At 75.6% G+C, this 44,258-nt stretch carries 48 protein-coding genes; 20 read left to right on the forward strand and 28 right to left on the reverse strand.

The window, feature by feature from the left end; translation table 11 throughout:
• Positions 1 to 195, reverse strand: a 195-nt coding sequence (locus PSR1_RS24410; RefSeq protein WP_237757822.1) for an SMI1/KNR4 family protein, incomplete at its 3' end; no start/stop codon positions are given.
• 165 nt (positions 196 to 360) lie between these two features.
• The gene (locus PSR1_RS05170) at positions 361 to 1,071 is read right to left on the reverse strand and encodes an SDR family oxidoreductase (protein ID WP_059436561.1); all 711 of its coding nucleotides are present in this window, start codon (positions 1,069 to 1,071) and stop codon (positions 361 to 363) included.
• A 175-nt stretch (positions 1,072 to 1,246) separates the two neighbouring features.
• Between PSR1_RS05170 and PSR1_RS05175 the strand changes: the two genes are divergently transcribed.
• Positions 1,247 to 2,443, forward strand: a complete 1,197-nt coding sequence (locus PSR1_RS05175; protein ID WP_237757823.1) for an ATP-binding protein — start codon at positions 1,247 to 1,249, stop codon at positions 2,441 to 2,443.
• A 121-nt stretch (positions 2,444 to 2,564) separates the two neighbouring features.
• Here the strand turns inward: PSR1_RS05175 and PSR1_RS05180 are convergent, their stop codons facing one another.
• The 12 genes from PSR1_RS05180 to PSR1_RS05235 form a co-directional block, all read right to left on the reverse strand.
• Entirely contained in the window at positions 2,565 to 2,885 is a 321-nt protein-coding gene (locus tag PSR1_RS05180) for an STAS domain-containing protein (protein WP_059436563.1), read from the reverse strand.
• 120 nt (positions 2,886 to 3,005) lie between these two features.
• On the reverse strand, positions 3,006 to 3,968 hold the full coding sequence (locus PSR1_RS05185) for a PD40 domain-containing protein (protein WP_059436564.1): 963 nt from the start codon (positions 3,966 to 3,968) through the stop codon (positions 3,006 to 3,008).
• Positions 3,969 to 3,993: 25 nt separating this feature from the next.
• The gene (locus PSR1_RS05190) at positions 3,994 to 4,821 is read right to left on the reverse strand and encodes an AraC family transcriptional regulator (RefSeq protein WP_059436565.1); all 828 of its coding nucleotides are present in this window, start codon (positions 4,819 to 4,821) and stop codon (positions 3,994 to 3,996) included.
• A gap of 9 nt (positions 4,822 to 4,830) precedes the next feature.
• Positions 4,831 to 5,253 carry a hypothetical protein gene (locus tag PSR1_RS05195; protein WP_059436566.1) on the reverse strand — a complete coding sequence of 141 codons (423 nt, stop codon included), beginning with the start codon at positions 5,251 to 5,253 and terminating at the stop codon, positions 4,831 to 4,833.
• Entirely contained in the window at positions 5,250 to 6,692 is a 1,443-nt protein-coding gene (gene atpD / locus PSR1_RS05200) for a F0F1 ATP synthase subunit beta (protein ID WP_059436602.1), read from the reverse strand. The genes PSR1_RS05195 and atpD overlap by 4 nt, the downstream gene beginning before the upstream one ends.
• A 53-nt stretch (positions 6,693 to 6,745) precedes the next feature.
• Positions 6,746 to 7,690 (reverse strand): F0F1 ATP synthase subunit gamma, encoded by a 945-nt coding sequence (locus PSR1_RS05205; RefSeq protein ID WP_059436567.1) that lies wholly within the window; start codon positions 7,688 to 7,690, stop codon positions 6,746 to 6,748.
• Positions 7,690 to 9,543: a F0F1 ATP synthase subunit alpha gene (gene atpA / locus PSR1_RS05210; RefSeq protein ID WP_202813223.1), complete on the reverse strand. Its 1,854-nt coding sequence runs from the start codon at positions 9,541 to 9,543 to the stop codon at positions 7,690 to 7,692. Before atpA ends, PSR1_RS05205 begins: the two co-directional genes overlap by 1 nt.
• Positions 9,540 to 10,091: an ATP synthase F0 subunit B gene (locus PSR1_RS05215; RefSeq protein WP_059436568.1), complete on the reverse strand. Its 552-nt coding sequence runs from the start codon at positions 10,089 to 10,091 to the stop codon at positions 9,540 to 9,542. The genes atpA and PSR1_RS05215 overlap by 4 nt, the downstream gene beginning before the upstream one ends.
• Positions 10,092 to 10,094: 3 nt before the next feature.
• Positions 10,095 to 10,592 carry a hypothetical protein gene (locus tag PSR1_RS05220; RefSeq protein WP_059436569.1) on the reverse strand — a complete coding sequence of 166 codons (498 nt, stop codon included), beginning with the start codon at positions 10,590 to 10,592 and terminating at the stop codon, positions 10,095 to 10,097.
• Between the two features lie 31 nt (positions 10,593 to 10,623).
• Positions 10,624 to 10,851 (reverse strand): ATP synthase F0 subunit C, encoded by a 228-nt coding sequence (atpE, locus tag PSR1_RS05225; RefSeq protein WP_059436570.1) that lies wholly within the window; start codon positions 10,849 to 10,851, stop codon positions 10,624 to 10,626.
• Between the two features lie 40 nt (positions 10,852 to 10,891).
• On the reverse strand, positions 10,892 to 11,560 hold the full coding sequence (locus PSR1_RS05230) for a F0F1 ATP synthase subunit A (RefSeq protein WP_059436571.1): 669 nt from the start codon (positions 11,558 to 11,560) through the stop codon (positions 10,892 to 10,894).
• On the reverse strand, positions 11,557 to 11,778 hold the full coding sequence (locus PSR1_RS05235; protein WP_059436572.1) for an AtpZ/AtpI family protein: 222 nt from the start codon (positions 11,776 to 11,778) through the stop codon (positions 11,557 to 11,559). The genes PSR1_RS05230 and PSR1_RS05235 overlap by 4 nt, the downstream gene beginning before the upstream one ends.
• A gap of 324 nt (positions 11,779 to 12,102) precedes the next feature.
• Here PSR1_RS05235 and PSR1_RS05240 point away from each other — a divergent pair, with 324 nt between their 5' ends.
• Together PSR1_RS05240 and PSR1_RS05245 are read left to right on the forward strand one after the other, a co-directional pair.
• Entirely contained in the window at positions 12,103 to 12,768 is a 666-nt protein-coding gene (locus PSR1_RS05240) for a SagB/ThcOx family dehydrogenase (protein WP_059436573.1), read from the forward strand.
• 62 nt (positions 12,769 to 12,830) lie between these two features.
• The gene (locus PSR1_RS05245; RefSeq protein WP_152643309.1) at positions 12,831 to 13,268 is read left to right on the forward strand and encodes a hypothetical protein; all 438 of its coding nucleotides are present in this window, start codon (positions 12,831 to 12,833) and stop codon (positions 13,266 to 13,268) included.
• 37 nt (positions 13,269 to 13,305) lie between these two features.
• On the opposite strand, the gene hflC is transcribed toward PSR1_RS05245, so the two are convergent.
• The 8 genes from hflC to carB form a co-directional block, all read right to left on the reverse strand.
• Positions 13,306 to 14,247 carry a protease modulator HflC gene (gene hflC / locus PSR1_RS05250; RefSeq protein ID WP_059436575.1) on the reverse strand — a complete coding sequence of 314 codons (942 nt, stop codon included), beginning with the start codon at positions 14,245 to 14,247 and terminating at the stop codon, positions 13,306 to 13,308.
• The gene (hflK, locus tag PSR1_RS05255; RefSeq protein ID WP_059436576.1) at positions 14,244 to 15,302 is read right to left on the reverse strand and encodes an FtsH protease activity modulator HflK; all 1,059 of its coding nucleotides are present in this window, start codon (positions 15,300 to 15,302) and stop codon (positions 14,244 to 14,246) included. Before hflK ends, hflC begins: the two co-directional genes overlap by 4 nt.
• A 119-nt stretch (positions 15,303 to 15,421) precedes the next feature.
• Entirely contained in the window at positions 15,422 to 16,861 is a 1,440-nt protein-coding gene (locus tag PSR1_RS05260) for a glycosyltransferase family 2 protein (RefSeq protein ID WP_059436577.1), read from the reverse strand.
• Complete coding sequence (locus PSR1_RS24415) at positions 16,858 to 17,427, reverse strand: HEAT repeat domain-containing protein (protein WP_237757824.1); 570 nt, start codon at positions 17,425 to 17,427, stop codon at positions 16,858 to 16,860. Before PSR1_RS24415 ends, PSR1_RS05260 begins: the two co-directional genes overlap by 4 nt.
• 458 nt (positions 17,428 to 17,885) lie before the next feature.
• Entirely contained in the window at positions 17,886 to 18,638 is a 753-nt protein-coding gene (locus PSR1_RS05270) for a YaiO family outer membrane beta-barrel protein (RefSeq protein WP_059436578.1), read from the reverse strand.
• Complete coding sequence (locus PSR1_RS05275) at positions 18,635 to 19,024, reverse strand: response regulator (protein ID WP_237757825.1); 390 nt, start codon at positions 19,022 to 19,024, stop codon at positions 18,635 to 18,637. The genes PSR1_RS05270 and PSR1_RS05275 overlap by 4 nt, the downstream gene beginning before the upstream one ends.
• A gap of 141 nt (positions 19,025 to 19,165) precedes the next feature.
• Positions 19,166 to 20,002, reverse strand: coding sequence for a sulfurtransferase (locus PSR1_RS05280; protein ID WP_059436579.1), 837 nt, complete (start codon positions 20,000 to 20,002; stop codon positions 19,166 to 19,168).
• Between the two features lie 73 nt (positions 20,003 to 20,075).
• Entirely contained in the window at positions 20,076 to 23,279 is a 3,204-nt protein-coding gene (gene carB, locus PSR1_RS05285) for a carbamoyl-phosphate synthase large subunit (protein WP_059436580.1), read from the reverse strand.
• Between the two features lie 312 nt (positions 23,280 to 23,591).
• On the opposite strand from carB, the gene PSR1_RS05290 reads away from it, so the two are divergent.
• Positions 23,592 to 25,121 carry a methyl-accepting chemotaxis protein gene (locus PSR1_RS05290; protein WP_059436605.1) on the forward strand — a complete coding sequence of 510 codons (1,530 nt, stop codon included), beginning with the start codon at positions 23,592 to 23,594 and terminating at the stop codon, positions 25,119 to 25,121.
• 6 nt (positions 25,122 to 25,127) lie between these two features.
• Here PSR1_RS05290 and PSR1_RS05295 read toward each other — a convergent pair whose 3' ends face one another.
• Both PSR1_RS05295 and PSR1_RS05300 read right to left on the reverse strand, forming a co-directional pair.
• Complete coding sequence (locus PSR1_RS05295) at positions 25,128 to 25,331, reverse strand: hypothetical protein (protein ID WP_059436581.1); 204 nt, start codon at positions 25,329 to 25,331, stop codon at positions 25,128 to 25,130.
• Positions 25,328 to 26,050, reverse strand: coding sequence for a DUF2249 domain-containing protein (locus PSR1_RS05300; protein WP_059436582.1), 723 nt, complete (start codon positions 26,048 to 26,050; stop codon positions 25,328 to 25,330). The genes PSR1_RS05295 and PSR1_RS05300 overlap by 4 nt, the downstream gene beginning before the upstream one ends.
• A 225-nt stretch (positions 26,051 to 26,275) precedes the next feature.
• Between PSR1_RS05300 and PSR1_RS05305 the strand changes: the two genes are divergently transcribed.
• The 3 genes from PSR1_RS05305 (at position 26,276) to PSR1_RS05315 (ending at position 28,120) form a co-directional block, all read left to right on the forward strand.
• Entirely contained in the window at positions 26,276 to 26,551 is a 276-nt protein-coding gene (locus tag PSR1_RS05305; RefSeq protein ID WP_059436583.1) for a hypothetical protein, read from the forward strand.
• The gene (locus tag PSR1_RS05310) at positions 26,518 to 27,462 is read left to right on the forward strand and encodes a lipid kinase (protein WP_237757826.1); all 945 of its coding nucleotides are present in this window, start codon (positions 26,518 to 26,520) and stop codon (positions 27,460 to 27,462) included. The genes PSR1_RS05305 and PSR1_RS05310 overlap by 34 nt, the downstream gene beginning before the upstream one ends.
• Positions 27,463 to 27,601: 139 nt before the next feature.
• Positions 27,602 to 28,120, forward strand: a complete 519-nt coding sequence (locus tag PSR1_RS05315; protein WP_059436584.1) for a murein L,D-transpeptidase family protein — start codon at positions 27,602 to 27,604, stop codon at positions 28,118 to 28,120.
• Between the two features lie 4 nt (positions 28,121 to 28,124).
• Here PSR1_RS05315 and trxC read toward each other — a convergent pair whose 3' ends face one another.
• Positions 28,125 to 28,571 carry a thioredoxin TrxC gene (gene trxC / locus PSR1_RS05320; RefSeq protein WP_059436585.1) on the reverse strand — a complete coding sequence of 149 codons (447 nt, stop codon included), beginning with the start codon at positions 28,569 to 28,571 and terminating at the stop codon, positions 28,125 to 28,127.
• Positions 28,572 to 28,601: 30 nt separating this feature from the next.
• Positions 28,602 to 29,543 carry a LysR family transcriptional regulator gene (locus tag PSR1_RS05325; protein WP_059436586.1) on the reverse strand — a complete coding sequence of 314 codons (942 nt, stop codon included), beginning with the start codon at positions 29,541 to 29,543 and terminating at the stop codon, positions 28,602 to 28,604.
• Positions 29,544 to 29,688: 145 nt separating this feature from the next.
• Between PSR1_RS05325 and PSR1_RS05330 the strand changes: the two genes are divergently transcribed.
• From PSR1_RS05330 to PSR1_RS05350, 5 genes are all read left to right on the forward strand, one after another.
• Complete coding sequence (locus tag PSR1_RS05330) at positions 29,689 to 30,723, forward strand: aldo/keto reductase (RefSeq protein ID WP_059436587.1); 1,035 nt, start codon at positions 29,689 to 29,691, stop codon at positions 30,721 to 30,723.
• 103 nt (positions 30,724 to 30,826) lie between these two features.
• Complete coding sequence (locus tag PSR1_RS05335; RefSeq protein WP_059436588.1) at positions 30,827 to 31,012, forward strand: hypothetical protein; 186 nt, start codon at positions 30,827 to 30,829, stop codon at positions 31,010 to 31,012.
• Between the two features lie 22 nt (positions 31,013 to 31,034).
• Positions 31,035 to 32,138 (forward strand): glycosyltransferase family 4 protein, encoded by a 1,104-nt coding sequence (locus PSR1_RS05340; protein ID WP_059436589.1) that lies wholly within the window; start codon positions 31,035 to 31,037, stop codon positions 32,136 to 32,138.
• A 16-nt stretch (positions 32,139 to 32,154) separates the two neighbouring features.
• The gene (locus tag PSR1_RS05345; RefSeq protein WP_059436590.1) at positions 32,155 to 33,378 is read left to right on the forward strand and encodes an acyltransferase; all 1,224 of its coding nucleotides are present in this window, start codon (positions 32,155 to 32,157) and stop codon (positions 33,376 to 33,378) included.
• Positions 33,379 to 33,432: 54 nt separating this feature from the next.
• On the forward strand, positions 33,433 to 34,386 hold the full coding sequence (locus PSR1_RS05350) for an alpha/beta hydrolase (RefSeq protein ID WP_059436591.1): 954 nt from the start codon (positions 33,433 to 33,435) through the stop codon (positions 34,384 to 34,386).
• Here PSR1_RS05350 and PSR1_RS05355 read toward each other — a convergent pair.
• Positions 34,370 to 35,359 carry an alkaline phosphatase family protein gene (locus PSR1_RS05355; protein ID WP_059436592.1) on the reverse strand — a complete coding sequence of 330 codons (990 nt, stop codon included), beginning with the start codon at positions 35,357 to 35,359 and terminating at the stop codon, positions 34,370 to 34,372. The two genes, PSR1_RS05350 and PSR1_RS05355, sit on opposite strands and share 17 nt — an antisense overlap.
• Positions 35,360 to 35,591: 232 nt before the next feature.
• On the opposite strand from PSR1_RS05355, the gene PSR1_RS05360 reads away from it, so the two are divergent.
• Both PSR1_RS05360 and PSR1_RS05365 read left to right on the forward strand, forming a co-directional pair.
• Positions 35,592 to 36,035 carry a YciI family protein gene (locus PSR1_RS05360; RefSeq protein WP_059436593.1) on the forward strand — a complete coding sequence of 148 codons (444 nt, stop codon included), beginning with the start codon at positions 35,592 to 35,594 and terminating at the stop codon, positions 36,033 to 36,035.
• 28 nt (positions 36,036 to 36,063) lie between these two features.
• Entirely contained in the window at positions 36,064 to 37,353 is a 1,290-nt protein-coding gene (locus tag PSR1_RS05365; protein ID WP_059436594.1) for an RNA polymerase sigma factor, read from the forward strand.
• A gap of 849 nt (positions 37,354 to 38,202) precedes the next feature.
• On the opposite strand, the gene PSR1_RS05370 is transcribed toward PSR1_RS05365, so the two are convergent.
• The gene (locus PSR1_RS05370; protein ID WP_237757827.1) at positions 38,203 to 38,757 is read right to left on the reverse strand and encodes an SgcJ/EcaC family oxidoreductase; all 555 of its coding nucleotides are present in this window, start codon (positions 38,755 to 38,757) and stop codon (positions 38,203 to 38,205) included.
• Between the two features lie 187 nt (positions 38,758 to 38,944).
• On the opposite strand from PSR1_RS05370, the gene PSR1_RS05375 reads away from it, so the two are divergent.
• The 6 genes from PSR1_RS05375 (at position 38,945) to PSR1_RS05400 (ending at position 44,175) form a co-directional block, all read left to right on the forward strand.
• The gene (locus PSR1_RS05375; RefSeq protein WP_059436596.1) at positions 38,945 to 39,337 is read left to right on the forward strand and encodes a cupredoxin domain-containing protein; all 393 of its coding nucleotides are present in this window, start codon (positions 38,945 to 38,947) and stop codon (positions 39,335 to 39,337) included.
• A complete protein-coding gene (locus PSR1_RS05380) occupies positions 39,334 to 41,751 on the forward strand; it encodes a heavy metal translocating P-type ATPase (RefSeq protein ID WP_059436597.1) in 2,418 nt (805 codons plus the stop codon). The genes PSR1_RS05375 and PSR1_RS05380 overlap by 4 nt, the downstream gene beginning before the upstream one ends.
• A 9-nt stretch (positions 41,752 to 41,760) precedes the next feature.
• Positions 41,761 to 42,126: a metal-sensitive transcriptional regulator gene (locus tag PSR1_RS05385; protein ID WP_059436598.1), complete on the forward strand. Its 366-nt coding sequence runs from the start codon at positions 41,761 to 41,763 to the stop codon at positions 42,124 to 42,126.
• A gap of 126 nt (positions 42,127 to 42,252) precedes the next feature.
• The gene (locus tag PSR1_RS05390) at positions 42,253 to 42,528 is read left to right on the forward strand and encodes a MoaD/ThiS family protein (protein ID WP_059436599.1); all 276 of its coding nucleotides are present in this window, start codon (positions 42,253 to 42,255) and stop codon (positions 42,526 to 42,528) included.
• Positions 42,529 to 42,530: 2 nt separating this feature from the next.
• On the forward strand, positions 42,531 to 43,703 hold the full coding sequence (gene moeB, locus PSR1_RS05395) for a molybdopterin-synthase adenylyltransferase MoeB (RefSeq protein ID WP_059436600.1): 1,173 nt from the start codon (positions 42,531 to 42,533) through the stop codon (positions 43,701 to 43,703).
• A gap of 16 nt (positions 43,704 to 43,719) precedes the next feature.
• A complete protein-coding gene (locus PSR1_RS05400) occupies positions 43,720 to 44,175 on the forward strand; it encodes a Mov34/MPN/PAD-1 family protein (RefSeq protein ID WP_059436601.1) in 456 nt (151 codons plus the stop codon).
• Positions 44,176 to 44,258: the final 83 nt, after the last annotated feature.

Genomic DNA, 44,258 nt, shown 5'->3' on the forward strand with positions numbered 1-44,258 from the left:
CATGTGGCAGGCGGTCTTCCTCATCGTCCCTCGATCCGTCGGGTCCCAGACCGGGAACAGTTCCCAGTCGTCATCGGCAGTCCGGACGCTGCCCCCGTTGTTCTTGATGAGCCGATTCCGCAGCGCTACCGGGAGCGATCTTCCAAGCCGAGTCTCGGCCTCTCGAATCAGCGACTCTGCTGCGGGATACGCCATGTCGCGATCCTACACCGGCCCTTCGTCAAGGCGTGGCTCGTCGGCCGGTTGCGACACGTGCCACGCAGCGAGCCGATTCACGCCTGTCGAGACTTGCCTGGACTCGCCCGAGCGTCGGCCGCGTGCCCGAAGGCGCGCCGGCAGGAATCACGGCTCGGCGACGACTCACGCGCGCCCGTACACCGGGAGCACCGCGCCACTCACGTCCCGCGCCGCATCCGACAGCAGAAACTCGATGACGGCCGAGAGCGACCCGGGCTCGACCCAGCGCGAGGGGTCGGCGTCGGGCATGGCGCTGCGGTTCGCGGGCGTGTCGATCGTGCTCGGCAGGACGGCGTTCACGCGCACGCCGGCTTCCCGGACCTCGGCGGCGACGACGCGCGCGAGCGCGACCACCGCGCTCTTCGCGACCGTGTAGCCCGCCGCGCCGGTCCCCGACCACGGGCGCTCCACGTTTCGCGAGCCGACCACCACCACGCTGCCGGCGCGCCGCGCCACGAGGCGCGGCATCAGCGCGCGCAGGGCGCGCTGGGCCGACTCGAGGTTCTCGTCCAGCATGCTGCGCCAGGTGCCCTCGTCGGGATCCTCGTGGAAGGGCCGGCCGCCGCGCCAGCCGCCCGCGACCAGCGCCGCGCCGGAGACGGCGCCGAGGCGTGGCTCGACGGCGCCCAGGATCGCGTCCCACGCCGGCGTCGAGTCGGCCTCGAGGGAGAACCCGGCGAACGACGCGCCGAGCTCCTTCTCGAGCGCGCGCAGGCGCTCCTCGTGGCGGCGGAGCCCGACGCCGGCCACGCGGTAGCCGCGTGCTACGAGGTGCGTGGAGAGGGCACTTCCGAGCGCTCCGACCGCTCCGGAGACCACGATGACGGGGGCCATGCAGTCCCCTGTAACGGCCGGACGCTCGCACGGCAGCGCCGCCGTTTTCGAAGTGGGGCAGCCGAGACACGGGACGGCGCGGTGGACCGCGAGCCCCGCCCTGACGGGCCAGACGCGGTGGGGCCCGGGTGCCGCGGCTCCGCCCGGGAAGCCAGACCGCGCTACGATGTCGCGCATGGCCCTCACCGCCGGAGCGCACGCGCGGCCGACTCCCGCCCACGCCGACAAGGTCCTCGACCTCATCGACGTGGCCCGCGCGCTCGCGATCGCCCCGGACGTCGAGGGGGTCGGCCGCATCGTCAAGATCGCTGCCCGGAGGCTGCTCGGCGCCGACGGCGTGACCTTCGTCCTGCGCGAGGGCGACCTGGTCCGCTACGCGGACGAGGACGCCATCTCGCCCCTCTGGAAGGGCACTGCGTTCCCGGCGAGCGCCTGCGTCTCGGGCTGGGCGATGGATCACCGGGAGACCGTGGTGATCGAGGACGTGTACGCCGATCCCCGCGTTCCGTACGACGCGTACCGGCCCACCTTCGTGAAGAGCATGCTGATGGTGCCGGTCCTCGCGGCGCAGCCCGTCGCGGCCATCGGCGCCTACTGGGCGGTGCGCCACGCCGCGACCCCCCGGGAGTCCGCCCTGCTCGAGGCGATCGCCGGGTTCGCCGCGGCGGCCCTCGAGCGCGCGAAGCTCGAGCGTGAGCTCCGCTCCGCAGTCGCCCTGCGTGACGAGCTGCTCGGCCTCGCCGCGCACGAGCTCCGGACGCCGCTCACCGTCCTCAACCTGGCCGTGAGCGGCGTGACGCGCGCGCTGGAGACGGCCGACGTCGAGGGCGCGCGCCGCTCGACCGAGCGCCTCCAGCGGGGAGCCGAGCGGCTCGCCCGCCTGGTCGAGATGCTGCTCGACTCGACGCGCCTCGCGCAGCTGGAGATCCCGCTGGTCCGCGAGCGGGTCGAGCTGGGTGCCCTCGTCGCGCGGGTGGTCGCCCGGCTCGCGAGCGCCGAGCGCGTCCGGATCGAGGCGGAGCCCGGGCTCGTCGGTGGATGGGATCGGGCCCGCCTCGAGCAGATCGTGGCGAACCTGGTGGGGAACGCGCTCAAGTTCGGCGAGGACAAGCCGGTGCACGTCTCGGTGTCGTCCCACGGCGGCCTCGCGCGCCTGGTCGTCGCGGACCAGGGCGCCGGGATCGCGGAGGAGGATCGGACGCGGATCTTCCAGCGCTTCGAGCGCGGCGCGGCGGCCCGAGGCGTCGGCGGGCTCGGGCTCGGGCTCTGGATCGTCCGTCAGAACGTGGAGGCGCACGGCGGGGAGATCCACGTCGAGAGCCGCCGGGGAGCCGGCACGCGCTTCACGGTCGAGCTGCCGCTCTCGGCGTGAAGCGCGCCTCGTCGTAGAATCCCGCCGTGCCCGACCTCGCGCAGCCGAGCATCCCCCGCCGCATCGCGTTCGTGGCGGCATGGGTCGGGCTCGTCGCGAGCGCGGCCGTCCCCTGGCCAGCTCAGTCGTGGTCGTGGGCCGACGGCCGCCCGCCGGGCTCGCGGCGGAAGACCTCCGGGCCGACGCCGAAGTAGCGCAGCAGGCGCACCTGGTGCATCCCGAGCCCGGTCAGCCTGAGCTCGACGCCGGCGGCGACGACGAGGGCCCGGGCCAGGACCGCGATCCCGAAGTCGTTGAACCGGCGCGCGCGCGAGAAGTCGACCAGCACCCGGTCGCCCGAGCGCATGGTGCGCAGCGAGTGCTCGAGGAGCCTCGCCGCGGGCAGGTCGAACGTGCCCTCGAGCCGGACGATCGTGACTGGACGTTCGCGCTCCGATGGCATGGCTGCCTCCCCGCTGGGCGGCCTCAGGATAGCGCGGAATGCGACATGTCCCTACGTCTGTATCTCTCCTGTCGTCCTCGTCTCGAACGGCCCGGCACACGGGTTCTCGCCGCGCGGCGCTCACGGCGCGGCCGCCTTCGCCGCGCCGCACGGCGAGCGGAGCCCGAGCGCGGCGACGTCGATCGCGTACACGTCGCGGAGCCCGTTGCCGGGGCGCGAGAGGCGCCCGATGAGGGCCCCGAGGTCGAGCGCGGTGGCCGGCACCGTCCACGTGCTCCGGTTGCTCGTGAAGTACAGCGTGCGCCCGTCGGTCGACAGCCGCGGCCCGAACTCCCAGCCCTTCGAGTTCACGCCGGCGCCGAGCGGCTCGGGCTCGGTCCAGCCGCCGTCGCAGGCGTAGCTCGCGTAGAGGTCGTACTCGCCGGCGCCGCCCGGGCGCCCCTTCGCGGCGAAGACGAGCGTGCGGCCGTCGGGGAAGGCGTACGCCTCGATCTCCTGGTCGGGCCCGTTGACGGGCGCGCCGAGGTTCTCGGGCGGTCCGAACCGATCGCCGAGCCACCGGGCGCGCCACAGGTCCGACTTCCCGTGGCCCCCGGGCCGATCCGAGCCGAAGTAGATCGTGCCGTCGTCGGTCAGCACCGGGAACCACTCGTCGCCGGGGCTGGAGAGCTCGGCCACGTGACGCGGCGGGCCCCAGCCCGCGCCGGCGCGCTCCATCACCCAGATCTCCGTGTCCGGTCGCGCCTCGGTCCCGGACGCAGACAGGGGCCGGTTCGAGACGAAGAACAGCCGGCGGCCGTCGCGCGTGACGAACACGTCGGCGTCGCCGAAGCGGCCGCTGAACGGGGCCACCCGCGGAGCCGACCAGCGCCGGCCCTCGCGCCGGCTGACGAGGACGGTCCAGTGCGCGAAGTCGGGCGTGCTGCGCACGAAGTACATCGTGCGCCCGTCGGGCGTGAACGCGACGTGGGCGTCGTCGAGGCCGGTCGAGACGACGCCCTCGGCGAACAGCGCAGGGCCGGCGGGCGAGGCGAGGCAGGGGAGCAGCACGGCCGCGAGGGCCGGGACGAGGCGAGGCGTCATTCCTCCGACGCTAGGAGGGCCTCGCTCACCGCGCTTCCAGGAACGTGCGGTCCTGCTCGAGCCGCGCCCGGACGAGGCGACGCAGCGCGCTGGGCGGTGCCCCGAGCACGTCGCGGAAGGAGTCGGTGAGGTGGCTGTGGTGCGCGAAGCCGACGCGGACCGCGAGCGCGCCGAGGTCGTCCTCGCCGGCGGCGATCCGCGCCAGCGCCTCCAGCACCCGGGCGCGGCGCCGCCACGCGCGGACGCTGAGGCCGGTCGCGGCGCGGAACGTCCTCATCAGCCGGAACGGCGAGGCGCCGAGCGCCGCGGCGACCTCGGTCAGGGCGAGGTTCCGGCCGAGGTCGGCGTGGAGCCGCGCTCTGGCGCCGTCCACGAGCCGCCGGTCGCGGCGCGAGAGCCGCGGAGGGAAGGCGGCGTGGCGGGCCAGCTCGGCGAGAAGCCCGAGCACCGCCTCCTCCGCCGCGAGCGCGTCGAGGGTGCCACGCGTGAGGGCGCCGATCAGCCGGTGGTGCCGGAGCTGCGCCGCGGGCGCGACCGCCCAGGCCACCGCAGGCGCCCGGCCGAACAGCTCGGGCAAGGTCTCGCCCGGCAGCTCGACCACCGTGACCTCGTCGCCGTCCGGGCCGGGGTGGCTGACCCGGTAGCTCGCCGGCTCGAGGTGAAGCAGCGCCGTGGTCGCGTCGCCGAGGAACGCGCGCACGCCGAGGTGGTACGTGAAGGCGCCGCGCCGGAGCAGCGCGAGGTGCGCCGGCTCCGCGCCGCGCTCGGCGGACGGGCCGGAGCGCGGGGATCCGCAGCGCAGGTCCGTCACGCGGACGGCGGGCGAGTCGAGCAGCAGCCGGGCGGTGGCCACCGGCGAGATCTAAGGCGCGCCGCCGGGGACGTCACCCCGTTCGCGGTCGGGGGCCGCGCCCACCATCTCCGCAGCGAACTCGTGCGGGTGCCGGGACCACGCCCGGCACAGCTCGCGCGCGGCCGCGGCGGGGGAGGGCGTGTCGCCCGGGATCCGCTCGCAGCGCGGGGTCAGGAGCAGCACCCGATCTCCGCGCACCTCCGCGAAGCCACCCGCCAGCGCGAGGTACGTCGTCTCGCCACCCTTGCGGTAGCGCACGGGCGCGATGGGCATGCGGACCAGCACGGGGGCGTGCAGCGGCAGGATCGCGAGCTCGCTCCCGAGCTCGAACCGGCGCTCGCGGCGGCGGAGGACGACCGCGTCCACGTCGCGCTCGGCGAGGGCGATGCCGTCGGGCGTGACGACCTCCAGCGCGAGCGTGCGAGCGCTCATCGGACCTCCACGCCGCCGCCCTGCGGTGGCGCCTCGGCGGAGGGCCCCTTCAGCCTCCCGGCGGCCTCCAGCGCCTCGCCGATCGTCCCCACCATGAAGAACGCCTGCTCGGGCACCTCGTCGTGCCGCCCCTCCACGATCTCCCTGAACCCGCGGAGGGTCTCCGCGAGCGGCACGTAGCGCCCGGGGATCGCGGTGTAGGCCTCGGCCACGTGGAAGGGCTGCGACAGGAACCGCCGCAGGCGCCGGGCGCGCCGGACCACGATCTTGTCCTCGTCGGAGAGCTCCTCGACGCCCAGGATGGCGATGAGGTCCTGCAGCGCGCCGTACCGCTGCAGGTAGGAGCGGACCTTCCCGGCGACCTCGGCGTGCTCGGGGCCCACGACGGCGGGCAGCAGGACGTTCGAGGACGACTGGAGCGGATCGACCGCCGGGTAGAGCCCCTGCGCGGCGATGCGGCGGGAGAGGACGACGGTCGCGTCGAGGTGCGCGAAGACGGAGGCAGGGCCCGGGTCCGCGAGGTCGTCCGCGGGGACGTACACCGCCTGGATCGAGGTGATGGCGCCGTCGCGGGTCGAGGCGATGCGCTCCTGGAGCCGGCCCATCTCGGTGAACAGCGTGGGCTGGTAGCCGACCTCGGACGGGACCCGCGCGCGCAGGATCGACACCTCCAGGCCGGCCTGCACGTACCGGTAGACGTTGTCGAAGAACAGCAGGACGTCCTGCTTCCGCTCGTCGCGGAAGTGCTCGGCCATGGTGAGCGCCGAGAGCGCGACGCGGAACCGCGTGCCGGGCGGCTCGCTCATGCGCCCGAAGACCAGCACCGACCGCTCCAGGACCCCCGACCGCCGCATCTCCAGCCAGAGGTCGTTCGCCTCGCGCGTGCGCTCGCCCACGCCGGCGAACACGGAGACGCCGCGGTGCTCGACGCCGATGTTCCGGATGAGCTCCATCACCACGACCGTCTTGCCGACGCCGGCCCCGCCGAACAGGGCGATCTTCCCGCCGCGCGGGAACGGCGTGAGGAGGTCGATCGCCTTCACGCCGGTCTCGAGCACCTGCGGGGCGGCCACCAGCCGGGCGTACGGCGTGGGTGGCCGGTGGATGCTCTCGGTCCGAACGGTCCCGGGGAACGGCCGCTCGTCGATGGGCTGGCCGAGCGCGTCGAAGACCCGGCCCAGCGTCTCCGGGCCGACCGGGACGCGGATCGGCCCGCCGGTGTCGAAGACCTCGACGCCGCGGGCGAGCCCGTCGGTGGACCCGAGCGCGATGGTCCGGACGACCCCGCCGCCCAGGAGCTGCACCGCCTCGAGCGGCAGGCCGCGCGCGGCGTCTCCCGCCCGGAGCAGCCCGTCGATGGCCGGCGGCCTCCCGGCGAACGCCACGTCCACCACCGCGCCCAGCACCCGCAGGACCGTGCCGGGGGCGCGCGCCTCCACGAGCCCGCGGCGCAGCCGCGCCAGCGCCTCCTCCACGATCGCCGGCCGGTCGCTCATCGGCTCCCCTCGGCGCCCCCGCCCTGCGCGGCCCCCGGCGCGCCGCCGCCGCGCGCCGCGAACACCGCGCCGAGCAGGTCGATCGTGATCGCCTCGCGCCGCAGCCGGTTGTGCTGCACGCGGTGCTCGTGCAGCGCCGTGTCGGCGCGGGCGGTCGCCTCCTCCATCGTGACCATCCGCGCCCCCTGCTCGCTCGCGTACGACTCCAGCAGCGCGTCGCAGAGCTGGACCCTCAGGTGGATGGCGAGGAGCTCGTCGAGGAGCTCGCGCGCGGAGGGCTCGTAGTCCCAGCGCGCCGGCGCCGGCGCTCCCGCCACGGCGAGGCGCTCGGCGCGCGGGAGCTCGAGCGGCAGCAGGCGCCGGAGCCGCGGGGCCCGGTGGATCGGGGAGTGGAACTCGGTGTACGCGATCCACACCTCGTCCGCCGCGCGCGACCGGAACAGCTCCAGCAGGAGCACGGCGAGCCGCTCCACGTCGCCTGCGCTGGCGCCGCCGCGCTGCCACCCCTCCTCGTGCACGATCTCGGCGCCGCGCCGCGCCAGGTGGCGCTTCCCCTTCGCGCCCTTCACCACGAACCGCACCCGCTGGCCCGCGCGCTCCCGCGTGCGCCGGAAGTCGTCGGCGAGCCGGCAGATCTCGAGGTTGTAGCCGCCGCACATGCCGCGGTCCGCGGTGAGCAGGAGGAGCGCCGCGGCCTGCACCGGCGTGCGCTCGAGCAGCGCGTCCGCGAACGCGCCCTCCCCGCTGCGCGCGGCGGCCGCCAGCGTCGCCTCCTGGGCCCACAGGACCTCCCGCAGCCGAGCCGCGTACGCGCGCAGGCCGGCCGCGCGCCGGCGCGTGAGCGCGAGCTTCGCCGCCGCCACGGTGGCCAGGGTCCGGGTGACGGCCTGGATGTTCTCCACCGCGCGGATGCGGCTCCGCAGCTCGAGCAGCTTGCCCATCACCGCCCCCCTTCGGCCGCGCCGCCGGCCGGCGGCGTGAACGCGGCGTTGAAGGCACCGAGCGCGTCGCGCAGCCGCTCCTCGACGGCGAGGGCGAGGTCGCCGGTCTCGCGGATGCGCGCCAGCACCTCTGGGTGCCGAGCCTCCATGAACCGGTGCAGGGCCTCCTCGTAGGCGGGGATGCGCTCCAGGGGGACGTCGTCGGCGAAGCCGTTCACGGCGGCGTACAGGGTCACGACCTCCTTCTCGAGCGGCAGCGGCGCGTGGGCGGGCTGCTTCAGCAGCTCGAGCTCGCGCTCCCCGCGCCGCAGCTGCTGCAGCGTGGCCGCGTCCACCTCGGCCCCGAATTTCACGAAGCGCGCCATCTCGCCGTACTGGGCCAGATCCACGCGCAGCCGGCCGGAGACCTTCCGCATCGCGGGGCTCTGGGCCATGCCGCCGACCCGGGAGACCGAGAGGCCGGCGTCCACGGCGGGGCGGAAGCCCTCGTTGAACCGCGTGGCGTCGAGGAAGACCTGGCCGTCGCAGATCGAGACGACGTTCGTCGGGATGAACGCCGAGACGTCGCCGGCCAGGGTCTCGACGATGGGGACCGCGGTGAGGGAGCCGCCGCCGGCGTCGTCGCGCAGCCGCGCCGCGCGCTCCAGCAGGCGCGAGTGGACGTGGAACACGTCGCCGGGATACGCCTCGCGGCCGATGGGGCGCTGCAGGAGCGCAGAGATCTCTCGGTAGGTGACGGCGTGCTTGGACAGGTCGTCGAAGACCACCAGCGCGTGCCGGCCCTGCGCCATGTGCTCCTCGGCGATGGCGCACGCGGCGTACGGGGCCACGTAGCGGAAGGCGGGCGGCTCGCCGGCGCACGCGGCCAGCACCGTGGTGTACGCCATGGCGCCCCGCTCCTGCAGGAGCGCCACGGTCCGCGCCACCGCGGAGGCCCGCTGCCCGATGGCGGCGTAGACGCAGGCGACGTCCGCGCCCCGCTGGCTCAGGATGACGTCGAGCGCGGTGGTCGTCTTGCCGATGCCGCGATCGCCCAGCACGAGCTCGCGCTGGCCTCGCCCGAGCGGCACGAGCGCGTCGAGGATCTTGATGCCGGTGTGGAGCGACTCGCACACCGGGCGGCGCTCGACCACGCCAGGGGAGGGCCGCTCGATGGGGCGCTCCCGCCCGGTCCGGATCGGGCCCTTGCCGTCGATGGGCCGGCCGAGCGCGTCCACCACCCTCCCGACCAGCGCGTCGCCCACCGGGACGTGCAGCTGCCGCCCGGTGCGGACCACCCCGCTCCCCTCGGCGATGGGGCGCTCCGCGCCGAGCAGCAGGCACCCGACCGCGTCGTCGAGCAGGCTGAACGCGATCCCGTCCACGCCGCCCTCGAACCGGACCACCTCCTGCGCGCCCACCCGCTCCAGGCCGCGCACCGTCGCGACGCCGTCGCCGACCTGCACCACCGTGCCGCGATCGGCCGCGTCCTCCAGCCGGAGCCCGGCGACGGCCCCCTCGACCGCGTCCCCGACCCGGCGGCGGGCGTCCGCCAGCGTCGCCTCCGCCTCCGCGGGGCGCGCCGCGAGCGCGCGTTCCACGTCGTCGAGCAGCGCGCGGCCCACGTCGAGGTCGAGGCGCGTGCCGCGGCCGAGCAGGAGCGACGCGCCTGCCGCGAGCCGCGGGTCCACGCGGAGCTCGACGGCGACGGGCACGCCGGCGGCCGCCGAGAGCGTCTCGCGCACCCGCTCCAGCAGGGCGGGGGAGATGGGGAACCGGCACTCCAGGACCGCGCGTGGATAGGGCATCCCGTGGAGCGCCTGGCGCAGCCGGCTCGCCAGCGCGGCGGCCCCCTGGCGCCGTTCGCCGCTCACGTTCCCGCCCCCGGCTCCCGGAGCCCGCGCTCGAGCTCCTCCAGTCCGGCCACGATGGCCTTCTGCGTGAGCGCGCGCCGCTCGGCGTCGGTGAGGACCTCGTCGAGGTACCGGCGCGCCGTCGCGGTGGTGAGCCGGACCAGGCGCTCCGACGCCTCGGCCCGCGCGGCTTGCTGCTCGCGCTCGAGCGTCTCGCTCGCCTGGCGGATCAGCAGGGCCGCCTCCGCCTCGACCGCGGCGTCCGCCGCCTGGCGCGCCTTCCCGGCCTCCTCCCGCGCGCTCGCCACGAGCCGCGCCGCCTCCTGCTCCGCCCGGACCACCACGTCGCGCGCCTCCGCGTGCAGCGCGCCCACCTCCTGCTCCGCGCGGTCCGCCTCCGCCAGCGCCGACGCGATGCCCTCGCGGCGGGCCTCGAGCCGCCTGGACGCGAAGCGCCGCACCGCCCACGCGAGCGCCGCGATGAGGACGAGCGCCTGCCCGGCCTCGACCGCGAACGTGGCCGGATGCGCCGTCACCTCGTCGAGGGCTGCCTGGAGGAGCGCGCCCATCCGTCACCTGACCTCCTGCGCCGCGAGCGCGCCGTCCACGAGGAACCGCACCGCCCGCTCGTCCACCGGCCCGGCGACCCGCGCCAGCACCTGCCCGACGCAGGCGCGCAGGTCCTCCGCGAGCCGCGCCTGCTCCTCGCGGCGAAGCGCCGCCACCTCCTCCCGGCCCCGCGCGAGCGACGCGTCCGCGTCCGCGCCGGCGCGCGCGAGCCGCTCCTGCCGGGCGCGGGCGCGCTCCTCGCGGGCGGCGCCGGCGATCCGGTCCGCCTCCGCGCGGGCCTGGGCGAGGAGCTCCTCCGCCCGCCGGCGGGCCGCGGCGAGCGCCGCCTCCGCCTCCGCGCGCTTCGCGCGGGCCGCCTCGATGCGGGCGGCGCGGCGCTCCATGACGTCGATGAGCGGCAGCATGCAGGTCCGGCGCAGCACGGCGAGCGTCGCCGCGAAGATCAGGACGACCGCGGCGACGGTCCTGAGGTCGAGCTGGGCGAACGGATCGAGCACCATCGGGAGCCCCGGCGCCCGCGCGGTGCGCGGGCTAGATCTTGGCCGCCACCATGAGCGCGATCACGAGGCAGTAGATGACGAGCGCCTCGACGAGCGCCATGCTCACGAGCATCGTGGTGAACAGCTGCTGGGCGATCTCCGGCTGGCGGGTCATGCCCTCGAGGGCGGTGCTCGAGATCTTGCGCATCGCGAGCGAGGCGGCGACCGCGGGCGGGACGAGCGTCAGCGTGGGGACGAAGACGAGCAGGATCTCTTTCATGGGCGTGCTCGCGTCGGACCTCGGGTGAAGGGGTGCGGCATCACGCGCTCCGTTCCGTTCCGGCCCCCGCCGCGCGGTGGCCCTGCAGCGCGATCGCCAGCGCGTTGGCGGTGAGGAGCGTGAAGACGAGCGGCTGGATGGCGACCGGGAAGAGGCCGAGCGCGTGGACCAGGAGCGGGGCGCCCCAGGGGACCGCCTGCGTGACCAGCGCGCCGACGATGAGCTCGCCGCCGATGTTCCCGTAGAGCCGCAGCGAGAGCGAGAGCGCGTGGCTCACCTCGGTGACGAGCTGCAGCGGGTTCGGCCAGACGAGGTGCAGCAGCCCCGCCTTCGGACCCCGCAGCCGCACGTCGATCACGAGGACGCCGACCACCGAGACGAGCGCGAGCGCGAGGGTCGCGCCGTAGTAGGAGGTCGGCGGGATGCGGAGGAGCGGGACCGGCAGGAGCGCGAGCAGGTTGCTGAGGAGGATCAGGAGGAACAGCGTCGCGAGGAACGGCGCGATGAGCCGGACGCCGTCCGGGTGGAGCCGGCGGGCCTGGCCGACGAACCAGTCGAGGACGGCCTCGGCTGCGTTCTGGACGCCGCCCGGGAGCTCCCGCGGCGCGCGGGCGGTCGCGAGCTTGCCGAGCGCGAGCAGCACGGCCGCTACGATCAGGAAGTTCCCGACGACGATGGCCGGCAGGTGAGGCCCGAGCGCGGGGGTCATCCGGAGCCCCCCGGCGGCTTGCCGCCGAACATCTCGTCCCGGAGCTTCAGCATGTCGCGGATCGCGAGGGCGAAGCCGACGATGATCCCGGCGGCGAGCATGAGCGGGAAGGTGTGCCACCAGCGGTCCAGCCCGTAGCCGATGAGCGCGCCGGCGAGCGAGTAGCTCGGGATGAGCGACCAGATGGCGACGAGCTTGAGCGGCCGGAGCGGGCTCACGGCGCCTCCTGCGCTGCCGGTGCGCCCGCGGTGGCCTCCGCGCGTGGAAGGCGCGGCCGCCCCGCGCCAGGCCGTCGCGGCGAGGGTCCCCCCCTGGCACCGCCGCGGCCGCGTCACGGCTCGCTCCTCATCTTGGGCGCGCGGATCGGGGGTCGGGCGCTTCCTTCAGGGGCGCAGCCGATTGTCGCGCCGCGGGGCGCGGCGGCGGCGCGCACGCCGGCGTCCTTGCGCCGCGCGCGCTCGCGGCGGTCGCACGGCCCCGAAGGCCACGCCGGGCCGCCGGCGACGGTGGTGTGCTGGGGCGGTCTCTCCCCGGAGGTCGCCATGCTCCCAGGCCTCGCGCGCCGGCTCCTCGTGCTTGCGTTGCTCGCGCCCGGTCCCGGCGCGGCCGCGGCTCCCGCGGTCCCCCTGCCGCCGCCGCACAGGGAGGGGCGCCTCGGCGTGGAGGCGGCCCTGGCGTCGCGGCGCTCGGTGCGCGCATTCACCGCCGAGCCGCTCACGCTCGCCGAGGTCGGCCAGCTCCTGTGGGCGGCGCAGGGCGTGACCGGGCCCGAGGGGCAGCGCGCGGCGCCGTCGGCCCGGCGGCAGTATCCGCTGGAGATCGCGGTGGTGGCGCAGCACGTCGACGGGCTCCCGCCCGGCGCGTATCGCTACCTGCCCGCGCGCCACGCGCTCGAGCCGCTCGCGAGCGCGAAGCAGGGCGAGCGGCTCCTGACCCGCGCCACCGACCAGGAGCAGGTCCACGCCGCGCCGGCGGTGTTCGTGGTCGCGGCGGTGTACGAGCGGATGGACGCGGGCCCGCGGGCGCGCACCTGGAGCGACTGGGAGGCTGGCGCGGCGACCGAGAACCTCCTCCTTCAGGCCGTCGCGCTCAGGCTCGGCGCCGTGGTGGTCGGCGGCATGGAGCCGGCCGCGGTCCGGAAGGCGCTCCACCTGAGCGAGCGCGAGCAGGTCATCGTGCTCGTCCCGGTCGGTCATCCGGCGCCCTGAGCGCCTGGACCCGGCGCGCCCGTGTCCGGCCGCGGGGTACGTTCGATCGCGGGGGAGGGACGATGAAGCGGGACGCTCCTGGCGAGAGGGTACGGTCGGCGCCGCATCCGATCCAGGTGCGCCGGGCGTTCGGCGAGGACCCGGCGAACCGACCGGAGTTCTGCGAGGTCGTCTCCTTCGGCGAAGGCGGGCTCCTCGTCCGCCTGCTGGCGGACCGTACGACGCGCACCGTCACCGTCCCGGAGCCCGACGGGCTGCGGGAGGTGCTCGGGCGCGGCGACGTCTGCCGGTGGCGGGGCGGCGGTGCGCTCGCGGCGCTGAGCCTTCCGTACGGGCTGCTCGCCATCGCCGTCGGCCCGAGCGCGGCCCCGGACCGGGTCGAGCTGAACTACGGCATCGTGCGCGTCGAGGACGCCGTCGCGGTGGAGATGCCGGGCGACGCGCCCGGACAACCGAGCTGGTACCTCTTCGCGGTGGCGGACGCCGAGACCGCGGGGTGACGCCGAGGTCCCGCCGCTGCATCGCGAAGCGGCCCGCTCACTGCTTCTTCGAGCTGCGGAGGTACCGGTAGAACTCGGTGTCGGTGCCGAGGAACAGCGAGGTGGAGCCGTCCACGGTGCGCGGGTAGGCCTCGAGCGTCCGGAGGAACTGGAAGAACTCGGGGTCGCGGCCGAACGCGGCCGCGTAGATCCGGGTCGCCTCCGCGTCGGCCTTCCCGGAGACCTCCTGCGCCTTCCGGTACGCCTCGGAGCGGATCGCCTTCAGGTCGCGCTCGCGCTGGCCCCGGATCTCGGCCGCCCGGCCCATGCCCTCCGAGCGCGAGCGCTCGGCGATGCGGCGCCGCTCGGAGATCATCCGGTCGAACACCTTCACCTGCACCTCGTTGACGTAGTTGATGCGCCGGATCTGCACGTCCACCAGCTCGACGCCGAACTCCTTCACCACCTCGGCGGCGCGGTCGCGGATCTGCCGGGTGAGCCGGTCGCGGCCGACCTGCACGGGCTCGAGCGCCTCTGCCTCGCCGATCTCGGCGGAGTACTCGTCGTCCTCGAAGGTGCGGTCGGTGGTGCGCACGGCCTCGATGAGCGCGAAGGAGGCGATGGCGTTGCGCGTCTCGCCGTCGATGATGTCGTCGAGCCGCGACTGCGCGTTGCGCTCGTCCCGGAGCCGCTGGAAGAAGCGCAGCGGGTCCACGATGCGCCACCGGCCGAACGTGTCCACCCAGATGTACTTCTTGTCCTTGGTCGGGATCTGGTTCGGATCTCCCCGCCAGTCCAGCCAGCGCTTGTCGAACCGGTTCACGGTGTCGGCGAACGGGAGCTTGAAGTGCAGGCCGGGCTCGCTGATGGGCTCGCCGCGCGGCTCGCCGAAGCGCGTGATGACCGCCTGCTCGTTCTCGGTGAGGGTGTACGCGCTCGCGGCCGCGACGAGGACGCCGAGGATCACCGGCACGGCCACGACGACGGGCGAGCGGTTCATGGCTGCTCCTTCGCCTTCGCCGCGGCGCCTGCCGCGGGCGGGGCGCCGGCGCCGTCCATCCACAGCATGGGCGTCACGCCCTTGTGCGACTCGTCCACCACCACCTTCTGCCGCGAGCGCTGGAGGACCTCGGCGAGCGTCTCCAGGTACATCCGCCGGCGCGTGACGTCGGGCGCCTTCCGGTACTCCTCGTGGATGCGGACGAACCGGTCGGCCTCGCCCCGCGCGCGGTTCACGCGCTCGATGGCGTAGCCCTCGGCGGCGCGCAGCGTCTCCTCCGCCTCGCCCCGCGCGCGCGGGATCTCGCGGTTCAGCTCGGCGTAGGCCTCGTTGATGGCGCGCTCCTTCTCCTGGAACGCCTGGTTCACCTCGTTGAACGAGGGCTTCACCGGGTCCGGCGGGTTCACGTCCTGGAGCACCACCTGCTGGATGTCCACGCCGGTCTCGTAGCGATCGGCCAGCCCCTGCAGCAGGGCCTTCGCCTCGCTCGCGACCCGCTGGCGCCCGGTGGTGAGCACCTCGTTCACCGAGTGGTCGCCGACGACGGCCCGCATCGACGCCTCGGAGATGTCCCGCAGCATCGCCTCGACGTTCTTCACCTTGAACAGGTACTGGTAGGGATCCTTGATCTTGTACTGGACGATCCACTCCACCACGGCGACGTTGAGGTCGCCGGTCAGCATGAGCGACTCGCGCGCCAGGTCGGGCTTGTCCGGCTGGTAGGTGGTCCGTCCGTCGAGGTGCTCGGTGCGGAAGCCGAACTCGGCCTTGAGCTGCCGCTGCACCGGGACCTTGGTGATGCGGTCGATCCCGAAGGGGATGCGGAAGTGCGGCCCGGGCTCGACGGTCCCGATGAAGCGGCCGAGGCGCAGGATGACCCCGACCTCGTCCGGCTCCACCTGGACGTAGGACGTGGTCACGCCCACGAGCACGACGAGCGCCGCGACCACCAGCGGCAGCCGCCCGCCGAGCGCGCCCCACAGCCGGCGCGCGGCGTCGCCCGGCTTCGGCTTCGGGTTCGGCGGCTCACCCACGACCTGAGGGCTCGATTCCATCCATCTGGCTTGGCCCGATTCTCGTGAAAATGCAAGGCGCGGCCGCGCACGCTCCGTGAGGCGGGCAGCGCCGCCGGTTCACGGCGGGGCGAGCCTCCCCGGTCGCCGCGGCGGCCCGGCTACGCCGCCCGCCCCGCGTCCTCGTCGTCGCGCGCCGCCGCGTCGGCCGCGGCCGCGCTCGCCGGCGAGCCCCACGCGATGGGGCGGTTGAACAGCCAGCTCAGCATCCCGGAGATGCGCCAGAAGGCGGTGAGCTGGCGGAGGCCGAGGTTCTCGACGAGCACCGCGCCGATGAGCGCCGCGAGCTGCTTCGGCCGCTGGTACACGTGGAACGACTTCTCCTCGAGGAGCAGCGCGTTCGCGGAGAGCAGCGTCGCCACGCCGAGCGCGGCGGTGAAGAACGCGGCGAACGAGCTCCAGGAGATGACGCCGAGCGCCCAGGCGGCGCCGATCACCAGGTACCCGGCCACCTCGACCACGGGGCCGAACGCCTCGAAGAAGAGCAGGTTCGGCACGGTGAGCCACGCGGCGGCGCCGCCCCGGCGGTGGAACAGGAGCTGGCGGTTGGCGGCGATGGCCTCGAGGAGGCCGCGGTGCCAGCGGACGCGCTGCCTGCGGAGCGCGGCGAGCGTGTCGGGGACCTCGGTCCAGCAGATGGGATCGGGGACGAAGGAGATGCGGTACGGGCGGCCGGAGAGCCGGTAGAGCCGGTGCAGCCGGAGCACGAGCTCCATGTCCTCGCCGACCGTGTCGGTGCGGTAGCCGCCCGCCTCGATGACGGCGGTGCGGCGGAACATCCCGAACGCGCCGGAGACGTTGGGGAGCGCGTTCACCGGCGCCCAGCCGAGCCGGCCGAACAGGAACGCCCGCAGGTACTCGAGCACCTGCACGCGCGCGATCCAGCCGCGCGGCATCCCGATCTCCTCGACGAACCCGTCCACCACCCGGCAGCCGTTCAGGACGCGGATGGTGCCGCCGCAGGCGATGGTGGTCGGGTCCTCGAGGAAGGGCCGGACCACCCGGGCGACGCTGTCGCGCTGCAGCACCGAGTCGCCGTCCACCGCGCAGAACAGGGGGTAGCGCGCGGCGTTGATGCCGGCGTTCATCGCGTCGGCCTTGCCGCCGTTCGACTTGTCGAGCACGCGCACGTTGCGGTGGCGCAGCGAGCGGTACACGCGCCGGACCGGCGTGGACGGCACCGAGATGCGGTATGCCTCCGGGAACGGCACCAGCTCGAACTCGCGGGTGAGGACCTCCAGCGTCCGGTCGGTCGAGCCGTCGTTCACCACCACGATCTCGAGCTCGGGGTACTCGAGCTGGAGCAGGCACCGGATGGTCCCGGCGATGGTCTCCTCCTCGTTGAACGCCGGGACGATGATGCTCACCGGCGGCTCGAGCCGGGAGAAGAACCGCGGCAGCAGGAGCGAGGCGCGCGCGTCCGCGTCGCGCGCGATGACCCGCAGCGAGACGAGGTTGAGCGCGAGGTACGAGACCGTGAGCGCGATGAAGTAGGCGAGGAACGCCCACTGCACGACCTCGATGAGCCGGAGCAGCGTCACGGCCTCACCTCCGCGAGCGCCTGCCGCACGATGTCGCGCGCGAACCGGTCGCCGGACGCCTCGGCGAGCGCGAGCACGTCCTGCGACGAGCCGTAGGGGCGGGCGGCGAGGGCCTGCGCGGCGCGGTAGCGGACCCACCACTCCGGGTCGCGCAGCAGGCCGGCCAGCAGCTCGCGATCGGCCGGCTCGCCCACGCGCCCCAGCGCGGCGGCCGCCTGCACGCGGACCGACCACGAGGCGTGGCGCGCCGCGCGCCGGACGGCGTCGAGGAGGGCCGGGCTCCGCACCTGGCGCAGCGCCGCGGCGAGCACCTCCGGCTCGTCCGCGCGGTCGAGCAGCGCGGCCACCACGGGCTCGACCCTGCCCGCGTCCACGATGGACGCGAGCGGGAGCAGGCGCACCAGCGCGGTCGCGGGGAGCTCGCGGCAGAGCGCGGCGAAGCCCTCCGACACGCGGGGCGCGCTCGCCTCCGCGAGCACGGTCGCGAACAGCGGCACCGGCCAGTCGCCGCGCCGGGCCAGGCGCGGCAGCAGCTCGGCCGGCGCGCCCTCGGGGTCGATCCGCACCAGCGCGCGCGGCCGCGAGCGACAGGTAGGAGCGCGGGTCGTCGAGCCAGCGCAGCACCTCGCCGCGGTCCTCGGCGCGGCCGAGGTAGCCGAGCGTGCGGAGCGCCAGCACGCGCCCGAGCGCGTCCTCGCGGCGGAGCCGGGCGGCGGCGAGCGCGCGCGCGCCGAGCGCCTCGCCGACGCGGGCCAGCCGCTCGAGCGGCTCGCCCCGGATCCCGTCGAGGAGCTGGACCCAGAGCAGCAGGAACGCGTCCTCGTCCTCGGGCGGGAGGTCGGGCAGGCGCGGGCCGCCGCCGGCGACCGCCTCGAAGAGGACCGGCCGCCAGCGCGCGACGACGTCCTGCCGCCGCGCCTCGGCGCGCGCCAGCCGGCGCCGCATGCCGAGCACGCGCAGGACCAGCGCCGCGCTCACCAGGACGGTGAGCAGGCCGGTCGCCCACGCGGCGCGGACCACCGGCTCAAAAGCTCCGGCGAACGCCAAGGCGCCCTCCCACCCGCGAGTAGAGCTCCCCCTGCCGCTGCGCGGTCAGGTCCCAGGTGAGCGCCCACCGGGCCGAGAACGGGTGGACGCCGGTGAGCGCGGCGCCGAGCACGTCCGTCCGCAGCACCTCGCCCGCGCCCAGCGACTCCAGCTCGCGCCCGGCGGCGACGGCCACGCCCACCCGCCCGCGCTCGCCGTAGTAGAGGTCGAGCGCGAGCCGCCCGCTGCCGCTCCACGCACCGTGCAGCCCCGCCGCGGTCCCGGAGGCGGCCGCGCGCCAGCGGCCGAAGTACCGCTCCAGGCCGAGCGTGGTCAGCGCGACGGTGCTCGCCCCCAGCTCGCCGTCGTAGCGGAGCAGGCGCCCGCCCAGCGAGGCGATCCAGCCGGCGCCGAGGCCGCGCTCCGCGCGCGCCCCCGCCGACCAGCGCGGGAGGAACTCCCAGGTCGGGCTGGCGGAGCCCTCGACCCCGATCACGAACCCGGCCACCGGCGCCTGCGCCCAGACCGCCCCCTCCACGTCGTCCTCGCGGAAGCGCGAGGCCTCGCGCAGGCTGCCGCCGGCGGCGAGCGCGCGGTCGCGGTCGCCGGTCCAGGCGAGGTCGAGCGCGGTGGTGCGCCACGCCGGACGATCGCCCGAGAGCGCCTCGGCGCCATGGCTCAGCTCGACCGTCGAGGCGGCGGGGACGGCGAGCGGGAGGAGCAGGGCGAGCGCCGCGACCACGCGCCTCACGGCCGGTCCTTCGCGAGGCGCTTCAGCTCGGTGATCAGCGCGCCCGGGTCGAACGGCTTCTCGAGCCAGGCGTCCACCCGCGCCGCGCCGCCGCCCGCGGAGCGCGTCGCGCCGAGCAGCAGGATCGGCACCTCGCCCCAGCGCGGATCGGCGCGGAGCGCGGTGGCGACCGCGAGGCCGTTGCGGCAGGGGAGGAGCTGGTCGAGCACCATGGCGCTCGGCGGCTCGTTGCGCGCCGCGTGCTCCAGGGCGGCGCGGCCGTCGCCCACGATCTCGGGCGCGAACCCCTCGCGCTCGAGCAGGAACGCCAGCAGCCCGGCGATGTTCTCGTCGTCCTCGACCACCGTGATCCGGCGGGGAGGGCGGTGTCCCGCGCGCGTCTCCACGGCGAGGACTCTGCTCGCAGAGCGCCCCGCCCGGTATCGGGTGGTCGTGGGGTGCGGTGTGCGCGCGGAACCCACATCCGTCGCTGCGGCGTTCCGGGCGCGCGGGTCGAGGCACGTACGCGCAGTGCGCGTGGCGCGCGCTCACCCCTTCCCGATCGGCCGGCCGCTCCGGCACCACTCGCTGAAGGAGCCGACGTAGAGCGCGGCGCCGCCGAGCCCGGCGGCGTCGAGCGCGAGCAGCGTGTGACACGCGGTGACGCCCGACCCGCAGTGAACGACGAGGTGCTCGGGCGGCGTGCCGCCGAGCAGCGCGAGGTAGTTCCGGCGCAGCGCCTCGGGCGCGAGGAAGCGGCCGTCGGGCCCGAGGTTCTCGGCGCAGGGGAGGTTCAGGGTGCCGGGGATGCGGCCGGCGACGGGGTCGAGCGTCTCCACCTCGCCGCGCCAGCGCTCTCGCGAGCGGACGTCGAGCACCTTCCACGCCGGATCCCCGAGCCGCCCCGCCACCTCGTCGATCGAGAGCGTGGGGAGCGACCAGGCCTGGGCGGGATACGGCGGCACGGCGGCGACCGCGCCGGGCGCGGTGGTCACCGGGACGCCGGCGGCGCGCGCCGCCTGGAACCCGCCGTCCAGCACCGCGACCTGCGCGTGCCCGAACGCCCGCAGCATCCACCAGAGGCGCGCGGCGGCGTTCTGGCCGCCGGCCGCGTCGTAGACCACGATCCGGGTGTCCGGGCCGATGCCCCAGGCGCCGAGCTGGGCGGCCCAGGTGGCGGGCGCCGGCAGCGGGTGGCGCCCACCGCGCGCCGGGTCGAAGCCGGGCGCCGACGCCGAGCTGAGGTGGACGTTCAGGTCGGCGTGGAGCGCGCCCCGGAGGTGCCCGGCGCCGTAGGCGTCGGGGCCGGGGCGCGCGTCGAGCAGCCGCACGTCCTCGAGGGCGGTGAGCAGGGCCGGGGCGGCGACGAGCGGGCCGAAGCGCATCCCATCCCTCTAGCACGGCGTGCGTGCCTCACGACGGCCTCGCCGCCGCCCACCCCGCGCGGCAGCGCGCCGCTCAGCGCAGCGTCGCGTGGTACTCCTGCAGGCTCCTCACGCCCTCCGCGCCGGCGCGCCGCGCCGCGATGCCCTTCGCGGTCATCACCGCGGCCGCCGCGGTGGTGACGTACGGGACCCCGGCGCGGATGGCCGCCTTGCGGATGTACGAGTCGTCGTGGGTGCTCTGCTTGCCGGCGGGGGTGTTGACGAGCAGGCTCACCTCGCCGTTCAGGAGGGCGTCGGCGAGGTTCGGCCGCCCCTCGTGCAGCTTCAGCACCAGCTCGGCCTCGATGCCCTGGCCCGCCAGGTAGTCGCGGGTGCCGCGCGTCGCCTTCACGCGGAAGCCCATGCCGGCCAGCTCGCGGATCGCCCCCGCCACCCGCGGCTTGTCGGCCTCGGCCACGGTGACGAGGACCGTCCCGGCGAGCGGGAGCGGCGAGCGCGTCGCCTGCTGCGCCTTGTAGAACGCGAGCCCCGGGCTCCGCGCCAGCCCGAGCACCTCGCCGGTGGAGCGCATCTCGGGCCCGAGCACCGGGTCCACCTCCGGGAACATGTAGAAGGGGAACACCGCCTCCTTCACGCCGAAGTAGCCGGGCTTGCGACGCTCGAGCTTCAGGTCCTTCAGCCGCATCCCCAGCATCACCTGCGCGGCGATGCGCGCCATGGGGAGGTCGCACACCTTGCTGACGAGCGGCACGGTCCGGCTGGCGCGCGGGTTCGCCTCGAGCACGTACACGGTGCCGCCCGCGATGGCGTACTGCACGTTGATGAGCCCGACCACGCCCAGCTCCAGCGCCAGGCGGCGCGTGTAGTCCTCGATGGTGGCGAGGTGCTCGGGCGCGACGTTCACCGGCGGGATCACGCAGGCGGAGTCGCCGGAGTGCACGCCGGCGAGCTCGATGTGCTCCATCACCGCGGGCACGAACGCCTCGGTCCCGTCGCAGATGGCGTCCGCCTCGGTCTCGACCGCGTCCACCAGGAAGCGGTCCACGTAGAGCGGCCGCTCCGGCGAGACGTCCACCGCCTTGCGCACGTACTCGCGCAGCATCTCCTCGTCGTGCACGACCTCCATGCCGCGGCCGCCGAGCACGTAGGAGGGCCGGACGATGAGCGGGTAGCCCATGCGCCGCGCCAGCGCGAGCGCCTCGTCCAGGTCGCGCGCCAGGCCGGACTCCGGCTGCGGGATCCCGAGCTTCCGCACCACGGCGCTGAAGCGCTCCCGGTCCTCGGCGAGGTCGATGGTCTCGGGCGAGGTGCCGAGGATGCGGACCCCGGCCTGCTCGAGCTGGCGGGCGATGTTGAGCGGCGTCTGCCCACCGAACTGCACCATCACGCCGTCCGGGCGCTCCTTGCGGTAGATGGAGAGCACGTCCTCCACCGTCACCGGCTCGAAGTACAGCCGGTCGGCGGTGTCGTAGTCGGTCGAGACCGTCTCCGGGTTGCAGTTCACCATGATCGACTGGTAGCCGGCGTCGCGCAGCGCGAACGCGGTGTGCACGCAGCAGTAGTCGAACTCGATGCCCTGGCCGATGCGGTTCGGCCCGCCGCCGAGCACCATGATCTTCTTCGCGCCGGCCCGGGCCGGCACCGCGTCCGGCGCCCGGTAGGTCGAGAAGTAGTAGGCGGCGTCCTGCACCCCCGAGACCGGGACCGCCTCCCAGCCCTCCACCACGCCGAGCGCGGTGCGCCGCTCGCGGACCTCCGCCTCCGAGACCCGGAGCAGCCGCGCCAGGTACCGGTCGGCGAACCCGTCCTTCTTGGCGCGCACCAGCAGGTCGTCCGGAGGCAGCCGCCCGGCGTGCCGGAGCAGCTCCTCCTCCAGCGCGACCAGCTCCTTCATCTGCTCGAGGAACCAGCGCTTGATGTGCGTGCGCTGCACGAGCAGGTCGAGGTCGGCGCCCTTGCGGATCGCCTCGTAGAGCAGGAACTGCCGCTCGCTGGTGGGCTCGCGCAGCCGCTCCAGCAGCTCCGGGAGCGGCAGCTCGTGGAAGTCCTTCGCGAAGCCGAGCCCCGGCCGCCCGTTCTCGAGCGACCGGATGGCCTTCTGGAACGCCTCCTTGTAGCTCTTGCCGATCGACATCACCTCGCCGACCGCGCGCATCTGCGTGCCGAGCCGGTCCTGCACGCCCTTGAACTTCTCGAAGGCCCAGCGCGAGAACTTCACCACCACGTAGTCGCCGGACGGCGTGTACCGGTCGAGCGTCCCGTCGCGCCAGTACGGGATCTCGTCCAGCGTCAGGCCGGCGGCGAGCATCGACGAGACGAGCGCGATGGGGAACCCGGTCGCCTTCGACGCGAGCGCGGACGAGCGCGAGGTGCGCGGGTTGATCTCGATGACGATCACGCGGCCGGTGCGCGGGTCGTGGGCGAACTGGACGTTCGTCCCGCCGATCACCTCGATGGCGTCCACGATCCGGTAGGCCTGGTCCTGCAGCCTCGCCTGCAGCTCCGGCGAGATGGTGAGCATGGGCGCGGTGCAGTACGAGTCGCCGGTGTGGACGCCCATCGCGTCCACGTTCTCGATGAAGCAGACGGTGATCTTCCTGCCCTTCGCGTCGCGGACCACCTCGAGCTCGAGCTCCTCCCAGCCGAGCACCGACTCCTCCACCAGCACCTGCGAGACCGGGCTCGCGAGCAGGCCGCGCGCGGCGATCTCCTCGAGCTCCTCGACGTTGTAGGCGAAGCCGCCGCCGGTCCCGCCCATCGTGTACGCGGGCCGCACTACCAGCGGGAACCCGAGGCGCTGGCCGGCCGCCATGGCCTGCTCGAGCGTGGTCGCGATCTCGCTCCGCGCCGTCTCGATCCCGAGGCGCGTCATCGTCTCCTTGAAGGTCTCGCGATCCTCGCCGCGCCGGATGGCGTCCAGGTTCACGCCGATGACGCGCACGCCGTACTGGTCGAGGACGCCCTTCCGCGCGAGCTCGGAGGAGAGGTTCAGGCCGGTCTGGCCGCCCAGGTTCGGGAGCAGCGCGTCCGGCCGCTCCTTCTCGATGATCCGGGTGAGCGTCTCGACGTCGAGCGGCTCGACGTAGGTCGCGTCCGCCATGCCCGGGTCGGTCATGATCGTGGCCGGGTTCGAGTTGACGAGGACGATCCGGTAGCCGAGCTTGCGCAGCGCCTTGCAGGCCTGCGTGCCGGAGTAGTCGAACTCGCAGGCCTGGCCGATGACGATCGGACCGGAGCCGATGATCAGGACCTTCTTCACGTCGTCGCGGCGGGGCATGCAAGCTCCGGTCGGTGGGAGGGGGGCCGAATGATGCCACGGCGGGCGCCGGATCCGGCGGCCCTCGCACGGCGAGCGGGCGCGGGAGCGCTCACCGCTTCGTACGGGGACGCAGCGGACCCGGGGGTCCCCGGCGGACCGGTGCGGCCGCCGGTCGCGCCTGGGCGGGCGCCGCACCAGCCGCCCGGTCTCGCTCCGGATTCCCGGCGCGCGGACGTTCACGGTGCGTGACTGAAGGCGGACCGCGGGTTGCATGATCCCGCGGCGGCCGCCCCGACGCCGGGGCGGCCCCTGCCCATGGAGAAGGCCAACGTGACGAAGAACGTCGGGATCGGCGAGCGCCTCGGGGGCGTGTTCGCCGTGCTGATCGCCATCCTGGGGGTCGTCGCGTGGCTGGGCGTGCAGCGGCTCTCGAGCCAGAAGGACGCCATCGGCGCGGTGGCGGGCCCGCGCTGGGAGGAGACGGAGCAGGGGGTGAGGGGCCTGGAGCAGATCGGCCGCGAGACGGCGCTGGTCTCGGCGGTGTTCCTGGCGCCCGACGTCGAGGCCGCCCGGACCGCGGTGACCGCGGCGGACGCGGCCGACCGCGACGCGGACGCGCTGGTGGACGCGCTCTCGGAGCGGGTGCGCACGTTCCGGTGCGAGCCGGGCGTCGCGGCCATGGAGCAGGTCGCCGCGGCGCGGCGGGCCTTCGCGGCGGCGTTCGAGCGCGCGCACGCGCTGCTCGAGCAGGGGCACCTCGAGGAGGCGCGCGCGCTGGCCCGGGCCGAGGTCCTCCCGCGGCTCGACGACGTCCACCGCGCGTGGGCGGCGTTCTTCGCGCACGAGGGCGTCCACGTGCGGACCGCCGCGGCGGCCGTGGAGGCGGACCACGCCGCGGCGCGGACGACCACGCTCGCGATGGGCGCGGCCGCGGTGCTGCTCGCGGCGGCGCTGGGCGTGTGGATCACCCGGAGCATCACCGTGCCGCTCCGCGGCGTCATCGGCGCGGCGAGGCGGATCGCGGCCGGGGACCTGCGCGACCCGGTGCAGGTCACCTCGCGCGACGAGCTCGGCCTGCTCCAGCGCGCCATGCGCGACATGGGCGAGAAGCTGGCCGAGGTGATCGGCGAGGTCCGCGGCGGCGCGGAGGCGCTCACCGCCGCCTCGGCGCAGGTGGCCTCCACCTCGCAGTCGCTGTCGCAGGGCACCGGCGAGCAGGCGGCGAGCGCCGAGGAGGCCACCGCGTCCCTCGAGGAGATGGGCGCGTCGATCGCGCAGAACGCGGACAACGCGCGGCAGACCGGGCAGATGGCGACCCTGGGGGCGCGCAACGTCGACGTGGGCGGCAAGGCGGTGGCCGAGTCGGTGGCGGCCATGCGCACGATCGCGCAGCAGATCTCGATCGTCGAGGAGATCGCCTACCAGACCAACCTGCTCGCGCTCAACGCGGCCATCGAGGCGGCGCGCGCCGGCGAGCACGGGCGGGGCTTCGCGGTGGTGGCCGCCGAGGTGCGCAAGCTCGCGGAGCGCGCGCAGCGCGCCGCGAAGGAGATCGGCGAGGTGGCCGGCTCGAGCGTGCAGGTGGCGGAGCGCAGCGGCGCGCTGATCGCCGAGCTGGTGCCCGCCGTGCAGCGGACCGCCGACCTGGTGCAGGAGGTGGCGGCCGCGTCGCAGCAGCAGGCGGTCGGGGTGGCCCAGGTCTCGAAGGCCATGGCCACCGTGGACCAGGTCACGCAGCGGAACGCCTCGGCGGCGGAGGAGCTCTCCGGGACCGCCGAGGAGATGGCCTCGCAGGCCGAGGCGCTCCTGCAGCAGGTCGGCTTCTTCCAGGTGCGCGACGCCGGCCGGCGCGCGCGCTGAGCCCGGTCAGTCCCAGCAGACCTTCCGGATGGGCAGCCCGCGCCCCTCCGGCTCGCCGCCCGCGCCGCCGACCTCCGTGCGGCAGGGGCCCTCGCTCGGCGCCCACAGCGGCCGCTCCTCGCTGCCGTCCGGGTGGAGGGCGTGGCGCGGCGCCAGCTGCTCGGGGGCGGCCGCGTGGCCCTCCGCGGGGTTCCAGCGGCGGCCGGTCACGGCGTCGCCTCCGTGAACGACCGCAGGCGGTCGAGGAGCTGCCGGTGCGCGTCGCCCTGCACGGCGCGGTCGGACATCGGGTAGAGCATGTGCTCCTCCTTCATGTTGTGGACCGAGAGGACCTGCGTGAGCCCGCCCACCGCCGCGGCCAGGCCGCCGGCGTCCTCGCGGTGCAGCGACTCGGTGGCCTCGCGCATCCGCTCGCGGATCTGCACGTGCTCCATGCGCATCACCTGCGTCGGGCCGGAGGTCATGCCGGTGGCGCCCTCGAACGTCGGGAACAGGACCTGCTCCTCGGCGTCGATGTGGCGGTCGAGCCCGGACGCGAACTCGGCGAAGCGCCGCGCCGCGTCCCGGTACTCGCCCACCGCGGCGAGCCGCTCCACCTCGGGCAGGATCGCGTCGAGCCGGCGGTGGTCCGCCTCGAGGTAGCCGGTCACCGTGTCGGGCGCGCCGTCCGCGGGCGCGGCCGCCTGCCGCCCCGGCGCCTTGCGCGCGATCCGGACCTGCCAGGCGGTCGGGCCCTGCTCGAGGTACTCGTGCTGCGCCTCGCCGGGCCGGACGAACCGGAACTGCTGCAGGAGCGGCATGGGGTCGTGGTCGTTCACGATCACCATCGACTCGCCGGTGGCGAGCGCGTCGAAGCACTGGAAGACGAGGCCGTGCCGCACCTGCGGTGGGAGGGTTCGGAGGTCGATCACGCGGGGCTGCTGGGGCATCGGGTTCGCTCCTGTCGAACTGCGGGGACACAGGCCGGGGTTGCACGGGTCGTGCCCCTCGCGGGCGGGCGGTCTGGTTCGCGGATGCGCTGGCCGCCAGGCGTTTCGTGAGCGAGAGGGCTACCGGCGCCGCCCCTCGCGGGAGCGAAGGGTGTTCCAGGGCGTCTCGAACTGGAACGCGGACCGCTCCCTGCCCGGCGCGCCGGCCGGCCCCACATTGCGCGCATGGACGGCTCCGTGCTGGAGAGGGCGTTCACGAGGGCGGAGGAGGCGCTGCTCTCGCGCACGCTGGTCGGGCGCAGGCTCGCCGCGGACGTGCGCGACGCGGCCGGCCTGGTGGTGTTCGCCGCCGGCGCCGAGATCGACCGGCCGCTCCTCGACCGGGCGCGCGAGCGCGGGCTGCTCGAGGAGGTGGCGCGCGCCGCCGAGCCGGGCACGAGCGACACCGAGCTGGAGGAGCTGTTCCTGTGGCTCGCCGAGCGCCGGCGCCCCCGGGGCTGAGCGCCGGCGGCGACGCGGTGCTGCTCGTGAACGGCGCCGCGCGGAGGGGCGAGTCCGCGCTGGCCGCCGCGCGCGCTGCGCTGGAGCAGGCGGGGGTGCTCCTCGTCGAGGCGCGCGCCATCGAGCCGGCGGAGTTGACGGAGCGTGTCGAGGCGGCGCTCGCGGCCGGGGCGCGGCGCGTGATCGTGGGGGGCGGCGACGGGTCGCTCGCCGCGGCGGCGTCCGCGCTCGCCGGCACCGGCGCGGCGCTCGGCGTCCTGCCGCTCGGCACCGCGAACGACTTCGCGCGCACGCTGCGCATCCCGGACGACCTCGCGGGCGCGGCGCGGGCGATCGCGCGCGGGCGCGTGCGCCGGGTGGACGTCGGCCGGGCCGGCCGGCGCGCGTTCCTGAACGCCGCGAGCGTGGGCGCCTCGTCCGAGCTGACGCGGCGGCTCGACGACGGCCTGAAGCGGCGCGCCGGGACGCTCGCGTACCCGGTGGCGGGCGCCGCCGCCGCGGGCCAGCCGCCGTTCCGGGCGCGGCTCGAGGTGGACGGTCGAAGCGAGGACCTGGACGCGCTGCAGGTGGTGGTGGGGAACGGCCGGTACCACGGCGGCGGCCGGCTCGTCGCGCCGCGCGCCCGCGCCGACGACCACCTCCTGGACGTGTACGTGCTCGCCGCGGCGTCGTCGCCGGGCGCGCCGCGCCTGCGGGATCGCCTGCGCGACGTCGCCGGGCTGGCGCGCTACGCGCTGCTGCTCCTGCGCGGGCGACACCTCGAGCACCCGGGCGTGCTCCACGTGCGCGCGACGCGCGCCTCGCTCTGGACCGATCCGCCGCTCGAGATCGACGCGGACGGCGAGCTGGCCGGGTCCACGCCGGCCGAGTTCCGGGTCGCGCCGGGGCAGCTGGCCGTGCTGGCGCCGTAGCGGGGCCGGCCGCCCCGGGATGCGTCGCCCGGCACACGGAGCGTGTGGTCGGCAGGACACGCGCCGGCGGGATGCGCCCTGATCCCGAGGAGATGCACGCGGGGGGGCGGCGGCCCGGGGCTTGCGAGGAGCCGGCGCCATGACCCCGCTCGTCCTCCGCGCCGCCGTGGCCTCGCTCCTCCTCGTCCCGCCGCTCGCGTTCCTGCTCGCGTGCGCGCGCCGGGCGCTGCCGCCCCCGGCCTGCCCGCCCGCGGACGCGGTGGTCCTCGTCGACACCGCCGGGCATCGCCTGGCGCTCTGCGAGGCCGGCGCCGCGGCCGCGGTCTTCCCGGTGGCGCTCGGCAGCGCCGGGACGGAGAAGCGCGCCGAGGGCGATCGGCGCACGCCGCTCGGCGCGTACGCGCTGGGCGCGCCGCGGCCGTCCGCCGGCTTCGGCACGTTCATCCCCATCGGCTACCCGACGCCGGAGCAGCGGCGCGCCGGGCTCACCGGCAGCAACGTGGGCATCCACGGGCCGGCGAGGAGGATGCGCTGGGCGGGGCAGCTCAACACGTGGGCCGACTGGACCGCCGGCTGCGTGGCGCTCGGGTCCGACCCGGAGGTCGCCGCGGTGGCCGCCTTCGTCGAGCGGCGCCGGCCCCGCGTGGTGCTGCGCTGACGGCTCAGCCGGCGAAGGTCGCGGCGGTGGTGAAGCGGCGCAGCTCCTCGTACGGCAGCGCGCCGGAGACCCGGTCCACCTCCTTGCCGTCGCGGAACACGACGAGCGTGGGGATGGCCTGGATCCCGAAGCGCGCGCCGGCGGCCGGGCTCGCCTCGGTGTCCACCTTCAGGACCACCAGGCGCCCGGCCTGCTCGCGCGCGAGCCGCTCGAGCACCGGCGCGAAGGCGCGGCACGGGGCGCACCACGGCGCCCAGAAGTCCACCAGCACCGGCGCCGGGCTGCTCGCGACCGCGCGCTCCAGCTCCGCGAGGTCGGCGTGGCCGGGGGCGCCGGAGGTGTCGAGGTCCGCCTTGCACTTCCCGCAGACCGGCTGGCGCCCCGGCGTGAGCAGGGCGAGGCGGTTCATCGCGCCGCAGCGGGCGCACCGGTAGATGAGGGGGGAGGACATGGCTCGAACATGCGTACGCCGCGGCCGCTGTCAAACGCGCGGCGCCCGCCGGGCCCGCGCCCCGGGGCCGCGCCCGCCGCGCAGGGCGGCCGCGACGAAGTCCACGAACGCGCGCACTCGCGCCGGCACGGAGCCGGCGGGGCCCAGGAACAGCGCGTGGATCTCGAGGACGTCGCCGGGCTCGAACGCCTCGAGGACGCGCACCAGGCGCCCGGCCTCGAGGTCGGCGGCGACCTGGAACAGCGCCAGGCGCGCGAGGCCGGCGCCCGCGAGCGCCAGCTGCCGCGCGGTCTCGCCGTCGCCCGCGCGCACGGCGCCGCGCACCGGCACGCGCAGCGCCTCGCCGCCCCGGCGGAACGGCCAGTCGTCGAGGGCGCGCGCGAACGTGAAGCCGATCCGCTCGTGCGCGTCGAGGTCGGCGGGCGTGCGCGGCGTCCCGCGCCGCGCGAGGTACGCGGGCGACGCGACCACGGCCACCGGGCTCTCGCCCAGCTTGCGCGCGAGCAGCCGGGACGCGCGCAGCGGACCCACCCGGATCGCCACGTCGGCGCGGCGCTCCACCAGATCCACCACCTCGTCGGTGAGCACCACGTCGAGCGTGATCCCGGGGTTCGCCTGGAGGAACGCCGGCACCCGCGGGAGCAGGCAGTGCACGCCGAACGGGAGGTTCGCGTTCACGCGGACGCGGCCGCGCGGCGCGCCGCCTGCGGCCGCCGCCTCGGCGTCCTCGACCTCCGCCAGGATCGCGATCGCCCGCCGGTGGAACGCCTCGCCCTCCGCGGTGAGCCGGACGGCGCGCGTGGTGCGCGTGAGCAGCCTCGCGCCGAGCCGCGCCTCGAGGCGCGTGACCAGCTTGTTCACCGCCGAGGGCGTCCTCCCGAGCGCGCGGCCCGCGGCGGAGAAGCCGCCCAGCTCCGCCACGGTCGCGAACGCCTCCATCTCGTACAGCCGGTTGCCCTCGCCGTGCGGCATCGGTGAATCCCGTTCACAGGTGTTGTGCCTGCGGAGTGGTAGCGCGGGCGGGGGGTGCCGCGCATCCTTTCCGCTCCGCGCCCGTCGCACGCAGGCCGACGCCGCCGTCGCGCGGGGCGCGCCAACCCGGGGGAGGAGGAGCACCATGGAGCATCGGAGACTGGGGACATCGGGGCTGGAGGTGCCGGCGCTGAGCTTCGGCGCCGGGACGTTCGGAGGGACGGGGCCGCTGTTCAGCGCCTGGGGGACGATCGACGTCGCGGGCGCCCGGCGCATGGTGGACATGTGCCTGGACGCGGGCGTCACGCTGTTCGACACCGCGGACGTCTACTCGTCGGGCGCCTCGGAGGAGGTGCTGGGCGCGGCGCTGGAGGGCCGGCGCGAGCGGGTGCTCGTCTCCACCAAGACCGGGCTCCCCACCGGCGACGGCCCCAACGACGCGGGCACCTCCCGGCTGCGCCTCGTCCGCGCCTGCGAGGCGGCGCTGCGGCGGCTCCGCACCGATCGCATCGACCTGCTGCAGCTCCACGCGTTCGACGCCCGCACCCCGGTGGACGAGGTGCTCGCCACGCTCGACGAGCTGGTCCGCGCCGGGAAGGTCCGCTACGTGGGCGCCTCCAACTTCTCGGGCTGGCAGCTGATGAAGTCCCTCGCGGCGGCGGATCGCCACGGGTGGCCGCGCCACGTGGCGCACCAGGTGTACTACTCGCTCGTCGGACGCGACTACGAGTGGGAGCTCATGCCGCTCGCGCAGGATCAGGGCGTGGGCGCGGTGGTCTGGAGCCCGCTCGGCTGGGGTCGGCTCACCGGCAGGGTTCGCCGCGGCCAGCCGCTGCCGGCCGTGAGCCGGCTCCACCAGACGGCCGAGTACGGGCCGCCCGTGGACGAGGCGCTGCTGTACCGCGTGGTGGACGCGCTCGAGGCGGTGGCCCAGGAGACGGGCCGCACCGTCCCGCAGGTCGCGCTCAACTGGCTGCTCCGCCGTCCGAGCGTGTCCACGGTCGTGATCGGCGCCCGGACCGAGGAGCAGCTGCGCGACAACCTGGGCGCGGTGGGCTGGGCGCTCACGCCGGAGCAGGTCGCGGCGCTCGACGCCGCGAGCGCGGTGCCCGCTCCCTACCCGTACTGGCCCTACCGGCGGCAGGCCGGCTTCGCGCGACTCTCCCCGCCGGCCGTCTGACGCGCCGGGCCCCCCGTGCGCGCATGGGCGCGGCTCCTTCGGGGCTGCTGCCTCGCGCCGCCTTCGATGAAACACTGGCGGGGCAGCGCGGGCGGGGGGTCCCATGAAGGCGCGGTCGCTGGGCCAGGTGATGTGGCTGAACCTGCGCGCGCTCCCGGGCGCCGCGCTCGCCATGCTGCCGATCCTCTTGCGGCGGCCCGCCGGCGCGCGCCGGCGGAAGCCGCGCGAGGAGGGCGCCGGCGCCCCGCTGCCGGACGCCGAGCCGGGCCGGGGCAGCGCCACGTCGTGAGCGCGGGCCGGGGGGAGCGGGCGTGAAGATCGGGATCGTCACCGAGTACTACTACCCGAGCATCGGCGGGGTTCAGGAGCACGTCCACCACTTCGCTCGCGAGGCGCGGCGGCTCGGGCACGCCGTGAAGATCCTCACCAGCGAGATGCCCGACCTGCCGCCGCCCTCGGCCGAGGCGAGCGGTCCGGACGTGCTGAGGCTGGCGCGCAGCCGCCCCTTCTACCTGAACGGCGGCTTCGGCCGCGTCTCGGTCGGCCTCGGCCTGTCCCGCGCCATGCGCGACGCGCTCGACCGTGAGCGCTTCGACCTCGTGCACGTCCACTGCCCCATCACGCCGGTGCTGCCCTGGCTCGCGCTCCAGCACGCCCGCGTGCCGGTCGCCGGCACCCTCCACACGCACTACACCCCCGGCCTCGGCTCGCGCCTGGCGGCCGGCCTGGAGCGGCGCTACCTCGGCCGGCTCGACCTGGTGCTGGCCGTCTCGCACGCGGCCGCGTCGCTCGCCACCGGCATCCGCGACGACGTGCAGATCGTCCCGAACGGCGTGGACGCGGAGGGGTTCGGCCAGGGGCGCCGCCCGGCGCGCTTCGACGACGGCCGCTTCAACGTGCTGTGGGTCGGCCGCCTCGAGCCGCGCAACGGGCTCGACCGCATGCTGCGCGCGTTCGCGCGCCTGCGGGCCCGCCTCCCGGCGCGGCTGCTGGTGCTGGGCGACGGGCCGCTCCGCCGCCGCTACGAGCGGATGGTCCCGCGCGACCTCGCCGGCGACGTGGTGTTCGCCGGGGCGGTGATCGAGGGGCGGGCCGACTGGTATGCCGCCGCGCACGTCTACTGCGCCCCCACCAGCGTCGCCTCCTTCGGCGTGACGCTGCTGGAGGCCATGGCGGCCGGGCGCCCGGTGCTCGCGTCCGACATCGACGGGTTCCGCGAGGTGCTGCACGACGGGCAGGAGGGGCGGCTGCTCCCGCCGGACGACGCCGACGCGTGGGCCGGCGCGCTCGAGGCGCTCGCGCGCGACCCGGCGGGCGCCGCCGCCCTGGGCGCCCGCGGCCGGGCGACCGCGGCGAGGTACGCCTGGCCGATCGTGGCGCGGCGCGTGCTCGACCTGTATCAGCAGGTGGTCTGAGGAGCAGTCCGGGGCGATGCCGACCGAGGTGACGCCGACGGGGTACCGGAGCGAGCCGCGGCGCGCGGACCTCGACTGGCTGCGCGTGCTCGGGATGCTGGCGGTGTTCCTGGTGCACGCCGCCGAGCCCTTCAACCCCTGGGACACCTGGCACGTGCAGAGCGCGCTGCGCAGCAAGTGGCTCGGCGAGCTCGTGTTCTTCCCCGCGCCGTGGATCATGCCGCTCTTCATGGCGCTCGCGGGCGAGGCCGCCTGGCTCGCGCTCCGCAGCCGCTCGCCGGCCCGGTACGTCCGCGAGCGCCTGCTCCGCCTCGGGCTGCCGCTCGTGCTCGGGATCCTGGTGCTCGTGCCGCCGCAGGTCTGGGTGGAGCGGCGCCTCCAGGGCCGGTTCGACGGGTCGCTGCTCGCGTTCTACCCGCACTTCTTCGACGGCATCTATCCGGACGGGAACTTCGCCTGGCACAACCTCTGGTTCCTCGTCTTCCTGCTCGCGTTCTCGCTCGCGACCGCGCCGCTGCTCGCGCGGCTGCGCGCCCCCGCCGGCCGCCGGCTGCTCGCGCGCCTGGCCGCGCCGTGCCAGGGGCCGGCCGGCCTCGCCTGGCTGGTCCTGCCCGCGGTGGCGATCCGGATCCTCACCGCGACCTCGGCGCCGGGCTTCCCGCCGCTCGCCTACGACTGGTCGAACCGCGGGCTGCTGCTCCCGGCGTTCCTGTGGGGGTTCGCGGTGGCGGCCGAGCCCGGCTTCGCCGCGGCGGTGGACCGCCACTGGCGCCCGGCGCTCGCGATCGCCGTCGCCGCGTCGGTGGGGCTCTGCGCGTGGGCCTGGCCGGGAGACGTGCTCGCGAGGCTGCCGGCCGCGCGGTCGGCCGGCGGCGTGCTGCTGTGGGGCGGCTACGGCTGCGCGTCCTGGTGCTGGCTGGTGGCGCTGCTCGGCGGCGCGCGCCGGTTCCTCGCGCACGACGGCGAGGCGCTCCAGCGCGCCAGCGGTCTCGTCTACCCCTTCTACGTGCTGCATCACGGGGTGATCGTCGCGCTCGCCGCCGCGATGGTCCGCCGGGGCGCCGACTCCGCCGGGCTGCCCGCCGCGTTCGTGGGGCTCGCCGCGGCGTCGCTCGCCATCAGCGTCGCCCTCTGCTGGGTGGTCGCCGCGTGGGAGCCGCTCCGCCTGGTGTTCGGCCTCCGTTCGCGCCACCGGTCCGTCGTGCGCGAGCCGGTCCCGCTGGCTAGAGATGAGCTGTAGCGGCGCGGAAGGCGCCGCCCGGAGCCGGCTGCTCCGGACGCACGCCACGCCCGCTTGACCCCGACGCGCTCCACCCATCGGCCCACCCGGCTTCGCCGCCTCGGCGTCCTGCTCTCGATCGCGGCCGCGCTCGCCATGGCCGCCCCGGCCCGCGCCGGACGCGCGCCGCCGGCGCCGGCCGACCTCGACGCGCGGCCGGTCGAGCTGCGGAGCGGCTCCGGGAGCACGATCCGCGGCTGGCTCGCGCGCGGCCACCCGGGCGCCGGCGCCGTCCTGCTGCTGCACGGCATCGGCGCGAGCGCCGCGGAGATGGCCGGGCGCGCCCGCTTCCTCGCCGCGGCCGGCTACTCGGTGCTCGCCATCGACTTCCGCGGGCACGGCGCGAGCGGGTCGGCCCAGACGACCTACGGCGGGCTGGAGAGCCGCGACGCGCGCGCGGCGGTGGAGTGGCTGCGCGCGGCGCTCCCCGGCGAGCGGATCGGCGTCATCGGCATCTCCATGGGCGGCGCGGCGGCGCTGCTCGGCCCGGCGCCGCTGAAGGTGGACGCGCTGGTGCTCGAGTCGGTCTACCCCACCATCGACGCCGCGATCCGCAACCGGGCGCGGGCCTGGCTCGGGCCGCTCGGCGCGCTGCTCGCGCCGCTCGTCGAGCGCCTGATGCTGCCGCGCCAGGGCGTCCGCGCGGCCGACCTGCGCCCGGTGGACCGCATCGGCGACCAGGTCGCGCCGCTCCTCGTGCTCGCCGGCGCCGCGGATCCGTACACGCCGCCGTCGGAATCGAGGGAGCTGTACCGGAACGCCCGCGGGCCGAAGGCGCTCTGGGAGGTGCCCGGCGCCGGGCACGTGGACCTGCACGCGTTCGCGCCGGCCGAGTACGAGCGGCGCGTGGGCGGGTTCCTGGACCGCAGGCTGCGGACGCAGACGGCGCTGGCGCCGGTCGGCGCGGCGCCGCTCGCCGCCGGGCCGACGCCGGTCGCGCCGCTCGCCGCGGCTACGGGTACGCCGTGAACAGGTCGGACAGGCTGGCCGAGGTGGCCGCCGTCCGCAGCAGCGGCGTGACGCCCAGGATCTCCTGCACGGTGCGCACGGTGGAGCCGTGCGTGTACGCGCCGGGCGCGGCGTAGCCGGGCTTCGCGAGCGGCGACACGGCGATGAGGCCGATGGGGTGGTCGCCCCGGTGGCCCTCGTCCCACACGATCAGGATCACGCCGCCGTCGCGGTACGCGGCGCTGTCCATGATGGCCGGCACCTCGCGCGCCAGGAACGCGTCCTGCTGCCCGACGGGATCGTTCAGCGGCGGGCAGGCGTCGTGGCCGTCGTCGCAGACGTCCGGGACGATGAACGCGTACCGCGGCACCGTCCCGGCGGCGAGGTCCGAGGCCAGCTCCTCGAACGGCCGCACGTGCGCGATGCAGCGGGCGCTGTGCGGGTCGAAGGGCCTCCCGGAGACGTCCTCGAAGTAGACGAACGGATCGTGCCGCACCGCGTACTTCCCCTCGTTGACGAGCGGGCAGGTGTCGCCGGAGATGCCCTCCGCGTACGCCTTCCACGTGAGCCCGACGTCCTCGAGGTACGTCGCGAGGTGGCAGGTCACCGGCAGCGGCACGTCCGCGGGCGGCGCGTCGAAGTGGATGCCGAGCGGATCGCCGGCCTCGAGCCACACGTAGTTGCCGAGGCTGGGGTGCAGGCCGCCGGTCCGGTAGTCGAGCGCGTGCGCGAACGCGGGCAGCAGCGTGCCGTTGACGTACGGCGCCGACGGGCTGCCGGCCACGTCCGACCAGTCCTGGTTCTCCATCACGATCACGAACACCGTCTTCAGCGCGTGCGGCGCGCCGCCGGTGGCGAGCGCCGGCGCCTCGGGTGGGCAGGCGTCGTGGCTCGTGTCGCGGGTCTGGGAGCAGGCGAGGGCGAGCGGGAGGAGGGCGGCGAGCAGCGCGGGACGGCCAGGGAAGCGGTGGAGGCGGGGGACGGGGGTGTGCACGGACGTTTACTTGGGGCCGGCGCGGCGGCGCGCAACGCGGGCGGCCGTTCGAGCCCGCACGGGAACGCCGGTGGGTGAATCCCGCACCTCGCCCGGGCGCGCGCCGGCCCCCTCTGGGACGGTCGCACGCGTCGATCCGGCGGCTCCCGGATCGTCGCAGGGCTAGACGCACGGAACGCGGCGGCTCGGGCCGCCCGGCCCGTCGCACCAACCCGGACCACGGAGAGACACCATGCGGTTCATGATGATCGTGAAGGCCAGCCCGGAGAGCGAGGCGGGAGCGCCGCCCAGCCGCGAGCTGATCCAGGCGATGACCCGGTACAACGAGGAGCTGGTGAACGCGGGCGTGCTGCTCGCCGGCGACGGCCTGCTCCCGTCGTCGAAGGGCGCGCGGGTGAAGTTCTCGAAGGGCAAGGTGGAGGTGGTGGACGGGCCGTTCGCCGAGACCAAGGAGCTGGTGGCCGGCTTCTGGATGATCCAGGTGAAGTCGAAGGAGGAGGCGATCGCCTGGGCGCGGCGCTGCCCGAACCCGATGGGCGAGGGCGCCGAGGGCGTGCTGGAGCTGCGGCAGGTGGCGGAGGCGGCGGACTTCCCGCCGGAGGTGTTCACGCCGGAGGACGCCGCCAAGGAGACCGAGATCTTCGAGCGCGCCAAGCGCAACGCGGCGAACCCGTGACGGCCCCGGCGGCGCGGAGGCGCGCCGGGTGACTCGCCCGGACGCGCACCGCGCGGTCCACGCGGTGTTCCGCATCGAGGCGCCCCGGCTCATCGCCGGGCTGGCGCGGATGGTGCGGGACGTCGGGCTGGCCGAGGAGCTGGCGCAGGACGCGCTGGTCGCGGCGCTGGAGCGGTGGCCGGAGTCGGGCGTCCCGGAGAACCCGGGCGCCTGGCTCATGGCCACCGCGAAGCGCCGCGCCGTGGACGAGCTGCGCCGGAAGCGCATGGTGGAGCGCAAGCACGAGGCCCTGGGGCCGGATCCGGAGGCGCTCGGGCCCACCGCGCCGCCCGCGCCCGACGCGGCGGTGGACGAGCCGGTGCGCGACGACCTGCTCCGGCTCGTGTTCATCGCCTGCCACCCGGTGCTCTCGCGCGAGGCGCGCACCGCGCTCACGCTCCGGCTGCTGGGCGGCCTCACCACCGAGGAGATCGCCCGCGCGTTCCTGCTGCCCGAGCCCACCGTCGCCCAGCGCATCGTGCGGGCGAAGCGCACGCTCGCCGAGGCGCGCGTGCCGTTCGAGGTGCCGGGCGGCGCGGACCTCCAGGCGCGGCTCGGCTCGGTGCTCGAGGTCGTCTACCTCGTCTTCAACGAGGGCTACACCGCGACGGCGGGCGACGACTGGATGCGCCCGGCGCTGTGCGAGGACGCGCTGCGCCTCGGCCGCATGCTGCAGGCGCTCGTGCCCGACGCGCCGGAGGTCCACGGGCTGGCCGCGCTCATGGAGCTGCAGGCCTCGCGCGCCGCGGCGCGGACCGGCCCGTCCGGCGAGCCGGTGCTGCTGCTGGAGCAGGACCGGAGCCGGTGGGACGCGCTGCTCATCCAGCGCGGGCTGGCGGCGCTGGAGCGCGCCGAGCGGCTCGGGGGCGCGCTCGGTCCCTACGCCCTGCAGGCCGCCATCGCCGCCTGCCACGCCCGCGCCCGCGCCGCGGCCGCGACCGACTGGCCGCGGATCGCCGCCCTCTACGACGCGCTGGCGGAGCTGACGCCGTCGCCGGTCGTCGAGCTGAACCGGGCCGTGGCGGTGGCGATGGCGTTCGGCCCCGCGGCCGGGCTCGAGCTGGTGGACGCGATCGCGGACGAGCCGTCGCTGCGCCGCTACCACCTGCTGCCCAGCGTGCGCGGCGAGCTGCTCTCCCGCCTCGGCCGCCACGAGGAGGCCCGCGCCGAGCTGGAGCGGGCCGCCGGGATGACGCGGAACGCCCGCGAGCGCGACCTGCTGCTCGCCCGCGCCGCCACGTGCGCGCGCGGTTCCGGCGGCGGCGGTTCGGGCCCCTGAGGAGATCCGCTCGCCCTGAGTTCGTGGGGTCGTGACCAGGGCGAGCCGTTCCCGAGATCCGCTCGCCCTGAGCCTGTCGAAGGGCGAGCGGCCGATGCTCATGTGTCATCGTCGCGTGCACTCGAAGCCGGGAGGCCGAGGGGGCGCGGTCCTGGTTTGCGCTCCCGCCCTCGCCCGCTCTCGCGACGTGGAGGCGGAATGCTCGGCGCGGGACTTCGGTCGTAGGACGCGCGCGGATCGCGTTCGACGCGCTTGGGCGCGCTCGCAAACTCGGCCGCGCGTATCGCTGGCGCGACGCGCGGCCTCAGACAGTGCTCGCCGCGCACGCCGGCTGATTACGCGCGCGAGAGGTGGTCGTCGCGGGCTGCGCCTGCGCCGACAGTCGCGGTCGCGGGCGAGGGCGTCCGCGCTGCGGACGGGGGCCGTACTGGCGGCTTCGAGCGCCAATCAGAAGAACGGCGCCTCCACCCCGCCTCCCCTCCACGTCAGGCCGCCCCGGAGGCGATCCGGGCGTTCGCGCCGGAGCGCAGCGCAGCAAGCGTTCGGCACGTCCCCAGGATCCTGGACCTGCACCGCCGTGGACAGCCGCTGCGCAGGGACCGGCGCAGCCGGCGCTGGAACCGATCCCGCGGCTGGCCCGTCCGGTGCGTCGGCTTCATCGATCCCGCGGCCCCGGTTCCGGCCATCCCTCCACGTCCCGGGCCTTGCGGAGCGAGCACCGCCGCGAATGCCCGGAGCGCCGACCTAGCGGCCCGCCTCCAGGACAGGGCCCGCTGGAGGCGGACCCGCGAGGAGGGGGCTCGCTGCACGCGGCCCCGCGAGGACCGGGCCGCGGGAAGCGGCCGTTCGCTACGGAGGCGTCGGCGCCTTGCGCTGCGGGCGAGGGGCGGTCTTGGCGCCCGGGCCGCCGCCGTGAAGGAAGAAGTACGGGCGGACGTCGAGCAGTCGCCACGCGCCGTCGGCCCGGCGCGCCAGCACGACGGCGTGCGCGACCCACGGCCGCGGCGCGCCCGGCGGCGGGTGGCCTCCCGAGAGCGTCTGGCGAACGTCGAGGAGCGCGACGTCGCCCAGCAGCCGGACCCGCTCGACCGCGAGCTGGTTGTGCACGCCCTTCAGCACCTTCTCGAAGTCGTTGCGGAACTGCGCCGTGACCTGCTCGCGCCCGACCGCGCGCTGGCCCATGGGGTTGATGAACGTGCCCTCGGGATCGAACAGCGCGCCGACGCGGTCGGCGTCCTGCGCGCCGAAGGCGGCCTCGAACTCGCGAACGGTCTTCTCGAGGTCGGGCGGGAGGGTGGCGTGCTCCGCGCGCGCGGGCAGCGCGGGAAGGGCGAGCAGCAACGACAGCAGGCCAGCAGCTCGAGACGTCATGACGTTCTCCGGTGCCGCCCGCCGGGAGGGCATGCGGCGGCGCGGTGATACGCAGGCGGGCAGACGCTCGCCGGAGCGGATCGGGGGGGCGCCGGACCGGGGGTACGCCGGCCTTGAAGGGGTGGAAAGGCGGCCGGCTTGACATACCCCCTCCCCCTATCTATGTTCCGGGCACCAAAGAATAGGGGGTGGGGGTATGATACCGCCCCGGGAGCGAATCGTGGACTTCGTGGAGATGCTGGTGGTCGCAGGCGGCGTGGCCGCCATCGCGTGGGTGAACTGGTACTTCTTCCTGGCCGAGAAGCGGAAGGGCGCCTCGGAGGCGAAGGTCGGGGCGGCCGGCGTGCAGCAGGCCGTGATCCGGGTGGAGGGCGGCTACACGCCGTCGCGCGTCCGGCTGCGCGCCGGGCAGCCCGCCCGGCTGGTGTTCGATCGGCGCGAGGACTCGAGCTGCTCCGAGGAGGTGGTGATCCCGGAGTTCGGCGTTCGCCGGTTCCTCCCCGCGCACCAGCGGACGACCATCGACCTGCCGCCCGCGAAGGCCGGCACCTACGAGTTCACCTGCGGCATGAGCATGCTCCGCGGCAGCCTGGTGGTGGAGGACGCGCGATGACCAGCCCCGCCGATCCCACCGTCCGCGGGCGCGAGCCCGCCGCCGTTCCCGACGTCGCCGCCGAGGCGAGCCCCGCCGACCGGCGCGCGCGCGTCACCATCAACGTCTCCGGCATGACCTGCGCCGCGTGCCAGGCGCGCGTGCAGAAGGCGCTCTCCGGCGCGCCCGGCGTGCTCGACGCCAGCGTCAACCTCATGACCGCCGAGGCCGCCATCTCCTACGACCCGGCGGTCGCCGCGCCCGAGGCGCTCATCGAGCGGGTGCGCTCGACCGGCTACGGCGCCGCGCTCTCCGAGCCCGGCGCCGACGCGCTCGAGCAGCAGGACGCCGCCCGCGCGAAGGAGTTCCGCGAGCTGCGCGCCCGCGCCCTGGTGGCGCTCGCCGCCGGCGCCGTGGCGATGATCGCGTCGATGCCGCTCATGGCGGCGCACGCGCACCACGGCCTCGGCGCGCCCACCGACCCGTTCATGAGCTGGAGCATGCGCGTGCTCGACCCCGTGCTGGAGCGCGCGCTGCCCTGGCTCTACGCGATCCCGGAGCAGGTGCTCTCCTACGGGCTGCTCGCGCTCACCACCGCCGTCATGGCCTGGGCCGGGCGCCACTTCTACACGCGGGCCTGGGCCGCGTTCCGCCACCACTCGGCCGACATGAACACGCTCGTCGCGGTCGGCACCGGCGCGGCGTACCTGCTCTCGCTCGCCGCCACCGTCGCGCCCGGCTTCTTCGTGGCGCGCGGCGTCCCGCCCGACGTGTACTACGAGGCGGTCGTCCTCATCATCGCGCTCATCCTGGTGGGCAACACCATGGAGGCGCGCGCCAAGCGGCAGACCTCCGTCGCGCTCCGCAAGCTCATGCAGCTCCAGCCCCGCACCGCGCGCGTGGTGCGCGGCCGCGCCGAGGTGGACGTGCCCGTGGAGGACGTGCGCGAGGGCGACGTGGTGGTGGTGCGCCCCGGCGAGCGCCTGCCCGTGGACGGCGAGATCGTCTCCGGGGCGAGCGCGGTGGACGAGTCGATGCTGACCGGCGAGCCGCTGCCCGTCGAGAAGCGCGCCGGCGACCGCGTCATCGGCGCGACCGTCAACGGCACCGGGTCGTTCCGCTTCCGGGCCACCGGCGTGGGCGCGGACACGGTGCTCGCGCACGTGGTGAAGCTCATGCGCGAGGCGCAGGGCTCGCGCGCGCCCATCCAGAAGCTGGCCGACCGCATCAGCGGCATCTTCGTGCCGGTCGTCCTCTCCATCTCCATCGCCACGTTCGTGGTCTGGTTCGTGGCCGCCGACGCCGCGCCCGCGGTCCGCGCGCTGGTCGCCGCGGTGGCGGTGCTGGTCATCGCCTGCCCCTGCGCCATGGGCCTCGCGGTCCCGACCGCGGTGATGGTCGCGACCGGCAAGGGCGCCGAGCTGGGCGTGCTGCTCAAGGGCGGCGAGGCGCTGGAGCGGGCGCACACGGTGGACACGGTGGTGCTCGACAAGACCGGCACGCTCACGCAGGGCAAGCCGGCGGTCACCGAGGTGCGGCTCGCGCCCGGCGCGCCGGTGGGCGAGGACGCGCTGGTCGGCCTGGTGGCGGCGGTGGAGCGCGCCAGCGAGCACCCGCTCGCGGCCGCCATCGCGGCGCACGCGGCGGCGCGCGGCGCGGCGGTGCCGGCGGTGGAGGCGTTCGAGTCGGTGACCGGGCGCGGCGCCCGCGGCCTGGCCGGTGGCCGGCGCGTGGTGGTGGGCAACGCCGCGCTGCTCGAGACGGAGGGCGTCTCGACCGCGCCGCTGGAGGCGGAGGCGGGCGCGCTCGCCGCGGAGGGGCGCACCGCGGTGTTCGCGGCGGTGGACGGGCGGCTGGCCGGCCTGCTCGCGGTCGCCGACGAGCTGCGGCCGACCTCGCGCGAGGCGGTGGCGCGGCTGCGCCGGATGGGCCTCGAGGTGGTCATGCTCACCGGCGACGTGCGCCGCAGCGCCGAGGCGGTGGCCCGCGCGGCCGGCGTCGAGCGGGTCGTGGCGGGCGTGCTGCCGGAGGGCAAGGTGGCCGAGGTGGAGCGGCTGCAGGCGGAGGGCCGCGTGGTGGCCATGGTGGGCGACGGCATCAACGACGCGCCGGCCCTGGCGCGGGCGGAGATCGGCATCGCCATGGGGAGCGGCACCGACGTGGCGCTCGAGGCCGCCGACGTGACGCTGATGCGGCCGGACCTGCGCGCGGTGGCCGACGCGATCGCGCTCTCCCGGCGCACCATGCGGACCATGCGCCAGAACCTGTTCTGGGCGTTCGCCTACAACGTGGTCGGCATCCCGGTGGCCGCCGGCGTGCTGTTCCCGGCGTTCGGCCTGATGCTCTCGCCGGTGCTGGCGAGCGCGGCGATGGCGTTCAGCAGCGTGAGCGTGGTGACGAACAGCCTGCGCCTGCGGCGGTTCCGCGGGGCCTAGGAGGACGCGATGGCGACGAAGGAGAGCAAGGGGACCGCGGCGCTCGCCGCCTGCGCGTGCGCCACCGGCGAGCACGTCGGGCCCGGGGGGCGGGCGGTGGCGGTGGACGCAGCCGGCAAGGAGGCGAACCTCAAGCGCCTGCGCCGCATCGAGGGCCAGGTGCGCGGCCTGCAGCGGATGGTGGAGGAGGGGCGCTACTGCGCCGACGTCCTCACCCAGATCGCCTCGGTGCACGAGGCGCTCCGGGCGGTCGGCCGCGAGCTGATGCGCAACCACCTGAAGCACTGCGCCACCAGCGCCATCCAGGCGGGCGGCCCCGAGGCCGACGCGATGTACGACGAGCTGCTGGATCTCATGTACCGGCAGGTCCGCTGAGGCCGCCGGCCCCGGCGCGTGGATCTTCGTGCCCGGGCGCGCCGGGGTCGGCAAGATCCGGGGTGTTGGTGTAGGGTCCGCGCCGGGTGCCCGCGGCGCCTGCGAGGACGCGAGAGGAACGAACGAATGTCCGCAACCCTGAGGCTGCCCGCGGTGCTCGCCCGGGCCGCCGGCGGGACCACCGTCCACGAGGTGCGCGGGGCCACCGTGGGCGAGGTCGTCGCCGAGGTGGCCGGCCGCTTCCCCGAGCTCGGCACCCGGCTGCGCGACGCGCGGGGCGAGCCGTATCCCTACGTGATGTTCTACCTCGACGACGAGGACATCCGGTTCCAGCAGGGCTTCGCCACGCCGGTGCCCGACGGCGCCGAGATCGTGGTCGTCCCCGCGATCGCCGGAGGGTAGCGATGTCCATCGGCCGCCCCACCTCCGAGCTGCCCGAGCTCTCCCGGGAGGAGATCCTCCGCTACAGCCGCCACCTCATCATCCCCGAGGTCGGGGTGGAGGGGCAGCGCCGCCTGAAGGCCGCGCGCGTGCTCCTGGTGGGCGCGGGCGGGCTCGGCTCGCCGAACGCGCTCTACCTGGCCGCCGCCGGCGTCGGGACGCTCGGCATCGTCGAGGCGGACGTGGTGGACCTCACCAACCTGCAGCGGCAGGTGCTGCACGGCACCAAGGACGTCGGCCGCAAGAAGCTCGAGTCGGCGCGCGAGCGCATCCGCGACGTGAACCCGCACGTGAAGGTCATCGCGCACGACGCCTGGCTCACCTCGGAGAACGCGCTCGAGATCCTCTCCGGCTACGACCTGGTGGTGGACGGCACCGACAACTTCGCCACGCGGTACCTGGTGAACGACGCCTGCGTGCTGCTCGGCAAGGTCAACGTCTACGGGTCGATCTTCCGCTTCGAGGGCCAGTCCACCGTGTTCTGCACCGCGGACGGCCCCTGCTACCGCTGCCTGTACCCGGAGCCGCCGCCGCCGGGCATGGTGCCGTCCTGCGCCGAGGGCGGGGTGCTGGGGATCCTGCCGGGCCTGGTCGGCCTGGTGCAGGCGACCGAGGCGGTGAAGCTCATCACCGGCGTGGGCGAGCCGCTGGTCGGGCGGCTGCTGCTGGTGGACGCGCTCGGGATGGAGTTCCGCACCGTGAAGCTGCGGAAGGACCCGCGCTGCCCCGCCTGCGGCACGCGCGAGATCCAGGCGCTCATCGACTACCAGCAGTTCTGCGGGATCCGCGGGGCCGAGCCGGAGCAGCCGCCGGACGGCGTCCCGACCATCACCGTCGGCGAGCTGGACGCCCGCCGCCGGCGCCACGAGGACTTCGATCTCGTGGACGTGCGCGAGCCGCACGAGTGGGAGATCGGCCGCATCGAGGGCGCGCGGCTGGCGCCCCTCTCCACGTTCGCCGAGGCGCTCCGCACCTTCGACAGCGCCCGCGACCTCGTCGTCTACTGCAAGAGCGGGCAGCGCAGCGCGAAGGCGGTCCGCCAGCTCCAGGAGGCCGGCTTCAGGCGCGTGTGGAACCTCGAGGGCGGGATCCTCCGCTGGGCGGAGGAGATCGACCCGACCGTCCCGCGCTACTAGCCGAGCCAGCCCGCCCGTGAGCGTCGAGATCGAATACGGCGCGGCGCTGCTCGCCCGCATCGCGGCGCTGTGCGAGGCGGACCCCGGGCGCGAGGCGTGCGGGTTCGTGGTGCGCCGCCGCGGCGTGCTCGAGGTCGAGCCCATCCCGAACGCCGCCGACCGCTACCACCGCCACGATCCGCTCGGATTCCCGAGGACCAGCCGCGACAGCTACCTCATGGACCCGCACGCGCACCTCCGGCTCCTCCAGGCGCTCGACGCCGAGGGCGGCGAGGTGGTGGCGGTATGGCACTCGCACGTGGAGGTGGGCGCGTCCTTCTCGGCGAAGGACCGCGCCGACGCGCTCGCCGACGGCGTGCCGGTGGTGCCCGGCGCGGAGTACCTGGTGTTCGGCCTCCGGGGCGGCAAGGTCACCGAGGCGAGGCGCTTCCGCTTCGAGGGCGGCGACTTCGTCGAGGCCGCGCTCGGCTGAGCGGGCCCCGCCGCCCGCTTGACGCGGCGCAAGCGGCGGCCGCCGCCGCGGCGACACCGGCGCTCACCGGCGGTGGTGGAATT

Source organism: Anaeromyxobacter sp. PSR-1 (assembly GCF_000964525.1).
In the GTDB taxonomy this organism is placed as follows: domain Bacteria; phylum Myxococcota; class Myxococcia; order Myxococcales; family Anaeromyxobacteraceae; genus Anaeromyxobacter.

Excerpts from the sequence above, each read along its gene's own strand:
- PSR1_RS05170 (WP_059436561.1), bottom strand. The coding sequence starts at position 1,071 with ATGGCCCCCGTCATCGTGGTCTCCGGAGCGGTCGGAGCGCTCGGAAGT.
- PSR1_RS05175 (WP_237757823.1), top strand. The coding sequence starts at position 1,247 with ATGGCCCTCACCGCCGGAGCGCACGCGCGGCCGACTCCCGCCCACGCC.
- PSR1_RS05180 (WP_059436563.1), bottom strand. The coding sequence starts at position 2,885 with ATGCCATCGGAGCGCGAACGTCCAGTCACGATCGTCCGGCTCGAGGGC.
- PSR1_RS05185 (WP_059436564.1), bottom strand. The coding sequence starts at position 3,968 with ATGACGCCTCGCCTCGTCCCGGCCCTCGCGGCCGTGCTGCTCCCCTGC.
- PSR1_RS05195 (WP_059436566.1), bottom strand. The coding sequence starts at position 5,253 with ATGAGCGCTCGCACGCTCGCGCTGGAGGTCGTCACGCCCGACGGCATC.
- PSR1_RS05205 (WP_059436567.1), bottom strand. The coding sequence starts at position 7,690 with ATGGGCAAGCTGCTCGAGCTGCGGAGCCGCATCCGCGCGGTGGAGAAC.
- PSR1_RS05215 (WP_059436568.1), bottom strand. The coding sequence starts at position 10,091 with ATGGGCGCGCTCCTCCAGGCAGCCCTCGACGAGGTGACGGCGCATCCG.
- PSR1_RS05220 (WP_059436569.1), bottom strand. The coding sequence starts at position 10,592 with ATGGTGCTCGATCCGTTCGCCCAGCTCGACCTCAGGACCGTCGCCGCG.
- atpE (WP_059436570.1), bottom strand. The coding sequence starts at position 10,851 with ATGAAAGAGATCCTGCTCGTCTTCGTCCCCACGCTGACGCTCGTCCCG.
- PSR1_RS05230 (WP_059436571.1), bottom strand. The coding sequence starts at position 11,560 with ATGACCCCCGCGCTCGGGCCTCACCTGCCGGCCATCGTCGTCGGGAAC.
- PSR1_RS05240 (WP_059436573.1), top strand. The coding sequence starts at position 12,103 with ATGCTCCCAGGCCTCGCGCGCCGGCTCCTCGTGCTTGCGTTGCTCGCG.
- PSR1_RS05245 (WP_152643309.1), top strand. The coding sequence starts at position 12,831 with ATGAAGCGGGACGCTCCTGGCGAGAGGGTACGGTCGGCGCCGCATCCG.
- hflC (WP_059436575.1), bottom strand. The coding sequence starts at position 14,247 with ATGAACCGCTCGCCCGTCGTCGTGGCCGTGCCGGTGATCCTCGGCGTC.
- hflK (WP_059436576.1), bottom strand. The coding sequence starts at position 15,302 with ATGGAATCGAGCCCTCAGGTCGTGGGTGAGCCGCCGAACCCGAAGCCG.
- PSR1_RS05280 (WP_059436579.1), bottom strand. The coding sequence starts at position 20,002 with ATGCGCTTCGGCCCGCTCGTCGCCGCCCCGGCCCTGCTCACCGCCCTC.
- carB (WP_059436580.1), bottom strand. The coding sequence starts at position 23,279 with ATGCCCCGCCGCGACGACGTGAAGAAGGTCCTGATCATCGGCTCCGGT.
- PSR1_RS05300 (WP_059436582.1), bottom strand. The coding sequence starts at position 26,050 with ATGCCCCAGCAGCCCCGCGTGATCGACCTCCGAACCCTCCCACCGCAG.
- PSR1_RS05305 (WP_059436583.1), top strand. The coding sequence starts at position 26,276 with ATGGACGGCTCCGTGCTGGAGAGGGCGTTCACGAGGGCGGAGGAGGCG.
- PSR1_RS05315 (WP_059436584.1), top strand. The coding sequence starts at position 27,602 with ATGACCCCGCTCGTCCTCCGCGCCGCCGTGGCCTCGCTCCTCCTCGTC.
- trxC (WP_059436585.1), bottom strand. The coding sequence starts at position 28,571 with ATGTCCTCCCCCCTCATCTACCGGTGCGCCCGCTGCGGCGCGATGAAC.
- PSR1_RS05325 (WP_059436586.1), bottom strand. The coding sequence starts at position 29,543 with ATGCCGCACGGCGAGGGCAACCGGCTGTACGAGATGGAGGCGTTCGCG.
- PSR1_RS05330 (WP_059436587.1), top strand. The coding sequence starts at position 29,689 with ATGGAGCATCGGAGACTGGGGACATCGGGGCTGGAGGTGCCGGCGCTG.
- PSR1_RS05335 (WP_059436588.1), top strand. The coding sequence starts at position 30,827 with ATGAAGGCGCGGTCGCTGGGCCAGGTGATGTGGCTGAACCTGCGCGCG.
- PSR1_RS05345 (WP_059436590.1), top strand. The coding sequence starts at position 32,155 with ATGCCGACCGAGGTGACGCCGACGGGGTACCGGAGCGAGCCGCGGCGC.
- PSR1_RS05360 (WP_059436593.1), top strand. The coding sequence starts at position 35,592 with ATGCGGTTCATGATGATCGTGAAGGCCAGCCCGGAGAGCGAGGCGGGA.
- PSR1_RS05370 (WP_237757827.1), bottom strand. The coding sequence starts at position 38,757 with ATGCCCTCCCGGCGGGCGGCACCGGAGAACGTCATGACGTCTCGAGCT.
- PSR1_RS05380 (WP_059436597.1), top strand. The coding sequence starts at position 39,334 with ATGACCAGCCCCGCCGATCCCACCGTCCGCGGGCGCGAGCCCGCCGCC.
- PSR1_RS05385 (WP_059436598.1), top strand. The coding sequence starts at position 41,761 with ATGGCGACGAAGGAGAGCAAGGGGACCGCGGCGCTCGCCGCCTGCGCG.
- PSR1_RS05390 (WP_059436599.1), top strand. The coding sequence starts at position 42,253 with ATGTCCGCAACCCTGAGGCTGCCCGCGGTGCTCGCCCGGGCCGCCGGC.
- moeB (WP_059436600.1), top strand. The coding sequence starts at position 42,531 with ATGTCCATCGGCCGCCCCACCTCCGAGCTGCCCGAGCTCTCCCGGGAG.